42 protein-coding genes, 2 tRNA genes and 1 pseudogene (1 of these 45 cut by a window edge) are annotated in these 40,945 nt (G+C 69.9%); 26 read left to right on the top strand and 19 right to left on the bottom strand.

What is annotated here, in order from left to right:
* Together sod and BUE16_RS11040 are read right to left on the bottom strand one after the other, a co-directional pair.
* Nucleotides 1–179: pseudogene (gene sod, locus BUE16_RS11045) on the bottom strand (superoxide dismutase [Mn]); the annotation flags it as partial.
* Nucleotides 180–273: 94 nt separating this feature from the next.
* Nucleotides 274–1,050, bottom strand: coding sequence for a pirin family protein (locus tag BUE16_RS11040; protein ID WP_073309585.1), 777 nt, complete (start codon nt 1,048–1,050; stop codon nt 274–276).
* Between the two features lie 198 nt (nt 1,051–1,248).
* Between BUE16_RS11040 and BUE16_RS11035 the strand changes: the two genes are divergently transcribed.
* Nucleotides 1,249–1,857 carry a hypothetical protein gene (locus BUE16_RS11035; protein ID WP_073309583.1) on the top strand — a complete coding sequence of 203 codons (609 nt, stop codon included), beginning with the start codon at nt 1,249–1,251 and terminating at the stop codon, nt 1,855–1,857.
* A gap of 105 nt (nt 1,858–1,962) precedes the next feature.
* On the opposite strand, the gene BUE16_RS11030 is transcribed toward BUE16_RS11035, so the two are convergent.
* The 6 genes from BUE16_RS11030 to BUE16_RS11005 form a co-directional block, all read right to left on the bottom strand.
* Nucleotides 1,963–3,117, bottom strand: coding sequence for an ABC transporter ATP-binding protein (locus tag BUE16_RS11030; protein ID WP_073309581.1), 1,155 nt, complete (start codon nt 3,115–3,117; stop codon nt 1,963–1,965).
* Between the two features lie 8 nt (nt 3,118–3,125).
* The gene (locus BUE16_RS11025) at nt 3,126–4,037 is read right to left on the bottom strand and encodes a carbohydrate ABC transporter permease (RefSeq protein WP_073309579.1); all 912 of its coding nucleotides are present in this window, start codon (nt 4,035–4,037) and stop codon (nt 3,126–3,128) included.
* The gene (locus tag BUE16_RS11020; protein WP_073309638.1) at nt 4,034–5,044 is read right to left on the bottom strand and encodes a carbohydrate ABC transporter permease; all 1,011 of its coding nucleotides are present in this window, start codon (nt 5,042–5,044) and stop codon (nt 4,034–4,036) included. The genes BUE16_RS11025 and BUE16_RS11020 overlap by 4 nt, the downstream gene beginning before the upstream one ends.
* 110 nt (nt 5,045–5,154) lie before the next feature.
* Entirely contained in the window at nt 5,155–6,441 is a 1,287-nt protein-coding gene (locus BUE16_RS11015; protein ID WP_073309576.1) for an ABC transporter substrate-binding protein, read from the bottom strand.
* A gap of 165 nt (nt 6,442–6,606) precedes the next feature.
* A complete protein-coding gene (locus BUE16_RS11010) occupies nt 6,607–8,988 on the bottom strand; it encodes a DEAD/DEAH box helicase (protein ID WP_073309574.1) in 2,382 nt (793 codons plus the stop codon).
* Between the two features lie 74 nt (nt 8,989–9,062).
* The gene (locus BUE16_RS11005) at nt 9,063–9,503 is read right to left on the bottom strand and encodes a restriction endonuclease (protein WP_073309572.1); all 441 of its coding nucleotides are present in this window, start codon (nt 9,501–9,503) and stop codon (nt 9,063–9,065) included.
* Between the two features lie 79 nt (nt 9,504–9,582).
* Here BUE16_RS11005 and BUE16_RS11000 point away from each other — a divergent pair, with 79 nt between their 5' ends.
* The 4 genes from BUE16_RS11000 to BUE16_RS10985 all read left to right on the top strand — a co-directional run bounded on the left by BUE16_RS11000 (nt 9,583) and on the right by BUE16_RS10985 (nt 12,238).
* The gene (locus BUE16_RS11000) at nt 9,583–10,065 is read left to right on the top strand and encodes a methylated-DNA--[protein]-cysteine S-methyltransferase (RefSeq protein WP_143165415.1); all 483 of its coding nucleotides are present in this window, start codon (nt 9,583–9,585) and stop codon (nt 10,063–10,065) included.
* Nucleotides 10,062–10,541, top strand: coding sequence for a GIY-YIG nuclease family protein (locus BUE16_RS10995; protein WP_073309569.1), 480 nt, complete (start codon nt 10,062–10,064; stop codon nt 10,539–10,541). The genes BUE16_RS11000 and BUE16_RS10995 overlap by 4 nt, the downstream gene beginning before the upstream one ends.
* A 36-nt stretch (nt 10,542–10,577) precedes the next feature.
* On the top strand, nt 10,578–11,750 hold the full coding sequence (locus tag BUE16_RS10990) for a pyridoxal phosphate-dependent aminotransferase (RefSeq protein ID WP_073309567.1): 1,173 nt from the start codon (nt 10,578–10,580) through the stop codon (nt 11,748–11,750).
* 176 nt (nt 11,751–11,926) lie between these two features.
* Nucleotides 11,927–12,238, top strand: coding sequence for a HalOD1 output domain-containing protein (locus BUE16_RS10985; protein WP_079991609.1), 312 nt, complete (start codon nt 11,927–11,929; stop codon nt 12,236–12,238).
* Nucleotides 12,239–12,290: 52 nt separating this feature from the next.
* Here BUE16_RS10985 and BUE16_RS10980 read toward each other — a convergent pair whose 3' ends face one another.
* Together BUE16_RS10980 and BUE16_RS10975 are read right to left on the bottom strand one after the other, a co-directional pair.
* Complete coding sequence (locus BUE16_RS10980) at nt 12,291–12,482, bottom strand: hypothetical protein (RefSeq protein WP_073309563.1); 192 nt, start codon at nt 12,480–12,482, stop codon at nt 12,291–12,293.
* 82 nt (nt 12,483–12,564) lie between these two features.
* Nucleotides 12,565–15,633 (bottom strand): FAD-binding and (Fe-S)-binding domain-containing protein, encoded by a 3,069-nt coding sequence (locus BUE16_RS10975; RefSeq protein ID WP_073309561.1) that lies wholly within the window; start codon nt 15,631–15,633, stop codon nt 12,565–12,567.
* A gap of 100 nt (nt 15,634–15,733) precedes the next feature.
* Between BUE16_RS10975 and BUE16_RS10970 the strand changes: the two genes are divergently transcribed.
* The 4 genes from BUE16_RS10970 to BUE16_RS10955 all read left to right on the top strand — a co-directional run bounded on the left by BUE16_RS10970 (nt 15,734) and on the right by BUE16_RS10955 (nt 19,646).
* Nucleotides 15,734–16,309, top strand: coding sequence for a LutC/YkgG family protein (locus BUE16_RS10970; protein ID WP_073309559.1), 576 nt, complete (start codon nt 15,734–15,736; stop codon nt 16,307–16,309).
* A complete protein-coding gene (locus tag BUE16_RS10965) occupies nt 16,302–18,581 on the top strand; it encodes an LUD domain-containing protein (RefSeq protein WP_073309557.1) in 2,280 nt (759 codons plus the stop codon). The genes BUE16_RS10970 and BUE16_RS10965 overlap by 8 nt, the downstream gene beginning before the upstream one ends.
* A gap of 114 nt (nt 18,582–18,695) precedes the next feature.
* Nucleotides 18,696–18,989 carry a PRC-barrel domain-containing protein gene (locus BUE16_RS10960; RefSeq protein ID WP_073309555.1) on the top strand — a complete coding sequence of 98 codons (294 nt, stop codon included), beginning with the start codon at nt 18,696–18,698 and terminating at the stop codon, nt 18,987–18,989.
* Nucleotides 18,990–19,646, top strand: coding sequence for a DUF7125 family protein (locus BUE16_RS10955; protein WP_073309553.1), 657 nt, complete (start codon nt 18,990–18,992; stop codon nt 19,644–19,646).
* Nucleotides 19,647–19,957: 311 nt separating this feature from the next.
* Here BUE16_RS10955 and BUE16_RS10950 read toward each other — a convergent pair whose 3' ends face one another.
* Nucleotides 19,958–21,436: a DHH family phosphoesterase gene (locus tag BUE16_RS10950; protein ID WP_073309551.1), complete on the bottom strand. Its 1,479-nt coding sequence runs from the start codon at nt 21,434–21,436 to the stop codon at nt 19,958–19,960.
* A 108-nt stretch (nt 21,437–21,544) separates the two neighbouring features.
* Between BUE16_RS10950 and BUE16_RS10945 the strand changes: the two genes are divergently transcribed.
* Both BUE16_RS10945 and BUE16_RS10940 read left to right on the top strand, forming a co-directional pair.
* Nucleotides 21,545–21,618, top strand: a tRNA-Lys gene (locus BUE16_RS10945).
* 297 nt (nt 21,619–21,915) lie between these two features.
* Nucleotides 21,916–23,172 carry an MFS transporter gene (locus BUE16_RS10940; protein ID WP_073309549.1) on the top strand — a complete coding sequence of 419 codons (1,257 nt, stop codon included), beginning with the start codon at nt 21,916–21,918 and terminating at the stop codon, nt 23,170–23,172.
* Nucleotides 23,173–23,211: 39 nt separating this feature from the next.
* Here the strand turns inward: BUE16_RS10940 and BUE16_RS10935 are convergent, their stop codons facing one another.
* The 3 genes from BUE16_RS10935 to BUE16_RS10925 all read right to left on the bottom strand — a co-directional run bounded on the left by BUE16_RS10935 (nt 23,212) and on the right by BUE16_RS10925 (nt 25,299).
* Nucleotides 23,212–23,718 (bottom strand): universal stress protein, encoded by a 507-nt coding sequence (locus BUE16_RS10935; RefSeq protein WP_073309547.1) that lies wholly within the window; start codon nt 23,716–23,718, stop codon nt 23,212–23,214.
* A gap of 78 nt (nt 23,719–23,796) precedes the next feature.
* The gene (locus tag BUE16_RS10930) at nt 23,797–24,024 is read right to left on the bottom strand and encodes a hypothetical protein (RefSeq protein ID WP_073309545.1); all 228 of its coding nucleotides are present in this window, start codon (nt 24,022–24,024) and stop codon (nt 23,797–23,799) included.
* Nucleotides 24,025–24,096: 72 nt separating this feature from the next.
* Complete coding sequence (locus tag BUE16_RS10925) at nt 24,097–25,299, bottom strand: pyridoxal-phosphate-dependent aminotransferase family protein (RefSeq protein WP_073309543.1); 1,203 nt, start codon at nt 25,297–25,299, stop codon at nt 24,097–24,099.
* Between the two features lie 146 nt (nt 25,300–25,445).
* On the opposite strand from BUE16_RS10925, the gene BUE16_RS10920 reads away from it, so the two are divergent.
* The 6 genes from BUE16_RS10920 (at nt 25,446) to BUE16_RS10895 (ending at nt 29,675) form a co-directional block, all read left to right on the top strand.
* Nucleotides 25,446–26,339 (top strand): NOP5/NOP56 family protein, encoded by an 894-nt coding sequence (locus BUE16_RS10920; protein ID WP_073309541.1) that lies wholly within the window; start codon nt 25,446–25,448, stop codon nt 26,337–26,339.
* Nucleotides 26,336–26,980 (top strand): fibrillarin-like rRNA/tRNA 2'-O-methyltransferase, encoded by a 645-nt coding sequence (locus BUE16_RS10915; protein WP_073309538.1) that lies wholly within the window; start codon nt 26,336–26,338, stop codon nt 26,978–26,980. The genes BUE16_RS10920 and BUE16_RS10915 overlap by 4 nt, the downstream gene beginning before the upstream one ends.
* 201 nt (nt 26,981–27,181) lie before the next feature.
* On the top strand, nt 27,182–28,288 hold the full coding sequence (locus tag BUE16_RS10910; RefSeq protein WP_073309537.1) for a glutamate--cysteine ligase: 1,107 nt from the start codon (nt 27,182–27,184) through the stop codon (nt 28,286–28,288).
* An 87-nt stretch (nt 28,289–28,375) separates the two neighbouring features.
* A complete protein-coding gene (locus tag BUE16_RS10905) occupies nt 28,376–28,903 on the top strand; it encodes a winged helix-turn-helix domain-containing protein (RefSeq protein ID WP_073309534.1) in 528 nt (175 codons plus the stop codon).
* 36 nt (nt 28,904–28,939) lie between these two features.
* Nucleotides 28,940–29,440, top strand: coding sequence for a phosphopantetheine adenylyltransferase (locus BUE16_RS10900; protein WP_073309532.1), 501 nt, complete (start codon nt 28,940–28,942; stop codon nt 29,438–29,440).
* 7 nt (nt 29,441–29,447) lie between these two features.
* Complete coding sequence (locus BUE16_RS10895) at nt 29,448–29,675, top strand: hypothetical protein (RefSeq protein WP_073309530.1); 228 nt, start codon at nt 29,448–29,450, stop codon at nt 29,673–29,675.
* Between the two features lie 57 nt (nt 29,676–29,732).
* Here BUE16_RS10895 and BUE16_RS10890 read toward each other — a convergent pair whose 3' ends face one another.
* Entirely contained in the window at nt 29,733–30,041 is a 309-nt protein-coding gene (locus tag BUE16_RS10890; protein ID WP_073309527.1) for a cyclin, read from the bottom strand.
* A gap of 86 nt (nt 30,042–30,127) precedes the next feature.
* On the opposite strand from BUE16_RS10890, the gene BUE16_RS10885 reads away from it, so the two are divergent.
* From BUE16_RS10885 to BUE16_RS10860, 6 genes are all read left to right on the top strand, one after another.
* Nucleotides 30,128–30,212: transfer RNA gene (locus tag BUE16_RS10885), tRNA-Leu, on the top strand.
* 244 nt (nt 30,213–30,456) lie between these two features.
* A complete protein-coding gene (locus BUE16_RS17370; protein ID WP_073309525.1) occupies nt 30,457–30,888 on the top strand; it encodes a GNAT family N-acetyltransferase in 432 nt (143 codons plus the stop codon).
* Entirely contained in the window at nt 30,885–31,166 is a 282-nt protein-coding gene (locus tag BUE16_RS10875) for a hypothetical protein (RefSeq protein ID WP_073309523.1), read from the top strand. The genes BUE16_RS17370 and BUE16_RS10875 overlap by 4 nt, the downstream gene beginning before the upstream one ends.
* A gap of 252 nt (nt 31,167–31,418) precedes the next feature.
* Complete coding sequence (locus BUE16_RS10870) at nt 31,419–31,775, top strand: hypothetical protein (protein ID WP_143165413.1); 357 nt, start codon at nt 31,419–31,421, stop codon at nt 31,773–31,775.
* Nucleotides 31,776–31,891: 116 nt separating this feature from the next.
* A complete protein-coding gene (dacZ, locus tag BUE16_RS10865; protein ID WP_073309519.1) occupies nt 31,892–32,704 on the top strand; it encodes a diadenylate cyclase DacZ in 813 nt (270 codons plus the stop codon).
* A gap of 3 nt (nt 32,705–32,707) precedes the next feature.
* Entirely contained in the window at nt 32,708–33,583 is an 876-nt protein-coding gene (locus BUE16_RS10860; protein WP_079991607.1) for a mechanosensitive ion channel family protein, read from the top strand.
* A gap of 18 nt (nt 33,584–33,601) precedes the next feature.
* On the opposite strand, the gene BUE16_RS10855 is transcribed toward BUE16_RS10860, so the two are convergent.
* Together BUE16_RS10855 and purD are read right to left on the bottom strand one after the other, a co-directional pair.
* Nucleotides 33,602–34,240: an acyltransferase gene (locus BUE16_RS10855; protein ID WP_073309517.1), complete on the bottom strand. Its 639-nt coding sequence runs from the start codon at nt 34,238–34,240 to the stop codon at nt 33,602–33,604.
* Nucleotides 34,241–34,522: 282 nt separating this feature from the next.
* On the bottom strand, nt 34,523–35,809 hold the full coding sequence (purD, locus tag BUE16_RS10850; RefSeq protein ID WP_073309516.1) for a phosphoribosylamine--glycine ligase: 1,287 nt from the start codon (nt 35,807–35,809) through the stop codon (nt 34,523–34,525).
* A 155-nt stretch (nt 35,810–35,964) separates the two neighbouring features.
* Between purD and BUE16_RS10845 the strand changes: the two genes are divergently transcribed.
* Nucleotides 35,965–38,190: a thioredoxin domain-containing protein gene (locus BUE16_RS10845; protein ID WP_073309514.1), complete on the top strand. Its 2,226-nt coding sequence runs from the start codon at nt 35,965–35,967 to the stop codon at nt 38,188–38,190.
* A gap of 31 nt (nt 38,191–38,221) precedes the next feature.
* Nucleotides 38,222–38,677, top strand: a complete 456-nt coding sequence (locus BUE16_RS10840) for a DUF5804 family protein (RefSeq protein ID WP_073309512.1) — start codon at nt 38,222–38,224, stop codon at nt 38,675–38,677.
* Between the two features lie 51 nt (nt 38,678–38,728).
* Here the strand turns inward: BUE16_RS10840 and BUE16_RS10835 are convergent, their stop codons facing one another.
* Entirely contained in the window at nt 38,729–39,700 is a 972-nt protein-coding gene (locus BUE16_RS10835; protein ID WP_073309510.1) for a PLP-dependent cysteine synthase family protein, read from the bottom strand.
* A gap of 152 nt (nt 39,701–39,852) precedes the next feature.
* Between BUE16_RS10835 and BUE16_RS10830 the strand changes: the two genes are divergently transcribed.
* Nucleotides 39,853–40,224, top strand: coding sequence for a TlpA family protein disulfide reductase (locus BUE16_RS10830; protein WP_073309508.1), 372 nt, complete (start codon nt 39,853–39,855; stop codon nt 40,222–40,224).
* A gap of 175 nt (nt 40,225–40,399) precedes the next feature.
* On the opposite strand, the gene BUE16_RS10825 is transcribed toward BUE16_RS10830, so the two are convergent.
* Nucleotides 40,400–40,945, bottom strand: the 3' end of a protein-coding gene (locus tag BUE16_RS10825; protein WP_073309506.1) for a methionine adenosyltransferase. The gene runs 669 nt beyond the window's last position; only the last 546 of its 1,215 coding nucleotides appear in the window; its start codon lies beyond the right edge, outside the window — the gene reads right to left on this strand; the stop codon is at nt 40,400–40,402.

Raw genomic sequence — 40,945 nt, 5'->3', positions numbered from 1 at the left:
GGCGAGGAGTCGAACTCGCCGGCCTCGCGGTTCGCTTCGAGCGTCTCCTCGGCGCTGTTCCAGCCGTTGACGTACCCCTGGTGGTGGGTGTCGTGGTGCCAGGTCAGCACCTGCTCGGAAATGTGCGGTTCCAACGCGTCGTAGTCGTACGGCAGCGGATCGAGTTCGTACTCGCTCATGTGCATCCGTACGGAGGACCGCCGTTCAAAAGAGCGTTTTCTGAATCGGGTTTACGTAGGAAGACCGACACGACTCGGCCGCCCTATCACACCGTCACAGCACGTACGGCCCGCGCTGGCGTATCGGCTCGCCGTGCGGCTCGCCGGCGACGCAGATCACGCGGAACGGCGCGGCCTCCGAGTCGCTATCACCCGACCCATCGTCGGCCTCGAAGTCGACGACTTGGCCGCTTTCAACGGGAAACACGTCGCCGACGCCGAAGCGGTCCCGACCGACGGTTCCCTCCCCGTCGACGCCGAACGCGAAGCCCGTCCAGTCGTCGGGGACCGTCCACGTCCACGCGCCATCAACGCGGGCGTCGAGGTACGTCACAGGGGTGTGCAGATCGAGCGGCGACCCCTCGCCGATCACCGTCGTCACGGCCACGTCGTCCGTCTCGGTTGTCGGCAGGTCGGCGGCGTCGGCGTCCGCGTAGTTGGCGTCGACCTCCTTGCGGTCACGAGGGAGGTTCACCCACAATTGAAGCCCGTTGCAGGCGGCGCCGCCCGCGGGGAACTCCGAGTGGCGGATCCCGCCGCCGGTCGTGATCCGCATGGCGTCGCCCTCGCGGGCGGTGTGTGCGACGCCGAGGGAGTCCTCGTGCTCCATTTCCCCCTCGAGCATGTACGAGACGATCTCGAACCCGCGGTGGGGGTGCATCGGGAATCCCGTGTCGGGGTCGATGTAGAAGCGCTCGAACAGCACGAACGGGTCGAGGTGTGCGGGGTGCGCCTCCGTCGGGAACGCGCGCGTCGAGTTCACGCTCGTCGCGTGGCGGACGCGGCCGCCGGGGATCGGGCCGGAGTCGCGGCCTCGCGGTGCGTCGCTCACTGGGTACTCGCCTCCATGCCCTCACCGAGATGGCCGGCGCTGATAACGCCCGCGTCGCCGGAAGCTCCCGATTCGGCGGGAACGACGCGGTAACCGACCGATCGCGAAACGACTGAAAACGAGCGAGACAGCACACGTACCTTGCCTGTGTGTCTCTCGGAACGGGACCGTTATTACCGGCGAGCCGTAGCTCCGGCAATGAGCCGTAACGACCCGATCGCCGCCGCGCTGCTTTCGGAATCGGCGTATCAACGGTCGCGCTACCGTCGGTTCGGCTGGTTCAACCAATCGCTCACGCGGAAGCTCACCCTCCAGAGCTACCTCCTGTACATCCTCGCTGCGGTGCTCCCCGTGCTCACGCTGCTCCCGAGTCGGATCCGCGGCGCGTACCTTGGAGGACCGATCGCCGAGACCGCGCCGAGGGTGTGCGTTGCCGCCCTCGCCGCCGCTGTCATCGTCGCCGCCGGCGGCCTCGGGCTGATCGGCGTGGCGCTGTTCGTGCTCGTCCGCGGCGACGAGTTGACCGACGAGACCGCCCGCGCGGTCCGCTCGGTCGAGCGAGCGGCCTCGATGGCCGGGCTGGCGACCGGCGGCGTCGCGACCGTCGCCGTCGTCTCGTTCGCGCTCATCGGGTTCGGCGGCGTCGACGCGGTCACGGCGTGGGTCGCCGCCGGCGGCGGAAACCCCTACGCGTCGAGCGGGGTCGGACTGCCGGTCGCGACCGTCGCGGTCGCGGTACTCGGGCTGGGAATCGCGCTGCGGGTCGCCGCGGCGTTGTTTCGCGCGCACGGACTCGGCGACGCCTGAGACTCGCGACCGAAAGGGAGCACGCCTCGCCTCGACGGCCGCCGCGTAGCTAGGAGCGAACGGCGCGCGAGACGAGAACCGAATGACGGGTGGCGTCCGGACCGCTCAGACCCGCGGTTCCGCACCCGCGTCTTCGGCGTCGGCGAGCGAGCGGTTGTGCAGCGCGTCGCCGCTTGCGTCGTCGAACAGGTGAATCGCGTCCGACGGGAAGCAGGCGACGACGCGCTCGCCCGCGTCGATCCGGCGCATCCCGCCGACGGTCGCGACGAACGTGTCGGTCGGATCTTCGTCGAAGCCGAGATAGACGGCGTTCTCGTTACCCATCGGCTCCACGACGTCGACGGTGGTGCCGAACTCGTCACCGCCGGTCGGCGAGTCGTCGGCTGCGACCTCGATATCCTCCGGGCGAATTCCGAGCGTCACGCCGTTCGCCCCGTCGACGGCCTCCCGCATCTCCTCGGTGAGCGGGTAGTCGAAGGCGTCGGTGATCAGGCGGTCTCCCTCGACGGTCGCGTCGAAGAAGTTCATCGACGGCTCGCCGATGAAGCCGGCGACGAACCGGTTGGCCGGACGGTGGTAACACTCCAGCGGCGTCCCGGCCTGCTGGAGCTCGCCGGCGTCGAGGACGGCGATCCGGTCGCCCATGGTCATCGCCTCGGTCTGGTCGTGTGTGACGTACATCGTCGTGGTGTCCAGGTCCTCCTGGAGCCGCTGGAGCTCCGTCCGCATCTGCGAGCGGAGCTTCGCGTCGAGGTTGGACAGCGGCTCGTCCATGAGGAACACCTCCGGATCGCGGACGATCGCACGGCCGAGCGCGACGCGCTGGCGCTGCCCGCCGGAGAGCTCACCGGGTTTCCGGCCGAGCAGCTCCGGGATCCCGAGCAGGTCGGCGGCGTCCTCGACGCGCTCGTGGATCTCGTCGTCGGACATGTCGGTGGACTCCTCCAGCCCGAACGACATGTTCTCGCGGACAGTCATGTGCGGGTACAGCGCGTACGACTGGAACACCATCGCAATGTCCCGGTCTTGCGGCTTCTGGTCCGCAATCGACTCCTCGCCGAGGCGGATATCCCCGCTGGTGACCGTTTCCAGCCCCGCGACCATTCGCAGGGTAGTCGACTTGCCGCAGCCGGACGGGCCGACGAGGACGAGGAACTCCCCGTCTTCGATGTTGACCGTCACGTCGTCTACTGCGACGATGTCGCTGCCGTCGTCGTCGGTGAACACCTTCGTCAGGTGATCGAGTGAGAGTTGTGCCATGGTTGTGTTCAGGATGCGACCCCCTCGGCGAACTCGTCGCCGAACGCGATGTAGACGAGCAGCGTCGGGAGGGCCGCGACGAACGCGCCGGCCATGCGGAGGCCGAAGTCGAGCCCCTCCAGTGACGCGCCGAGGCCGGCCAGTTTCAGCGTCACCGGCGCGGCCGGACTGGACCCGGTCGAGACGATGACGAGCGCGAACAGTAGGTCGTTCCAGATCTGCGTGAACTGGTAGATGAGCACGACCGCGAACATCGGCGTCGAGAGGGGGAACACGATGCGCCGGTACACGCGGCGGATGCTCGCGCCGTCGAGGCGCGCGGCCTCCATCATCTCGGTGCTCATCGAGGTGTAGTACGACCGGAAGAGGACCGTACAGATAGGGATCCCGTACGCGATGTGCGTGACCGTCAGCTCGACCAGGTCGGCGTACTGCACGCTTACCGGCGTGTACGCCCACACGAACCACAGCAGATCCGCGACGTTGACGATCGAGTAGAGCCGCGACAGCGGGACCAGCACCGCCTGGTAGGGGATGAACACGCCCGCGACGAACAGCACGAGGATCGGTACCTGGTACTTCCAGTCGACGAGCGTGAGCCCGTAGGCCGCGAAGCTGCCCAGCAGCGCCGACAGGAGCGTCGCCGGGACCGCGAACAGCAGGCTGTTGCCCATCCCCCGTGCCAGCACCTCCACGGCGGTCACGTAGTTGGCGATCGAGAACCCGCCGAACAGGGGCGGGAGATACGGCGCGGTGTTACCCACCGCGGCGTCGGTCTTCAGTGAGGTGACGAATCCGGACTCGATCGGCGTCAGGAAGAACGCCACCAGCAGCCCGATCGCCACGTACAGTCCGACTCGGTAGCCGTCGATGTCGGCGAGGCGATCGGTCCGGTCCGTCCGTGATGTGTCTGTACTCATAAGTTGTCGTTCCGGTACTGGTGGGCGAGGTACGGTCCGATGACCCCGAGCGCCATCAGGAACAGCAGCACCGCGATCGCGGAGCCGTACGCCCAGTTGGTGTTCTGATACGCTTCACGGACCATCTTCGTGGCGAGGATGTCCGCCCCGTTCGGAGGCCTGTACCCGCCGACAAGCGAGTAGAGGAAGTCGAACGCCTTGAGCGCGAACACCATCAGCACGACCGCCGCGCTGATCGTCGCGCCCTTCAGCTGCGGGACGATGACCCGCCAGTACATCCGCGGGATCGACGCGCCGTCGACCTTCGCGGCCTCGAAGTGCTCGCTCGGGATCGCCCGCAGCGCCGCGAGGTACACGACCATCGCGTAGCCGCTGAACTGCCACACCAGCGCGAACACGACCGCCCCGAGGACGAGCCGCGGATTGCCGATGAAGTTGTACGGCCCGAGGTTCACGACCCCGAGCAGCTGGTTTACGATCCCGTTGTTGTAGTCGTACATCCACAGCCAGAACTGCGCGGTGACGACGAACGAGAGGCTCATCGGCAGCAGGTAGATCGTCCGCAGGGTGTTGTCGAACCGGACGTTCCGGTCGACGAGGATGGCGATGAGCATCCCGAGTACCAGGCAGATCCCGGTGAACGCGATCAGCAGGACGAACGTGTTGATCGCCGCCTGCACGACCGTCGGATCGCCGAACGCCCGCGCGTACATCTCGAAGTCGAGCTGTGAGTAGTCGGCGTTGCCGAACCCCTCGTAGTCGGTCAGCGAGATGAGGACGTTCCAGGCGATGGCGCCGTAGACAAAAAAGCCCATCAGCAGGAACGGCGGCAGCCAGAACGGAGACGACTCGACGAAATCCTCGCCGAACCGATCGTCGAGGCGCGCGAGCCCGCGGCCGAGCGCGCCCGCCTCGTCGGTCGGAGTTGCGTCTGAGCCCGTCCCGTCCCCGGTGCCGGCCCCAGTGGGGACGCCGCCGTCCGTCGCCGGTCTCTGGCCGTCAGCCATCGCGTCTCTCGCGTCCGCGTCATCCTCGCTGGACCGGTGGCTCGACCGGCCGCTGCGGGCCTGCGTCAGTCGATCGAAAAATCGTCGCATTCGAGTACTCCGTGGGCGACTCAGCCCTGGATCGTGGAGACGAACTTATTCGTCGCCGCGTCCACGTTGTACGGGCCGGAGAACTCGTTGGAGATGACGCCCTTCAGCGCCGTCAGCTTCTCGGGGACGACCGCCAGGCCGTGCGCCAGCGTCGGCGGCCGGTTGTCGGCGCTGGCGAAGTCGTCCATCGTCTCCGAGAGGTACGGACCGAACTCCTCCTTGGCGACGTCGGTCCGGGTCGGGATGGACCCCTTGTACTTATTGAAGGCGATCTGCGCCTTCTTCGAGCCGACGAACGCTTCCCACGTCTTGCCGGCCTCGGGGGCCGGGTTGTTGCTGGGGTAGATGAACGAGTCGAAGTGGAGCGTGTACAGCCCCTCCGTCCCGGGGAACGTCTTGAAGCCCCAGTCCTCGTTGTACGCGAAGTTCTCCTTGTTGCGGAACGCGCCGGCGGCCCAGTTGCCCTGGTGGATGAACGCCGCCTCGCCGTTCATGATCTTCTGGTTCGCCGAGGTGAACCCGATCGAGGAGGCGTCGTCGTTGATGTAGTTCTGGAGGATCGTCTTCGTCGTCTTGAACGCCTCTCGGACGGCCGACTTGCCGCCCTCGCCGTTTACCACCTTCATGTAGGTGTCGTACCCGCCCGTCGACAGCAGGACTGCACCCACGAGCTGCAGCGTCGTCCACGGCGCCTTCATTGCCTGAGCCATCGGGACCTTGTCCGTCTCCGTCTTGATCGTATCGAGCGCGTCGATCAGCGCGGACGCGCTCGTGAGATCGTCCGGGTTGACGCCGGCCTCCTCGACGACTGACGTGTTGTAGAACAGGCAGTTGAGGCGGTGGGAGCCGATCGGAACGGCGCGATACGCGCCGTTGTACTTGCACAGCTCGGACGCCTCGCTCACGTGTGCGCCCTTGAGTCCGTCCTCCCAGACGCTCGTGAGGTCGCCCAGGACGCCCTCGTACTTCACGAGGTTCTTGCCCGGCCATCCCGCGAAGGAGGCGGGCGGGTCGTTGTTCGACAGGCGGTTGGAGATCACGGTGTTGAGGTTCGTGTTCCCGCCGCCGCCGATGGGCTTGAACTCCAGCGTGATGTCGGGGTGCGCTTCTTCCCACGCCGACGCGAGCGATTCGGCGGCCTTCGCGCCGTCGCCGCCGGTCCAGCCGTGGAGCACCTCGACGGTGGCGCCGCCGCCACCGCCGCCACCGTCGCCCGTACAGCCTGCGATCCCGATCATGCCGGCGGCTCCGAGGCCGCCAGCGCCTTTCAGCACGTCTCGTCGATTGAGTTCCGTATCCTTCATCATTGTTTCTCCATGCGCGGAGCCAACTCATGATTCCTGGAGCGAGTACTTAATACTTGTCGATATTTACTCCAGATCGAATGAAATTATGATACAACAGTCGTTGTACCTCGCGATCTCCGGAGGCTGGACCCCGTCGGACGAGCGGGCGGGGCGGGTGGACGCTCGTCAGTCGCCGCCGGGTGACGCCTCGGGAACGGGCTCGTCGGTGCCTCCGAGCGCGTTCAGGAGCGTCACGGCCTCGGGCTTCGAGAGGGGCTCGTTCGCGTTGCCGCAGTGGGGTGACTGCACGCACGCGGGACAGCCGTCGGCGCAGTCGCACCCCGCGATCAGCCGCGACGTCCGCGCGAGCAGGCGGTCGGCGTCGCGGTACGCCGCCCGGGTCAGCCCGACGCCTCCGGGGTAGCCGTCGTAGATGAACACCGTCGACCGCCCCGTGTGTGGGTGAAACGGCGTCGAGACGCCGCCGATGTCCGCGCGGTCACAGAGGAGGTCCAGCGGCAACAGCGAGATCGAGCCGTGCTCGGCGGCGTGGATGCCCCCGTTGAATCCCGCGTCGCCCCGGCTGGCGGCGGCGGCGATCCCGCGCATCTCCCGCTCCACGTCGCCGGGGACGGCGTAGTACAGCGCCCGCGTGCGCAGTTCCGTCTCCGGGAGCTCCAGCGCCTGCGAGCCGATCGTCTCGCCGGTGGAGCCGTCCTTGCGCTCGAAGCCCGTGATCTGCTCGGTCACCGTCACGTCGGCGAAGCGGACCTCGGTGTCCTCGTGCGTGTCGAGGGGGCGGGTGCGCAGATCGTCGTTCACGACCACGTCCTTGTCGGTCAGCACGCGCGTATAGTAGTCTGCCCACGTCGGCCGGAGGCGCGCCACGTCGCGGTCCAGATCCAGCTCGTCCACCTCGTACGTCTGTCCCTGGTGGTGGTAGACGGCGCCCGGGTGGGCGTCGCGCAGGGCGTCGCCGAACGACAGCGACGCGATCGTGTCGTCGTTGCGGGCGTCCATGAGATCGACCTCGCGGTCGTCGATCGTCCGGAGGCTCATCGAGTGCTGGGCGCTCCCCGGGCCGTCGTACGTCCAGCGGTCGCCGCGCGAAGTGTCCATCCGCTCCAGCGTGCCCGCCGCTTCCAGCGACTCGACGACCGATTCGAACGAGTCCCCGAAGTGGGACGCGTCCTCGGGACGCAGCCAGTTCTCGTCGGCCGCGCTGGCGACGTGGCTCGGGAGCAGTTCGGCGTTCTCGGGGTCGACCATCGCGCGCTCCGGGTCGCCCGCGAACAGGTCGTCCGGGTTCGCCATGAGGTACTGGTCCAACTGGTCCTCGCCCCCGACCATGACCACGAGGGCGTCGTCGGTGCCGCGGCCGGCGCGCCCGGCCTGCTGGAACGCCGACATCCGTGTGCCGGGGTAGCCGTCGAGGATCACGGCGTCCAGCCCGCCCACGTCGACGCCGAGTTCGAGGGCGTTCGTCGACCACACCCCGGCCACCTCGCCCGAGTGGAGGCCCGACTCGATCTCCCGGCGTCGCTCGTTCGTGAGGCTCGCCTGGTACGCCTCGACTTGCCCGGCGAGGTCGTGCTCGCCGCGCTGGCGCAGCTCCTTTGCGGAGCCGCTCGCGTAGCGTTCGGCCGTCTGGCGCGCGCGGGTGAACACGAGCGTCTGGTACCCCTCCTGCACCAGGTCGCAGAACAGCCGCTTCGTCTCGGTGTGGCTCGACCGACGCCGACCGGACTGTCGGTCGGCCTGCCGGCCCCCGTACTCGGGCGGGTTCCACAGCAGCCAGTGGCGCGGCCCGCGGGCGGAGGCGTCCTCATCGACGAGCGTGAAGCCGGACTCCGGCCGGGCGGTGATGCGCGCGGCGTGCTCGACGGGGTTGCCGATCGTCGCCGAGCAGCAGACGAACTGCGGGTCGGCGCCGTAGCGCTCGCAGATCCGGTTGAGCCGGCGCATCACCAGCGCGACGTGACTGCCGAAGACGCCGCGGTAGCCGTGCACCTCGTCGATGACGACCGTCTCCAGCGACCCGAAGAACCACTCCCAGTGCTTGTACGCCCACGGGAGCAGCCCGTAGTGGAGCATGTCCGGGTTCGACAGCAGCACCGTCGGCTGGCGGTCGCGCACGTCGCGCTTTTCCGTCTTCGACAGCCGACCGGTGTACTGGTCGACGGAGACGCGAGAGCCGAACCCCAGTCTGCGGGCCAGCTCAGAGAGCGTCTCCTCCTGGTCGGCAATGAGGGCGTTCTGCGGCGCGAGATAGAGCGTCCGGCCGCCGTGGTCCATCGCCCGCTCGAACGCGGGGACCGTGTACGCCAGCGACTTCCCGCTGGCGGTGCGGGTCGCGAGCACCACGTCGCCGCCGTCGCGGACCGCCTCGACGGCGCGGGCCTGGTGCTCGTACAGCGACTCGATCCCTTCGTCGGCGAGCGCGCTCGCCAGCCTGGGCTCCAGATCCGCCTCCGCGAAGGCGGCGTCACGGCCGGGGAGCGTCCGGTGGTCCGCGATCTGACCCTGGTAGTACGGCCGCGATCGGAGCCACTCGACGGTCTCGTCCACGGTGATTACGGGTGGGGGCTGACGCGCTTACCGGTTGCGGTCGATGCGCTCGGCGTCGCCGCACCGGGACGCCCTCAGTCGCTGTCGTCGCCGGGGTCGGAGGCGTCGCTCCCTCCACTCTCCGGCTGGGGGAGCGAGACATCGGCCTCCCGGGCCAGCCCGACGAGTCCCACGCCGTCGTACACCTCGATCGGCGCGGTGCGCGCGCGGCGCGCCGCGTCGGGGTCGACCTCGTCGACGGTCGCGAGCACGGCGAACGAGAGGCCGCGCTCGGCCGCGAACGCCGCGAGGTCGTTCACGTCCTCGATCGACACGGACGCGCGGGTGACGCGGACGACCGCCCGCTCCGGCGGCGCGTCCGGGCGGTCGCGCGTGAGCGACAGTTCGACGGTCCCCTCGGGGGTGACCGGCGAGACGGTCGCGTCGAACGCGGGCCAGACCCGGCCCAGCCGCTCGACGAACGAGGCGAACCCCGAGTCGGGGAGCGCGGCGAGTCGGTCGGCCGGATGGCGCACGGAGGGTGGTACGGTCGCCTCGGGAGAAAACCGCACCGGTCGCCGCCGGGTTGATTACCGTCCGGTCGTCACCACGGGTATGGACTCGACGGCGAAGCGGGCGGCGGACGGCGACCCGGTGACGATCGCGGTCCCCGGCGGGCGGCTCACGCTCGACGCGTCGTACGTCGACGCCGATGCCGACGAGATCAGGCGGCAGGCGCGCGAGTACCGCGAGGGAGCCCGGACGGCGTTCGACCTCCGGGTCCGATACCCCGACGGGTTCACCGGCCGCGTGATGGGTGCGATGGCGGCCATCCCGTACGGGGAGACGCGCACCTACGGAGACATCGCCGCCGACCTCGACAGCGCGCCGCAGTCTGTGGGCGCGGCCTGCGGGCGCAACCCGATCCCGCTCGTCGTCCCGTGCCACCGCGTCGTCGCAGCCGACGGCATCGGCGGCTTCTCGGCGGAGGGCGGCCCGGAACTCAAGCGGCACCTGCTGGCACACGAGCGGAGCGACTCGGTGCAGACCACGCTCGGCGACGGCGAGTCAACGCGCCCGAACGGAGGCGAGGAGTGAGCGCGAGCGACGCCGGTACCTACACCCTCGTGTTCGCCGTCCCCGACGCGGTCACCGTCGAGGTCGGCGCACTCGGCGTCCACGAGTTCCCGGCGGGCGCGTACGCGTACACGGGCAGCGCGCTCGGCGCCGGCGGCTTCTCGCGGATCGACCGTCATCGGCGGGTCGCTGCGGGCGAGCACGACGTGCGACACTGGCACGTCGACTACCTCGGCGGCCACGAGGCCGTCTCGCTGTCTGCCGTCGAACGCCTCGGCGACGAGCGCGACGAGGAGTGCCGCCTCGCGCGAGCGATCGGGGACGCGGCCGCTGACGGCGACCCCGTCGCCGGCTTCGGCGCCTCCGACTGCGGATGCCCGTCGCACCTCGCGCGGTTCGACGGCGCCGCTGCCGCCGAGACCGCCGCCTCGGCGGCGTACGACGGCGCTCGCGGCCGCGACGGGAGTCCGTCTTCGCGCGGGCCGGACGCGCGCTGACGGAGCGTTTTTGAAGACGGCCACGTACCCGGCGGTATGTTCCCGCCGCTCGCGTACCTGCAGTGGATCAAGGGGCGTCCCGCCGCCGCCGAGCATGACCTCGGCTCCAGCGACCTGCGACGCCTGGCGGCCGACGACCCCGACGAGCCCGTGCCGCCGCGGCTGCGGGGGCTGTCGCCCCCGACCGGCGACGCGTTGCTGCGCGAGCGGGTCGCCGCCGAGTACAAGATCGACGAGTCGAACGTGCTGCTCACCGCCGGCGCCACCCACGGCGGCTTCCTCGCGTGCGCCACGGCCGCCGCGCTCGCCCGCGAGCGCGGCGCCGACGCGGAGGCTGACGGCGGCGACCCGGCCGACGCCGTCGCACCCGACGACGCCGGCGGTCCGCAGCCGTGCGCGCTGGTCGAGAAGCCCGGCTACGAACCGCTGGTCGAGACGCCGCGTGGCCTCGGCAGTCGAGTCGCGCGCTTCTGCCGCCCCGAGCCGACCGTCGCCCTCGACCCCGAGCGCGTCGGGGCCGCCGCGCCCGACCTCGCGGGACCGCTCGCGCACGTCACCGTGACGAACCGCCACAACCCGACGGGGGTCCTGACCGACCGCGAGACGCTCGCGGAGACCGCCGAGGCGACGGCCCAGCACGGGGGGTACCTCCTCGTCGACGAGGTGTACGCGCCGTACACAGTCGGGGACGGCGAGGCGGGGACCGCCTTCGGCGGGCCGACCGGCGCCGGGCTGCCGGCCACCGTCACCGTCGGCTCGCTCACGAAGTTCCACGGCCTCGGCGGCCTCCGAATCGGCTGGATCACCGGTCCCGAGGCGTTCGTCGAGCGAGCGCGGCAGGTCGAACAGCACGTCCCCGCCCTCGCCGCGCCCAGCGTCGCGCTCGCCCGCCGCTTTTTCGCCCATCGCGACGACCTCGTCGCCGACGCCCGCGACCACTGCCGGCGGAACCACGACCTCCTCGCCTCGTTCCTCGACGCCCGAGCCGACCTCGACGGCGTCGTCCACCCGGGATCGCCGTTCGCCTACCTCGAACACGAACGCACCGATGGCGACGCGATGAGCGCGGCCGCGTGGGACGCCGGCGTGCTCGTCGTTCCGGGCCGGTTCTTCGGGATGGACGACGGCGTCCGCGTCTCGCTGGGGCGCGCGCCGGCGGAGTGCGAGGCGGCGCTGGCGGCGTTCGGCCGCGTGCTGGACGACCTGTGAACCGCCTCGGGGTCAATCCCCGAGGCACTCGCCTTGCGTATCTGTAAGACACCCGGGATTCGGGTCGGGCGCACCCCGACCGAGCGTCATCGCCACGTCTGACGGATGTTTTTGTGCATACAGGTCAACCGGTTGTCCCAACGACGGTCGACGGACGGCCCGACCTGCCACCCACGATGACACAGACACCAACGAACGCTGCCGCCCGCTCGGACGCCCGCACCTCGACCGCCGCCGACCTCGGCCGACCCGGCGTCTCTGCCGTCGCGTCAGCCATCATCGGGGCCGTCGCCGAAGCCGAAGGCGTCGGCCCCGAAGCGGTGGACTCGACCCTGCACTGCGCCATCGACGCCGACGCCGTCGCGGCGCTGCTCGCCCACGACGCGACCGACTGGCGGCTTCGGTTCCCGCTCGACGACCACGACGTGACCGTCAGAGGCGAGGGGACCGTCGTCGTCGACGGACGGGCGTTCCCGAACCGATTCTGACCCGATCGGCCTGCTCGTTTTTCAATCGCCGACGCGCACCGCGCCGGATCGCTTACGCCGAGTCGTCGCCGCGGTAGCCGCGGGCGAACGAGAACCCCGCGATCAGCGCGATCACCGCGAGAATACCGAGGACGAACCCGCCCGCCCGGTCGGCGAAGGGCACGCCGTCGAACGCCCCCGCGACGTACAGGACGCCGAAGACGGTGAAAAATCCGAACAGCGGGAGGGCGGTGAGCCGATTCATACCGACGGCAGGGCGCGCCCCGTGTTAACAGTGTCGTGCGAGGAGATCGGTTCGCCGGCGGGTGTGGCGAGGGCTGCCGGCCCTACCGTAGCGCGTCGGCCAGGAGTTCGACCGGGTGCGGCGGGTCGGCGTCGGTGTCCTCGCGGTCGCCCAACTGCGACCGACAGGAGGCGCCGGGCGCGGTGACCGTCTCGCCGGAACTCGCCTCGACCTGGTCGAAGAGGATCGACCCGATGGCCCTGCTCATCGAGTAGTGCTCGGCCTCGTATCCGAAGCTCCCGGCCATCCCACAGCAGGTGGAGTCGAGCGGGTCGACCGCGTAGCCCGCGCGCCGGAGCACCCCGACGGCGTGGTGGTCTTTCTTCGTGGCCTTCTGATGACAGTGCCCGTGGTACGTGAACGACCCCGATCCCGCCAGGTCCATTCGCTCGTCCAGCCGGAAGGCGTCGACGTACTCCAGCACGCCGTAGCTGTTGCCGGCGACCGTCTCAGCGGCCGCCGAGTCGTGGAAATCGAGCAGGTCCGACTGGAGCATCACGGCCTCGCTTGGCTCGACGACGACCACGTCGCGGCCGGCGTCGACGCAGGGGGCCAGGTCCGCGACGGCGGCGGCGGTGCGCTCGCGGGCGGCGTCGAGAAAGCCCATGCTGTGTGCCGGGCGGCCGGTGTCCTCCACGTCCGCGAGCTCGACGCGCACGCCCGCCGCCTCCAGCACCCGCACCGCGGCCTTGCCGGCGTCGGGGTGGTTGTAGTTGGTGTAGGTGTCCGGGACGAGCACGGCGACGCGCTCGGCGTCTGCCTCGGCGACGGCCGGGCCGCCGCGGGCGTCGAACCAGTCGCGCAGCGTCGTCCGGCGGAACGACGGGAGGTCGCGCTCGGCGGCGACGCCGAGCAGTTTCTCTCCGAGCATCCCCGAGCCGGGGAGCCTCGTCGCCCAGTTCGACACCGGCGCCAGCGCCGAGCCGACACGCGAGACGAGGTTGATGTTCGCAAACAGGCGGTCGCGCAGGCTCGGCCCCTCGCGCTCGTGGCGCTCGTGGGCCACCTCCGCCTTCAGCTTCGCCATGTCGACGCCGCTCGGGCAGTTCCGCTTGCAGCCCTTGCAGCCGATACACAGGTCCATGACCTCGCTCGCGAACTCCTCGGAGAAGGGGTCCGCGGGCAGATCGCCCGACATCGCCCCGCGGAGGAGGTTCGCGCGGCCGCGGGTGCTCTGGATCTCCTCGTCGGCCGCGCGGAAGGTGGGACACATCACGCCGCCGGTCGTCGACTGGCCGCCGCGACAGCCGCCACAGCCGTGACACAGCTCCGCCATTCCCTGAAAGCCGTTCTCGTTGTCCCAGTTGAGCTCCGGCTCAAAGCCGGCGTCGAAGGCGTACTCGGGGTCGAACCGGAGGTGCTCGGTGAGGCTGTGGTCGCCGCAGACGTTCCCCGGGTTCAACAACCAGTCGGGGTCGAAGGCGGTCTTGAGCTCGCGGAACGTGCGCCACAGGTCGTCGCCGTACAGCTTGCGGTTCCACTGGGTTCGGGCGCGGCCATCGCCGTGCTCGCCGGAGACGCTGCCGCCGTACTTGACGACCAGGTCGCTGGCGCCGTCGGCGATGCGCTCGAACTGGTCGAGCCCGTCGACGGTCTTCGTGTCGACCAGCGGCCGGATGTGGAGCACGCCGGGGCCCGCGTGGGCGTAGAAGGACGCGAACGTCCCGACCTCCTCGAGCAGCGCCTGGAAGTCCGCGGCGTAGTCGGCGAGGTGCTCCGGGGGGACCGCGCAGTCCTCGATGAACGAGATGTGCTTCGCGTCCGAGGTCCGGCTGAGCAGGATCGGCATCCCGGCCTTGCGCATCTTCCAGAACGTCGCGCGCCGCTCGGGGTCGTGCGCCTCCAGCGCGTGCGTGGCGTACACCTCCTCGCCGGCGTCGACGCGGTCCTCGCTCGCCCCGGCCTCCGTCTCGACGCCGGGGCAGCGGTCGGCGACCAGGTCGGCGACCTTCCGTCGGCCCTCCTCGTCGCTGTCGGCGTAGAACTCCACGAGCAGCGTCGAGTCGGTGCCCTCGGGGAGCAGCCCGACCACGTCGCCGAACTCGGCCGTCTCCCGCGCGAGATCGAGGAACGTGTCGTCCATCACCTCGACGGCGGCGGGGTCGTGTTCGAGGATCCGGGCCACGTCCGCCATCGCGTCGAGCAGCGAGTCGTACGTGAGCAGTGCGACGGCCTTCGTCTCCGGCACCTCGACCAGCGAGACGGTCGCCTCCGTGACGACCCCGAGCGTCCCCTCGCTGCCGCACATGAGCCGCGCGAGGTTCACCGTCCCCGGCTCGCCGGTTCCGCCGCCGGTCTCGGGCGCGTCACCGGCCCACTCACCGCGCGCTTCCTCGACGAGCACATCGAGGTTGTACCCGGAGACGTTGCGCTTCATCTCGGGGTAGCGGGCGGTGACTTCGTCGCTCTCCTCGTCGATCACCCGGACGACCTCGGCGTAGATCCGCTCCACCAGCTCTCCGTCGGGGTCGGCAGCCTCGCGCAGCGTCTCCACCTCGACCTCTCCGAACGTCTCGACAGAGCCGTCCGCGAGGACGACCTCGCACGACTCGACGTACGCGTCGGTCTTGCCGTACTTCAGCGAGTGCGACCCCGTGGAGTTGTTGCCGATCGCGCCGCCGATCGCAGACTTGTCGCGCCACGCCGGGTCGGGCGCGAACTTCAGCCCGTGCGGGGCGGCCGCCTCGTTGAGCTCCTCGACGATGCAGCCGGCGTCGACGGTCGCCTCGCGCGCCTGCGGGTCGAGGTCGCGGATCTCGTCCATATAGCGCGTGAAGTCGAGGACGACGGCCTCGTTCACCGTCTGCCCGGCCAGCGACGTGCCGCCGCCGCGGGGGAGCACCGGGATCTCCCGGTCGGCGCAGTACGCCAGCGCCGCGGCCACGTCCTCAGTATCGCGCGGGAGGACGACGCCGATGGGCGTCTGCTGGTAGGCGGAGGCGTCGGTCGCGTACAGTTGTCTGGAGTACGTATCGAAGCGGACATCCCCCTCGACGAGCTCCTCCAGATCGGCGACGAGCCCCGGGCGGGAAACGGCTTCAGAGACGTAGTCGTAGTCGCCGTCGCGCAGGTCCGGCCCGCCGTCGGGCGGGGGCGGAGTGTCGGAAGACATCGAGTGCTCTAGAGTGTGTGTGGATATCACATAAGGCCGCTGGGATCCGGCGGCCGCCCCGACACAACAGCCAAGGGACCCCGGTGCGGTACACGATCACATGAGTGCAGACACCATCTCGGCGTTCGTCGCTACCGCCGAGGAGCACCACGCGACCGTCCACCGGGTCCCCCCGGACGCGGTCGCGGGCACCGTCGACGACCTGATTGACCCGCCGGCGGTCGGCGTCCGGCTCCCGGACGGCCCGGAGCTGCCGGACGCGGTCGCGACCGACCCGACGCCGGGAGAACTGGACGCCGCGAACACTGGTGTCACCGCGGCGAGCCTCGCGGTCGCCGACTACGGGACCGTCGTGCTGGAGGCGGACGCCGCCGGCAGCGAGGCGGTCTCGCTGTTCCCCGAGCGCCACGTCGTGATCCTGCGCACGGGCGACGTGGTCACCGGCATGCGCGAGGCGATGTCGGCCCTCGGCGACCGCCTCCGCGACGGGGCGAGCGCGGTGCTCGCCACCGGCCCCTCAGCGACCGCCGACATGGGCGACCTGGTGATCGGCGCGCACGGCCCACGCGAGGTCGAGGTCGTCCTCGTGGAGTCGGACAGCGGAGGCGGCGAGCGGATGCCCGCGGACGCCGGCGACGAGGATGTCGCCGTCGACGGGGGGAGCGCCGATGAGTAAGCCCGACTCGCGCGCGGAGACGGCCGCACGGATTCGCCACCTCCTCGACACCGAGGGCGACGCGGTCGCGGAGAACACCCGCGGCTTCAACCGCGGACGCTACGAGTCGACCGGGGAGCTCGCGGACTACGAGGCGCTGAAAGACGAGGCGCGGGCGATCAAGGAGGACGCCATCGAGCGCCTGCCGGAGCTGATCGACGACCTCCGCGAGGCGGTAGAGGCGCGCGGCGGGCACCTGTACGTCGCCGACGACGCAGCCGACGCCAACGCGTACGTCCGGGAGGTGGTCGACGGCGACAACGTCGTCAAGAGCAAGTCGATGACGACCGAGGAGCTGGATCTGAACGAGGCGCTGGCGGCCGACGACGCCCGCGTCACCGAGACCGACCTGGGCGAGTGGGTGCTCCAGCTCGCCGACGAGGCGCCGAGCCACATCGTCGGCCCCGCGATCCACAAGTCCCGCGAGGGGATCGCCGACCTGTTCGCGGAGACGTTCGACCTGGACGGCGACGACCGACCGGAGACGGCCGAGGAGCTGACGCGGTTCGCCCGCGAGAAGCTCCTCGCCGACATCCGCGAGGCCGACGTGGGCGTCACCGGCGCGAACTTCCTGACGGCGGACTCGGGGACGATGGCGCTGGTGACAAGCGAGGGGAACGCCCGCAAGACCGTGGTCGTGCCGGACACCCACGTCGCCGTCGCGGGCGTCGAGAAGGTGATCCCGAGCGTCGAGAACCTCGCGCCGTTCGTCGAGCTAATCGGCCGCTCCGGGACGGGCCAGGACATCACCTCCTACGTGTCGCTGTTCACGCCGCCGGTGCCGTCGCCGCCGGTAGAGTTCGGCGAGGCGCGACGCGCCTCGGCGGAGCGGACGGCGTCTGCGAAGCCGGACGCTCCGATGGCCGACCCCGGGACCGCCGCCGGCGACGGCGCGACCGAGGCGCACCCCGACCGGGAGTTCCACCTCGTGCTCGTCGACAACGGCCGGCTCGACATGCGCGAGGACGACGACCTCCGGGAGACGCTGTACTGCATCCGCTGTGGCGCCTGCTCGAACTCTTGCGGGAACTTCCAGTCGGTCGGCGGCCACGCCTTCGGCGGCGAGACGTACTCCGGCGGCATCGCCACCGGCTGGGAGGCCGGCGTCGAGGGGCTCGACACTGCAGCCGAGTTCAACGACCTGTGCACCGGCTGTTCGCGCTGCGTGCCGGCGTGCCCCGTGCAGATCGACATCCCCTGGATCAACACGGTCGTGCGCGACCGGATCAACCGCGGCGCCGACCCGGGGGCCTTCGACCCGCTCGTCGAGGGGCTCACGCCCGACGATGAGCCGGCGGGGCTCGCCCCGTCGAAGCGACTGTTCGGCAACTTCGAGACGCTCGCGCGGCTGGGCAGCGCGACCGCGCCGCTGTCGAACTGGGGGTCGAACCTCGGGCCGGTCCGCGCGGCGATGGACCGCTGGCTGGGCGTCGCCCCCGAGCGCGACCTGCCCGCGTTCGAGCGCGAGACGCTCGTCGACTGGTTCGCCGCGCGCGGCGGCCCGCGCGTGAGCGAGCGGCTGGCTCGACGGGAGGCCGTCGTCTATCCCGACGTGTACACGAACTACGCCGATGTCGACCGCGGGAAAGCCGTGGTCAGAACGCTCGAAGCGCTCGGCGTTCGCGTGCACGTCCCCGGGTCGGCCGCGGTCGCGAGCGGGCGCGCGCCGCTGTCGCAGGGGATGATCGAGACGGCCAGAGGGAAAGCGGAGCGGTGTCTGGACGCGCTGCTCCCCGAGATCGACGCCGGGCGCGACGTGGTGGTGATCGAGCCGAGCGACCTCGCGGCGTTCGACCGAGAGTACGGGAAGCTGATCCCCGAGACAGACGCCGACCGGCTCGCCGACGGGTGCTACGAGGTGCTGGAGTACGTGTACGGCCTGCTGGAGAACGGCGCCGACCCCGGCGGTCTGACCGGCGGTGACGGCGACGCGGTCGCGTACCACGCCCACTGCCAGCAGCGGACGCTCGAGCTGGAGCCGTACACGGTCGCGGTGCTGGAGCGACTCGGCTACGACGTGACGACCTCCGAGACGGAGTGTTGCGGGATGGCCGGGAGCTTCGGCTACAAGTCGGCGTACTACGAGCTGTCGATGGACGTGGGCGAGCCGCTGGTCGAGCAGTTCGGCGACGCCGACCGCGTGCTCGCCTCGGGCACCTCCTGCGGCGAGCAGTTGGACGCCCTGCTGGACTCGTCGCCCGAGCACCCGATCAAGGCGATCGCGCCCCTCTGACGGTAGCCGTCTCCCCGGAGTCAGAGACGATCCGGCGTGCGCGTCCGCCCCGCGTCTGACGCGCGTGAGTCCGCGAGGAACGATTTTAAGACCCGTCCCGCCGATCTGCGCGACATGAACGCAGACGCGGCGCCACAAGAGATCACGACTCTCGTGGGGAGGGAGGTCTACTCCAACAACGGCGTGTTCGTGGGCGAAGTCGAAGACATCCGTCTCGACGTAGACTCGCAGGCCGTCACCGGGCTCGCGCTCTCGCAGCTCAGCGACGAGCTGTTCGCCAGCCGAATCGAGCCCGGAAAAGGCGTGATGATCCCGTACCGCTGGGTGCGCGCCGTCGGCGACGTGGTCCTCATCAACGACACGATAGAGCGCCTCAAGGACGAGACCAACGAAGAGGCGGTCGCGTAGGTGCATGCGACCGGGATCGACCCGATCGACCGACGCCTCGGCGGCGGGGTTCCCGTCGGCTCGTTGACGGCACTTGTCGCGCCGGTCGGATCGAGCGCCGAACTCCTTCTCGAGGCCGCCGCCGAACCGAGCGACGCACTCGTCGTCTCGCTGAACCGCCCTGCTCCGGCGGTTGCCGACCGATACTCGGACGGGACGGCGGTCGTCGAACGCGACCCGGCGACGTTGGCGGCCGCGCCCGCGGAGACGTTCGCCGCGCTTCCGGAGGGAAGGACGCTCGTCGTGACACCAACGCTCGGGGTGGAGCAGCTCGCCCCGACAGATCTCCGACGGGTGCTCGAGGCGGCCGCACGCGCCGTCGACGAGGCCGACGGGGCGGGCTACCTCCACTGTCCGGAGCCGGCGACTGACGCAGCCGGCCGGATTCGAGCGCTCGCTCGGGTCGACAGCGTCTGGCTGTTGGATGTGCGCATGGGGACGCTGACTATCGAGAACTGGCTCTACGTCACGAGAGTCCGCGGGGGTGCCGCACTCGACTCGCCCCTGAAGCTGAAGCTCACCGACCGCGTCGCGTTCGGTCGGCGCCGCTATCGGTATGGGCTGCCCAAAACGTGGGACCGCGGCACGCTGCCGCGGCGGTCCGACGGACGATACTGATGGGTCGCTCGTGCGGTGGTCGAGCGCCTGTACTGTGGTTCGACCCAGCTATCGGTCACGCCGGATGCGCTGTGTGTGGGGTCGGACTCTCGGGTTCGGGTGTCGGTCGGCGGTCTCTGCCACGTCCGAGCGGTTCGTGTGTCCTCGTTCGATGCCGACCACCTCTCGTGTGGTACTAACTAACACAACATATACCTCTCTTTCTGCCGCGACACTGGTGGCCTCGGAGATCGATCGCTGTCGGACAGTCGATCGGTATGAACGACCCCACGAGCGCCAGTGAGCCTGCGTGTCGGCGGCCGAGTGTGTCGCTACGTTCCGTTGGTCGATTCGCTCGACCCGGAGCCCGACCCGGTGGAACTCTCGACGCCCATCGCGTCGAACAGCTTCTTGCGCACGGCCTCCTCCGAGAGCGAGAGGAGCGTGTCGCGGTTGGATTCGGTCGTCTCGATCCCCGTGAACAGCCCCAGCGGGATCTCGGCGGTGCCCTGTTTCGAGTGGCCGACGGCCTCCCCCACGTCTGAGAAGCCGTCGCGGAGGACGTTCCCGATGTTGATGCGGATGTCCTTCGAGCGCGCGGCGAGCGTGATGGTGTCGTCGACGATCCCGAAGACGGCCGAAGTCGTGATCCCTTCGAGGTTCAGGAGCTGTTGGGCCGCCTGCGCGAGCGCCTCGCGGTCGCGGACGAACCCCGCGTTCGAGACGAGGTGGCTCCCGTGAACCTCGCGGTTCTGGATCGCCTCCGCGAGCACGTCCAGCGTCTCGGGGCTCATACTGGGCGACTCCACGTCTTCGAGGGTGTCGTGGTTCGCGAACGGGTGGAGGTACGCCGCCGCCGTCAGGTCCGCCGGCGTGGTGTCGCGCTTGAAGTCGACCGTCTCCGCGCGGATGCCGTACAGCAGGGCGGTCGCGACCGTTTCGTCGGGCGAGAGGTCGAACTCCTGGAGGTACTTCGTGAGGATGGTCGACGTGGAGGAGACGTTCTTTCGGATGTCGGTGAACGCCGCCTCGATCGGTTCCTCCGGCTCGTCGTGGTCGATGTAGATGTCGACTTCGGCACCGATCTCGTTGTCGCCGGTCTCGGCGTAGTCCACCAGCGCGAGCGCGCCGTACTCGGAGAGCGGCTGGGCGTCTTCGCGGGCGTGGAGGTCGATCCCGAGCGTGTTGACGAACGCCCGATTCTCCTGGTGACCGATCTCGCCGTCGTAGAGGATGTCGGCCTCGACCCCGTACTCGGTGGCGATCGCCGCGAGCGCGACGGCGGCGGCGATGGAGTCCGGGTCGGGGTTGTCGTGGGCCAACACCGCGAGTTTCCCGCTCGCCCCGCGGAGGATGTCCGCGAGCTGGCGGGCCTTGTACTCCAGCTCCCCGGATTCGAGCGATCGGAGCGCGGAGTCGGCGATGACGGTCGAAGGGTTAATCACCACGTCGGCACCGAGATCCGCGAGTTCGTCCTCACTGACGGGGTCGGAGGCGCGGACGACGACGTACTGGTCGTCGCCGCGGTCCCTGATCGCGCGGACGGCCTCCTTGTTCGCGTCCACGTCCGAGGAGAGGATGAGGATCACGTCGCGATCGGCGACCGCCTCGACGACGTCGTCCTCGGAGATGTCCTGCTGTTGGGCGTTCAGGTCCTGATCGCGGAGGGCCTCCACGCGGGACTCGTCCTTGTCGAGGATCAGCACGTCCTTCTCCTCTGCGGTCAGGGCGTCGGCGACCGCGTGGCCGACGCTGCCGCAGCCGAGAATCGCGTAGGTCGACATCGACGAGACGGTGACCCCGGTGCTCATGTGGAGCGAAATCTGGACGGACGACACTTAAGCAGTGATGTTCGCCTCCGCCGCGCCGTCGGCGAAACGGAAGGCCTTTTAGCGTACCCTCGCATCTTTGAGACGCAAGGGCTTGTAGCTCAGTCAGGGAGAGCGACGGACTCTTAATCCGTCGGTCGGGGGTTCAACTCCCTCCAAGCCCGTTTTACCGCGACGCGCTGCGACGAACGTCGCGAGCGAAGCGAACGGCGCGAGGAGCCGCGTCGCGGAGCGGCATCCGAGAGAGTTGAAGCAGGGAGGTCGCGCGCAGCGAACAGAGTGAGCGAGCACGTCCGACCGTGGTTCAACTCCCTCCCAGCCCGTACTTTTCGCGGCACAACGACGGTGAGCGGCGCGTCGGTCGGCGCCGGGTCACTGAGGTCTCGTTCGACATCGCCGAAATACGTGTGGCGGCGACGGTCGTTCGACGGTCATTTTGGCGCCGACGCGAAGCCGAGGACGTGACCGACTCCTCCGCCTCTCGCCTCCAGTTTTGGACGTTGTATCTCTCGCGGTTCGCCGGCGGCTTCGGGAGCATCGCGCTCATCATCGTCCTCCCGAAGATCGCCACCGACCTCGGGATCGACGGCGTCGCGTTCGGGCTGCTGTACACCGCCTACACGCTCGCGCAAACCGTCGCCGTCGTCCCGCTCGCGTGGGCCGGCGACCGATACGACAAGCGCATCGTCCTCCTCGGGACGCTCGCCATCGGGATCGCGACGTACGCGGCGTTCAGCGCGGTCACTGACGGGACCGGCCTGCTCGCCGTGCGGGCGATGCAGGGCGTCGTCTTCACCGGCATGGGTCTGATGACGCTGGGACTGGTTGGCCAACTGGCCACCAGCGGGACCCGAGCGAATCGGATCGGCCGCGCCAACGCCGCCTCGTTCGCGGCGTCGATCGTCGGCGGGCTCTCCGCGGGCGCGCTGTACGACTACTTCGGGGGGTCGCGGGAGCTGTTCTTGCTGATCACCGGGCTGTACGTGCTCACCTTCCTCACCACAGCGCTGTTGCTCTCTGTCGACGAGACCCGCGTCGAGGGGTTCCCGTTCACCGATCTCGCGCTCAACCGCCGGATCCTCACGCTGACCTCCTTTCGGGCGCAGTACTCGGTCGCGGTCACGCTTGTCCGTAACTGGATCCCCGTGTTCGCCGGCTACGCGGCCGCCAGCGGCGGGCTGGCGATGCCAGCCTTCGCCGTCTCGGTGATCACGGTCTCCGAGAAGTTCACGAACATGCTGCTGCAGCCGTACACCGGGCGGCTCTCGGACGCCAGCGGGCGCGCGCTGTTCGTCTTCGCCGGCGGGGGTGCCTACGGCCTCGTCGCGGTGTTGGTGCCGTTCACGCCCGCCGTCGGGGGTGCGCTCGGCCTGCCGTCGACGCTTCCGCTCCTCGGAGCCGTCTCCGCCGCCTTCCTCCCGCTGTTGTTGTTGAACGCCGGGCTCGGGGTCGCCGACAGTTTCCGCGAGCCCGCGAGCATGGCGCTGTTCGCCGACGAAGGGAGCGACGGCGACGGCGTCGCCTCCAGCTTCGGGATCCGGGAGCTGGTGTGGCGCCCCGGATCGGTCGTCGGCCCGGTCGCCGCCGGGTGGCTCATGGGAACCGTCGGGATGGACTGGGTGTTCTTCGTCGGCGGCGGGTTCGCCGTGTTCGGAGCGCTCACGTTCCTCGGCGTCCTCAGGCGCTATCACGGGGCGAGCGCACTCACTGAGTGGTGACAACGCCCGTGCGACGACGCGGGTCGATTTCGAGACCGCCTACGCGATCGGCTCGCCCGTCTCGTCGACCGGCGTCTTCACCACGAGGACCGGGCGGTCGCTCGCGCGCACGACCCGTTCGGTGACGCTGCCGACGAGCATGCGGTACTCGTCGGGGCGCCGCTGGCTCCCGGCGACGACGAGGTCGGCGTCGACCTCGTCGGCGACTTGGAGGATCGTGTCCTCGGGCGTTCCGTGTCGGAGATACGTGTCGACGGAGACGCCGGCGGCCTCCCCCCGCTCGCGAACGTCCGCGAGCGTCTCTTCGCCGAGATCCTCGAACCCGTACTCGGGCCCCTCGTGGCCGTCGACGTACTCGTCGCCGGAGTAAGTGGTGATGGCGTCCTCGTCGACGACGAACAGCGCGTGCAGCGTCGCCTCGCGGTCGACCGCGATGTCGAGGTCGTCGAGCAGTCTCGCGCGGTCGGCCGCAAGGTCCACCGCGTGCTCGGTCGCGCTGATCGACGCGACGCCGCCGTTCGTCGCCAGCAGGATGTCCTCGTACATGACGCCTTACAATTAGTGCACCAGGGAGAAAAAGCGGACGGCGGTTCCCCGTCGCCGAGACCGACCGGATCCCGCCTCCTACGCGAACAGCTCGAGCAGTTCCAGCAGGACGCCGGGAATCACGGCGAGGAGAATCCCGATCCCGATCAGGACCGCGGGCAGCCACAGGAACCCGGCCTGCGTGAACAGCCACAGGCCGAGGCCCGCGAGCGCGAGCAGGATCCCGATCACGCGAAACAGCCAGACGACGGCCCCCTCCAGTTCCGAGTCCGCTACCACCTCCGCGGCCTCAAGTACCTCGTCCATGCGGGTCCCGATCGTCCGTGCCGACCCTTGGAATTGGTGGCCGCGCCGTCGCCCCAACTCGACGAACCGCTGTTACAGCCGCTCCGCGGCCGCCTCGACGCCCGCTCCGACGGCCACGTCCGCGCCGTACTCTGCGAGAGTCTGTCCCAGCGCCGACACCAGCAGCGAGACGTTCTCGGGGCGCGCCGAGTGGCCCATACAGCCGATGCGGAAGATCTCTCCCTCCAGAGCGCCGAGCCCGGAGGCGATCTCCAGGTCGTACCCCTCCAGCAGATCCGAGATGACCGCGCCGTCGTCGACCCCCTCCGGGACGCGAACCGCGTTGAGGCTCGGCAGCCAGTACTCGTCGTCAGCGTTCATCTCCAGTTCCATCGCCTCGACACCGGCCTTCAGCGCGCCCGCGGTCTCGCGGTGACGCGCCCAACGCGACTCGATGCCCTTCTCGGCGACCAGACGCAGTGCCTCACGCAGCGCGTAGACGTTCGTGATCGGCGCGGTGTGGTGGTAGGCGCGCTCCTCGCCCCAGTACCCCTCCAGCAGCGAGAGGTCGAGGTACCACGAGCGGGCCGGCTCCTCCCGCGAGAGGACCTTGTCCATCGCGCGGTCGTTCAGGGTGAGCGGCGACGCGCCCGGCGGGCACGAGAGGCACTTCTGGGGACCGGAGTACGCGGCGTCGATGTCCCATTCGTCGACCTTCAGCGGCACGCCCCCCAGCGACGTGACGCAGTCGGCGATCACGTACGCGTCGTGCTCGTGGGCGATGCTCGTGAGTTCCGGCACGTCGGGCTGGCGGACGCCCGTCGAGGTCTCGGCGTGGACAAAGCCGAACACGTCCGGCTGGTGCTCGTCGAAGGCCGCCTGCACGGCGACGGGGTCGAGCGGCTCCCCCCACGGCGCGTCCACCTCGACCACGTCGCCGCCGGCGCGGCGGGCCATCTCGGCCATCCGGCCGCCGAAGTAGCCGTTCGTCGGGACGAGCATTGTGTCGCCGGGCTCGACAAGGTTGCCGATGGCGGCCTCCATCGACGCCGACCCGGTCCCCGACACGGGGATCGTCCACTGGTTATCGGTTCGGAACGTGTATCGGAGCAGTTCCTGCGTCTCGTCCATGATCTCGATGAACGACGGGTCGAGGTGACCGACCAGCGGCGTGCTCATCGCGCGGAGGACGCGCGGGTGCACGTCGCTCGGGCCGGGGCCCATGAGGGTCCGCGTCGGCGGGGTGAGTTCGCCGACTTCGGGCGCTTGTCGGTCCCCGAATTCCGGTTGGTGCATGGTCGTGAGATCCGGCGGCGCAGTCAAAGGTCACTCGGTTCGCATCCCCCGCGGTCGGTGCGGGGGCGACCGGTGTCTCGTCGGGCCGTCGACTGCTCCCCGGTCGCGGAGACAACGCTTAGGAACGGTCGCCGGAAACCCCCTGTATGACCACAGACGACGCCGCGGACGCCGACGCCACCGCCCACTCTTCGGCGTGGTTCGCCGCAGGCGACACGGAGTCGACGGGGGACCGGATCCGATCGGGGTCAGCGGACGCCCCCGCGGACTGGCCGACGCTCGCCGTGGAGTCCGGGTTCGCCGTCGACGAGGCAGAGTACTACGGGAAGCTCCGCGAGGCGACGGTCGAGGCGGCCCGCGCCGCGGTCGACGAGCGCGAGCGCGCGGATGACCGACAACTGCTCCACGCCGTCCGAGCGATGGACGACGCCGAGCGCGTCGCCAACGAACTTGCCGAGCGCGTCGCCGAGTGGGCGGGCACGCTGTTCCCCGACGCCGGAACGGGCGTCGAGGGCTGCCGCGACATCGCCGAGCGTGACCCGGACGGCCCGGCCGAGGAGCGCGTCGTCTCGCTGGCGAGCCGAGTGGCCGACCTCGACCGGGAGTCCGACGACTTGGAGGCGTTCATCGAGTCTCGCGCGCCGGTCGCCGCGCCGAACCTCGCCGCGCTCGCGGGACCGGTGCTGGCCGCGCGACTCATCTCGTTGGCCGGCGGGCTGGAGGCGCTCGCGAAGAAACCGTCCGGGACGCTGCAGGTGCTCGGTGCCGAGGACGCCCTGTTCGCGCACCTGCGCGGTCACGGCTCCTCGCCCAAGCACGGCGTCATCTACACCCACGAGTACGTCCGCGGCACCCGCCCGGAGGACCGCGGCTCCGCCTCGCGCGCGCTCGCCGGGAAGCTGACCATCGCGGCCCGCATCGACCACTACTCGGGCGACTACCGGCCCGAGCTGGAGGCGGAGTTGGACGAGCGGATGCGGACGATCCGCGCTCGCGCCGGCGACACCGCAGCCGGAGGAGACGGCGGTGGTTCGGAATGACGGGGACCGACGCGTCGCTCCCGGCAGGCGTGGTCCGGCGGGAGTTCGACGGCCGAGACCGGCTCGCGACCCGCGGGGAGCCGGTGTACGGCGAGCCCACCGACGGCGAGTGGCGCGCGTGGGACGCCGGCCGATCGAAGCTCGGCGGGATGCTCGAACTCGGGATGGAAACCGGGCTCTCGGGCGGCGAGACGGTGCTGTACCTCGGCGCCGCGAACGGCACCACCGTCAGCCACGTCGCCGACTTCGCCGGGGCGACCTACGCTGTCGAGTTCTCCCCGCGCCCCGTCCGCGACCTGCTCGACGCCTGCGAGCCGCGGCCGAACCTCTTCCCGCTGCTCAAGGACGCCCGTCGCCCCGAGACGTACGCGCACGTCGTCGAGGCCGACTGCGACGTGCTCGTACAGGACGTCGCGACCCGCGGGCAGGCCGACGTGGCCGTTCGGAACCGGCGGTTCCTCGCCGACGACGGGCGGCTCTTGCTGGCGGTGAAGACGCGATCGGAGGACGTAGCCGCCGCTCCCGAGGCGGTGTTCGAGGAGACGGTGGCGGACTTGGAGCCGACCTACGAGGTGCTGGAGACCCGTCGACTGGGGCGGTTCCACGAGGACCACCTCGGCGTCGTCGCGACGCCCCGATAGCGCGGGATCGCTCGCCGGCGCTCGTCGCTCGGCCGCGCAGTGGCGCGGCTACTCGGACTGTGCGTCCGGCCCGCCCGTCGGCCGGACGCTGGCGCGTCCGGTAGGTCGTGGTCTCGGCATCCGACTTGAAGGCTCGCACGGGCGCCGCCCCCGTACCCGGTTTCCCGAGATATATACCCCCGCACGCCGAAGCCGTCGCCGATGGACACGGGTTCGGCGGCGGCGTTCGAGCGAATGGGCACGCTTGGAGTCGAGGAGGAGTTCTACGTCGTCGACGGCGACGGCCGACCGACCGCGGGCAGCGACCAACTCGTCTACGGCGACCGGGAACCGCCCGAGCCGCTCGCAGAACGCATCGACCACGAGCTGTTCAAGTTCGTCGTCGAGACACAGACACCGCTCATCGAGAATCCCGGATCCGTTCGCGACCACGTCCTCGCGGTCCGGGAGGCGCTCGTCGAGCACGCCGAGTCGTACGACCTGCAGATCGCCGGTGCCGGACTCCACCCGGCCGCCGTCTGGCGCGAACTCGACCACGCCGAGAAGCCACGCTATCGCTCGCAGTTGGACCGGATCCAGTACCCTCAACACCGGAACACGACCGCGGGGCTGCACGTCCACGTCGGCGTCGACGACGCGGACAAGGCGACGTGGGTCGCCAACGAGGTCCGCTGGTACCTCCCGCCGCTGCTCGCGCTGTCGGCGAACTCGCCGTTCTGGAACGGCTACGACACCGGACTGGCCTCCGCGCGGGCGACGGTGTTCGAAAATCTGCCGAACACCGGGATGCCGAGCCGATTCGCGGACTTCGCCGCCTTCGACGCGTACGAGCAGCGGATGGTGGAACACGGCTCCATCGAGGACCGCGGCGAACTCTGGTTCGATGTGCGGCCGCACACGGGCCACGGCACCGTCGAGGTCAGGACGCCGGACGCGCAGTCGAACCCGGATGTCGTCTGCGCGTTCGTGGAGTTCGTCCACGCGCTCGTCGTCGACCTCGCCGAACGGTACGAGGACGAGGCGGCGCCGACGACCGGTCCGGGCGGCGGCCTTCGGCGGGAACTCCTCGACGAGAACAAGTGGCGCGCGATCAGACACGGCCGCGACGCGTCGTTCATCGACCGCGACGGGGACTCGCAGGTCGACCTGCCGACCGTCGTCGACCGCGAGTGCGACCGGCTCGAGGTCGAGGGACTGCGGTACCTTCTCGACCGCGAGTCGGGGGCGTCGCGACAGCGGCGCGTCCGCGAGCGTGACGGGGTCGACGCGCTGTGCCGCGATCTGCTGATCGACGAGATCGACGCGTAGGCGGGGCGAATGTGAGCCCACTCACCCCGAGAACCCGCGCGGCGACGGGGTTTTCCCTGCGGAGTTCTGACCGGCAGAAGAGAACACATGGCGACTGACGAGGCCCCCGAAGACGACGGCGAGGCAGACGAGGCCGCGGAGTCGGACGCCCCCAGAGAAGAACTTCGAGCGGCCGCACAGCGGCTGGAGTCGGGCGCCGCGGGCGCCACCGAGGAGTTCGACGAACGCATCGTGGACCTGCTGTCGTGGCTACTTGACACCGAAACGCGCGCACGGATCTACGTGTTCCTTCGCGAACACCCCGGGTCGACGAGCGAGGAGGTCGCCGACGAGACCGGTCTGTACCCAAGCACCGTGCGCGAGGCGCTCGCGGAACTCCACGACGAAGAGACGGTCACCCGGACGAAACGCGAGTCCTCCGGCGCTGGCAACAACCCCTACGAGTACGAGGCTATCGAGCCCGCGGCGCTCGTGGAGGGCGTCGTCGGCCAGGTGCAAGACCAACTGAACGCGGTGTTCACGCTCGATTCGCGGCTGGCGGGGGACGCAGCGTCGGCGGACGCGGCCGCCGAGCCGGTTCGCATCTCCGTCGAGACCGAACGCGATATGGAGTAACGTCGCTTTTAGGTGTCGGGGCGTCTACCAGCGAGCATGAACGTCGCGCTGGGCGGGACATTCGATCCGGTCCACGACGGCCACCGCGCGCTGTTCGAGCGCGCGTTCGAACTCGGGGACCTCACCGTCGGGCTCACCGCCGACGAGCTGGCCCCGGAGACACGCCACACGGACCGGTACGTCCGCCCGTTCGCCGAGCGCAAGCGCGACCTCGAGGCAGAACTGGCACCGCTCGCGGACGAACACGACCGCGAGTACGAGATCCGCGAGCTCACGGAGCCGACGGGGATCGCCGTCGAGCCCAGCTTCGACGCGCTGATCGTCTCTCCAGAGACGCAGTCGGGGGGCGAACGCGTCAACGAGATCCGCGAGCAGAAGGGGCTGCCGAGCCTCCGGATCGAGGTCGTCGACCACGTGCCGGCCGAGGACGGCGACCGCATCTCCTCGACGCGGATCGTCCGCGGCGAGATTGACCGGCACGGCAACCGCACGCCCGAGCGGGAGGGTCGCGGAACCGCCCCTCCGGACGCGGAGTGAGCCCGGGATGGCCGCCGGCGACGCCTCGGTCGACTGGCTGGCGAGGCGCTCGCGGGCTACCCAACTGATTCTCGGCGGCGGCGGGGCGCTGCTGGTCGGGTATCAGGCGATCCGCCTCGCCGGCCGCGACCCGGACAGCGAACTCGCGTACGTCGGCGGCGCGCTGTTTATTTTCGGTCAACTGGTCGGGTTCACCGGGCTGACCCTGCTCGCATATCGGCTGCTCACAGAGTAACCTCCCGGACAGTCGAGGGCGGACCGCGCGATCGGCGGCCGGATAGGGGTCGTCGCGTCACCAAGACGGCGGCCGGAACCCGGCGTCCTCGAGGACGTCCTTCCAGTGTTGTTGGACCGAGAGGCGGGTCACGTCCATCGCCTCCGCGACGGCGGTCTGGGGCCGCTCGTCGCCCGCGATGAGCGCGCCGGCGTACAGCGCGGCCGCGGCCATCGCAGGCTTCGATCGGTCGTCCTCGGGAACGCCCGAGAGGAACATGTCGGTCGCGTTCGACCGGGCCTCCGCGGACAGTTCCAGCGACTCGGCGGCTCGCTGGAGCCGCGAGAGCCACTCCTCGTTCTCCACCTCGTCGCTGGCGCGGTACATCGATGTAGTGTTCGGGGCCGGCGGTGATAAATCGTGTCGCCTCGGTCCGACAGCTACTTACGGCGATTCGGGATACTGTGTGGCGAGCGCGGGTAGCCAAGCCAGGCCAACGGCGCAGCGCTTAGGACGCTGTCCTGTAGAGGTCCGCCGGTTCGAATCCGGTCCCGCGCATTCTCCGGCTTGACCGAACGGGAGAGCCGTGAGAATCGACACGGAGGGGATTCGAGGCAGGGAGTGGAGCGAACGGAGTGAGTGGAACGACCGGGGTTCGAATCCGGTCCCCCGAAGTGAGCGTCACCGTCGGTGAACGGGGAGCGGAGCGACCCGTGAGCGAAGGGCGAGGCGCTCGCGTTGTTCACGCCTCGAAGGACGAACGAGAAGGGGCATCACCGCTCGCTCACACCCACCGGGACGGTTGACTCACGCTGGGACTGACAGCGCCACGTGCGAAGTCGGACCGACGAATCGGTCGAGGCGAGCGCGGGCATCGACCCACATAAGCGCGTTCATAACGAATTGGCACGACGCGGGAGCACCGAACGAGTCCAACCAATGCACACAGCGACGGGGGACGGTTCGACCGTTCCGTCCCGAGGATTGGGGGGCCTTCCTCGACCTCTACGAGGTGGTGTGGGGAACCGGTAAGAGCGAGGAGTGGTTCGCCTGGCGATTCGCCGCGAACCCGTACGTCGAGGAGATCTCAATGGTCGTCGCCGAGGCCAACGGGGAACTCGTGGGTGCGGAGCCGTGCCTTGCCGTCCCCCTCCGCGCCGGCGACGCGTCGGCACTGGCATTCCAGCCGGCCGACTGGCCGACCACCGCCGTCGCGGGCTGTTCACCGAGATGACCGAACGGCTGCTCGACCAGTACGAAGACGGGCCGCTGGACTGCTACTACAACTTCCCCTCGGCGGCGATCCTGCCCGGACTCCAGTCGTTCGACTGGCACGAGGTGGGTACCCTTTCGACGCACTACCGGGTGCAGGACCTCTCTCGGCTCGCGGCTGCACGGTCGACAGAGAAGCCACGGTGGAAGGCGGCGGCCGAACTCGGACACCTCGCCGCACCGGTGGTCCGCGGCCTCACATCGTTGAGCGGCGGGGTCACCGACCCACCCGGAGAGTAGACCGTCGATCAGCACAGGACGACACCGACGGAGACACTCGTCGATCTATACCGGTCCGGCGTTCCGGAGACGACCCACGTCCGTCGCGACCCCCGCTGGTACCGCTGGCGGCTCGCGAATCCACGGTGGGACCCGACGACCTACGTCGTCAACGACGAGCACGGTACACCGGTCGCCGCGCTCGTCGCGGTCGCCCACGGCGGCCGTGGCGAGTCCGATACCACCGGGCCGCGGAAGGTCTCGGTGCTCGATGTGGTTCCGGCCGACGGATCGGCGCCGACGGCGAGCTACGAGGCGCTGTTGTCGGCCGTCGTCGCGGACGCCGACGACGCGGACGTGCTGAAGTGCGCAGGCGCGTCGCTCCCGCGGTCGATGCTGCGGCGATACGACTTCAGGTCGGACGACGAGTTCCCGCTGTCGATGGTCTCGACGCCGACCCGGTTGGTCGTTCGGCCGACAGTCGTCGACAGCGAGGAGAACGCCGACGTGCAGTCCGATACCGGGGATCGGGTCGACCCGGGCGGGAGCGAGCGCTGGCGGCTGGGAACCGTTGACCTCACCGTTCCCGAGAACTGGAGCGTCCAGCTTACCGGGCAGGACATCGCGTAGACATAGTGCCAGCGGGAAGCAGCCGATATCGCGTTTACCGCGGCACCGACCCGAACGCAAGACGACCGCATGACGGCGCCGAAACCGATATGAACGCGCCCCGAAACGTTTACACTATGACTGCCTCGGCCGACCTCCTTTCCGACCTCGTCGCGGATGTCGACGGGGTGTTCCTCTTCTCGCCGACCGGGTCGACGTACGACGACTACCGCGAGATCGACGACGATCCCGTCGTCGTCGTCGCGCCCGAGAACGACCACGACGCCGAGCGGTACGTCGAACTCCCCCTGGAGTTCGACAACGTCCGCGACCGGATCCGCTTCGGCATCGAGGGGGCGATGGACCACGGCTACTGCGCCGAGGGCGACGTGGTCGCGTGCGCGGTCGGCGTGTTCGACGACCCCATCGACGGGGTGGTTCGAGCTCCGGTCACCGAGTCGATGCACTCGGGGATCTACGACCTGTTCGCCAACTCCCGCGCGGACCCCAACGTCGTCCGCGACGTGTTCGACGTGGCGATCGAACTCGGGAAGAAAGGGCAGAAGGGCAAGCCCGTCGGCGCGCTGTTCGTCGTCGGCGACGCCGGCAAGGTGATGAACAAGTCCCGACCGCTGAGCTACAACCCCTTCGAGAAGAGCCACGTCCACGTCGGCGACCCCATCGTGAACGTGATGCTCAAGGAGTTCTCCCGGCTCGACGGCGCGTTCGTCATCAGCGACTCCGGGAAGATCGTCTCGGCGTACCGCTACCTCGAACCGGGCGCGGAAGGCGTCGACATCCCGAAGGGCCTGGGCGCGCGCCACATGGCCGGCGGCGCGATTACGCGGGACACGAACGCCATCGCGATCGTGCTCTCGGAGTCGGACGGGCTCGTCCGTGCGTTCAAGGGCGGACGGCTCGTCCTCGAACTCGACCCGGAGGAGTACTGACGCATGATCGACCCCAGTCTCACGCCGACCGCCGAGCGCGCGCCGTCGACCGCTCTGGCCGTCGCCTCGACGCTGACGCCCCACCCGCCGCTGCAGTGGGTCGACGACACGCTCCGAGCGGCGCTGACCAATCTCCCGGCGCGCCTGTGGCTGGCGCTGGGCGTGCTCGTGCTCGGTGCGTTGCTCGGCTACCTCGTCGTGCGGGTGAACCGCCGGATCCTGGTGGGCGCGGGCGTTCCCGAGACGATCGAGGGGACGGCATTCGAGCGGACCGCCCGCGAGTTCGGCACCTCGACGATATCGCTCATCGCGAACCTCTCGGGCTATTTCATCTTCATCCTCAGCGTCATCGTCGCGCTGACGATCGCCCGGGTGGAATACATCTCCACCTTCTGGAACCGAACCGCTGGCTTCCTCCCCTCGCTGTTTCTCGCCATCCTCGTGCTCATCGTCGGCCTCGTCGTCGGCGACAAGGTCGAGCTCCTGATCGACGACCGCCTGCGCGGCGTGAAGCTCCCGCAGACCGGGGTCGTCCCGTCGATCGCGAAGTGGTCGGTGGTGTTCATCGCCGTCCTCGTCGCGCTCGGGCAGATCGGCGTCGACACTGCCGCCTTAGTCGTCTTCCTGGGCACGTACGGCTTTGCGCTCGTGCTGTTCGGCGGGCTCGCCTTCCGCGACCTGCTCGCGTCGGGCGCCGCCGGCTTCTACCTCCTGCTCGAGCAGCCGTACAGCATCGGCGACCGCGTCCGCATCGGCGACACCGACGGCGTCGTGCAGGAGGTGAACGTATTCGTCACGCACGTCGAGAGCGACGGCGCCGAGTACGTCGTGCCGAACCGGCGGGCGTTCACCGAGGGCGTCGTGCGGATCCGCGAGTAGCACCGCCCGGTCGGCACGTCAGTTCACGCCGCCGTCGTCATCGCCTTCGTCTTCGTTTCCATCTTCATTTTCGTCCTCATCTTCGCCTCCCTCGCCGTCGCGCTCGATCGGCTCCGCCGGGACGCCCGCGACCGTCGTCCCCGGCGGCACGTCGTCGGCGACGAGGGAGTTCGCGGCCACCTGCGCGTCCGCGCCGATGTGGACGCCCGGGAGCACCGTCACCTTCGCGCCGAGCATCGCCCGGTCGCCGACCACCACGTCGCCGAGGCGATACTCGTCCTGCAGGAACTCGTGACACAGCAGTACCGAATCGTAGCCGACGATCACGTCGTCGCCGAGGGCGATCCGCTCGGGCCAGAACACGTCCGGTGTCGCCTCCAACCCCCAGGAGACGCCCGAGCCGACGGTCGTGCCGAGCCGACGGAGGAGCCAACTCTTCAGCCGGAGGCTCGGCGAGACCCGGATCAGCCAGACGGCGAGGTAGTTGAGCGCGACCGTCAGTGGGGACTTCGCGTCCGTCCAGTAGCGCAGAGAGTTACGTCTATCCGGCGTCGGGTGACGCTCAACGCGGTCGTACCGAGCGGGATGGCCGTCGGGCCCGCTGCCATCGCGGCCGGCGTCGGCCTCCCCGCCCCCACCCTCGTCGTCTGTGGTCACAGGGTGAGCCTCGGGGCCACCGATTATCAATCTCGTGCGTTCCAACCGAACCCTCGGCGGTGTGTGAACGGGACCACCGCCTGGCGAGCGTTCTTCACCGATGACGGGACCACGACCGCCGTGCGGTGACTCACGCCTCGGACCCCGTCGCGAAACCGTGACGCGGGGGTCCGATCCGACCGCGATCGCGTCACGTGTTCGCTATCCTCATCCGTCAGCGACGCGCCTCCGGAGCGCGTCTGCAGACGCGCCCACCGGGTTGGCGGCGCACGGATAGCCGGGCTACTCGCCGCGCAACCGCGTCATGTGGTCGATTCGCGACTGCACCAACTCGGTGGTGCCGATGTCGTGGCGCACGTGGAAGCCCTCGTCGACCGCCGACAGCGCTGACTCCGCGTCCGCCTCCGCGTCGGCGATGGAATCGCCACGCCCGACGACCGCGAACGAGCGCGACGTGGTCGTGAACAGGCCGTCATCGCGCTGATCGACGCTCGCGTAGAACAGCAGCGCCTCGCCGACGCTCGACTCGTCCACCTCGATCCGCGCGCCCGCGTCCGGCTCGACCGGGTAGCCCGCTGGCACGGCGTACTTGCAGACGGTCGCCTCGCCGGAGAACTGCAGTTCGGGGAGAGAGCCGCCGTCGCGGGCGGCGGTGAGCACGTCGAGGAACGGCGTCTCCAGCGCCGGCAGCGTGTTCATCGCCTCGGGGTCACCGAAGCGGGCGTTGAACTCCACCACCTTCGGGCCGTCGGCGCCGAGCATGAACTGGCCGTACAGGACGCCCTTGTAGTCGGGGAGGGCGTCGACGACCGCCTCAATGACCCCGACGGCGGCCTCGTAGTCGGCGTCGGTCATGAACGGGAGTGTCACATCGGTGTCGGAGTAGCTCCCCATGCCGCCGGTGTTGGGGCCCTCGTCGCCCTCGTAGGCGCGCTTGTGGTCCTGGATCGCGGGCGTGGTGCGGACCTCGCCGTCCGCGACGAACGCTTGGACGGTGAACTCCTCGCCGACGAGCCGCTCCTCGATCACCCACTCGTTCCACTCGGCGTCGAGGATGTAGTCGACCGCCGCCTCGGTCGTCAACTGATCGCCAGTGACCCGGACGCCCTTGCCGCCGGTGAGGCCGACCGGCTTCACGGCCACGTCGCCGTCGTACGCCTCGACGTATTCGGCGGCCGCCGCCGCGGAGTCGAACGTCTCGAAGTCGGGGTTGCCGGGGATGTCGTGGTCGGCCATGAACCGCCGCTGGAACGCCTTGTCGGTCTCGATGCGCGCCTCCTCGGCGCGGGGACCGAACGTGTACACGCCGGCGTCGTCGAGGGCGTCCGCCACGCCCGCCTCCAGCGCCGACTCCGGGCCGATGACCGCGAGGTCGGCGTCGACCCGCTCGGCGTAGTCGACGATCGCGTCGGCGTCGCGCTCGCCCACCTGCTCGAAGCCGTCAGACAGCGACGCGATTCCGGGGTTGCAATTGCTCGCGCAGGCGTACAGCGAGGCGTCCGCGGCGACCGCGCGGGCGATGGCGTGCTCGCGCCCGCCGCCGCCGACGAGAAGCACTGTCTCGGTCATAGTCGATTCGATACTGCACGGGCGTGTAAACCTTACCCTCTGAGAGCCGATTGTTGTGCACGTTCATGGTTCAGCCGCCGCGGCACGGACCCGCCCGCGGTCCGCGACGACCCGCGGCCGCCCCGCTTTTCCCTCCCGCCGCCGACCGACCGGCAATGAGCGATCCGACGGCGCGAAACCGGCTGGTGGAGGAGGCCAGCCCGTACCTGCGCCAACACGCGGACAATCCGGTCAACTGGCAGCCGTGGGACGACGACGCGCTCGCTGCGGCCCGCGAGCGCGACGTACCCGTCTTCTTGTCGGTGGGCTACGCCGCGTGCCACTGGTGTCACGTCATGGAAGAGGAGTCGTTCGAGGACGAGGCTGTCGCGGACGTGCTCAACGACGCGTTCGTTCCGGTGAAGGTCGACCGCGAGGAGCGCCCCGACATCGACCGGGTGTACCAGACCGTGAACCAGCTCGTCAACGGTCGCGGCGGCTGGCCGCTCTCCGCGTGGCTCACTCCCGAGGGCAAGCCGTTCTACGTCGGGACGTACTTCCCGCGCGACGGCCGCCAGGGGATGCCCGGCTTCCTGGAGGTGTGTCGCAACATCGCGGACTCGTGGAACGACCCGGAGCAACGCTCCGACATGGAGGCGCGCGCCGAGCAGTGGACGGCCGCCGCCCGCGACGAGTTGGAGTCGACCGGCGGGGACGACGCGGGCGCGCCCGGCGACGACGGGGCGGCCGGCGGTGTCGCCGACGACGGCGCCGCAGCCGACGCCGGCCCGCCCGAGGCGGACGTGCTCTCGGACGCCGTCACCGCGGCGCTTCGCAGCGCCGACCGCGAGCACGGCGGCTTCGGCCGACAGGGACCGAAGTTCCCGCAGGTCGGGCGAATCGACCTCCTCATGCAAGCGTACGCGCGAAGCGGCCGCGAGGAGCCGCTGAACGTCGCCGTCGAGACGCTCGACGCGATGGCCGAGGGCGGACTCTACGACCAGGTCGGCGGCGGCTTCCACCGCTACTGTACCGACCGCGAGTGGGTGGTGCCGCACTTCGAGAAGATGCTGTACGACAACGCCGAGTTGGCGCGCGTCTACCTCGATGCCCACCGCCTGCTCGGCCGCCCGAAGTACGCGACCGTCGCCCGGGAGACGCTCGCGTTCCTCGACCGCGAGCTCGGCCACCCGCATGGCGGCTTCTACGGCACGCTCGACGCCGACTCGGGCGAGGGGGAAGGCGAGTTCTACGTGTGGACGCCCGACTCGGTCGCGGAGGCCCTCGAGGCCGCTGACCACGAGTTCGAGGCCGACGACGTGGAGTTGGTGTGCGACCGCTTCGGGGTCGAGTCGGGCGGCAACTTCGAGCGCGGGACGACCGTGCTCACCCGCGCCGCCTCCGTCGACGACCTCGCGGACGCGTACGGCCTCTCGGTCGAGTCGGCACACGAGCGGGTGCTGCGCGCGCGGACAGCGCTGTTCGACTACCGCGAGTCGACCCGGGAGCGCCCGCCCCGAGACGAGAAGGTGCTCGCGGGGTGGAACGGGCTCGCGATCTCGGCGTTCGCGGCCGGCGCGCGCACGCTCGACGCCGGCCTCGCCGAGCGGGGCGCCGAGGCGCTGGCGTTCGTGCGCGAGCACCTCTGGGACGGCGACCGGCTCAGTCGGCGCTACATCGAGCGCGACGGCGACGCCGTCGGCGAGGGCGAGGTGAAGGGCAACGGCTACCTCGAGGACTACGCGTACCTCGGACGGGCCGCCCTCGACCTGTACGGCGTCACGGGTGACCCGGACCACCTCGGGTTCGCGTTGGATCTCGGTCGGACGGTCGCCGACGCGTTCTACGACGCAGACGACGGCACTATCTACTCGACCCCGAACGACGCCGAGGACCTCGTCGTTCGTCCCCAGGAGCCGACCGACGCCTCGACGCCCTCCAGCCTCGGGGTGGCGACGCGGCTCCTGCTCGACCTCGACCTGTTCGCTCCCGCTGAGGGGTTTGCGGACGTCGCGCGCGACGCGCTCGCGACCCACGCCGGCGACGTGACGGCCTCCCCGCTGGAGCACGTCACGCTGGCGCTGGCAGCCGCGCGGGAGCAGAGCGGCCCCTTCGAGCTCACCCTCGCCTGTGACGAGCCCCCCCAAGAGTGGCGCGACACGCTCGCGAGCCGCTATCTCCCGGGCGTCGTGCTCGCTCCGCGTCCACCGACCGCGGAGGGCGTTTCGGCGTGGATCGACGACCTTGGGCTCGTGGAAGTGCCGCCGATCTGGCGCGACCGCGACGCCCGCGACAGCGCGCCCACCGCATACGCGTGCCGGGACTTCACCTGCTCGCCGCCGAACCACGACCTCCGCGCGGCGCTGGAGTGGGCCGCGGGCGACGACGCGCCCGGAGCGTAACCGCTTTGCCCGGCGGCGGCGACCCGGGCGTATGACCATGGTCTGTCTCATCGGCGACCCCGAGGCCGACCTCCGCTACGAGCTGCTCTCGCGGGAGACGGCGCGGGAGGCGCTCGCGACGTACGACCTCCGGTCTCCCTTCGAGAATTCGCTTGCGCTCGACACCGTCAGCCTCGGTGCCGCGGTGTCGCTGTGCAACGATCTCAACTGGTACCTCGTCCGCTTCGTCGACGAGGTGCTGATCGAGGAGCCGTCGATCACCCGCGAGGAGTGGCTCTCGCGGGACCTCGCGACCGCCGTCCGTAACGACGCCGTCCGGCGCGAGGAGACCGACCGGTTCCTGAAGCTGTACGGTCTCGAGGAGGGCCGACTCGTCGAGCCGATGTACCTCGCGCGCAGTGACGACGCCGAGTTGCCCGCGTACGACCTGCGCGACGTGGACGAGACGGTCGGCGTGCGCGTCACGCGCGAGGAGTTCGAGGGCTGATCGCGAGCGGCTCTCATTGATCGCGAGCGGCTCTCCCTGCCACCGCCCACCTCAGTCGAACAGCCCGGTCGACATGTAGCGCTCGCCGGAGTCCCAGAACACGGTGAGTACCAGCGGGTCGTCGCCCGCGACGCCGACGCGGTCGTCCGTCGGCGGCTCCCACCCGTCGACCGCCACGTCGTGGTACCCGGGGTCCTCGCTGGCGGCGAACGACGCGGCCACATCCCGGGCTCGGGCGTTCGAGCCGCCGGAAGACTGCCCGACGAGGATTCCCTCCTCGCGGGCGAGCCGTCGGCACTCCGTCTCCGCCTCGTCGAGTCCGACGGTGAGCACGCCGTCGAGCAGGTCGGTGTCCAGGTTCGGGCTGACGAACCCCGGACCCATCCCCTGGAAGGAGTCGCTCTCGGGCTCTCGGCCCGACAGCACCGCCGAGTCCTCGGGCTCGACGGCGACCATGTCCATCCCGGGGAACTCCTCCCGGAGGCGGCGGCCGATGCCCGAGACCGTCCCGCCGGTGCCGACGCCGGCGACGAGCGCGTCCGGCTCGCGCCCGTCGAGTTGCTCCACGATTTCGACGCCGGTGGTCTCGTAGTGCGCCTCGGGGTTGGCGCCGTTCTCGAACTGCCGGAGCTGGACCATTCCCTCGGCCTCCAATTCGTCGGCGCGGTCCTTCGCGGCGTCGATACCGCCGTCGACGAGCTCCAGGTTGGCGCCGTAGGCGGCCATGATCTGTCGCCGCTCCTCGCTCTTGGAGGCGGGCATCACGACGGTCACGTCGTACCCCTTTGCGGCGCCGACCATCGCGATGCCGATGCCGGTGTTGCCCGAGGTCGGCTCCACGATCGTGTCGTCCGGCTCCAGCGTTCCGTCGGCCTCCGCGCGCTCGATCATCCGCAGCGCGGGGCGGTCCTTCGCGGAGCCGCCGGGGTTGCGCGACTCCAGCTTCGCGGCGACGGTCGCGCCGGGCGGCGAATCGACCCTGACCAGCGGCGAGCCGACGGTGTCGAGTACCGAATCGTCCATGCCCACGCTACTCGCGTGACGCCTAAATGCTCCCGAGTCAGCGGCAAGCCATCGGGCGGTCGCCGCGCACGAACGCAGCGCCGATGTGTCGGCCGCACGCCGGATCTGCCGGCGGCGTCGCGCTTAAGCGGCCGTGCGACCCACCTTCGACCATGAGCACGACGCTTTCGACGATGAACCCGGACGCAGCCGCCGACATCGACCCGGACGCGGCCGCGGCGCTCGGCGCCGACGGCCTGCGGTACAAGGTGTGGGGCGGCGACTGGTGTCCGGACTGCACCCAGCAGCTCCCGGGGTTCGCCGCCGCGCTCGACGCCGCGGGCGTCCCCGGCGACCGGATCGAACAGTTCCCGGTGGAGAAGGTCGACGGCGAAAAGCGGGGGCCGGGCATGGACGAGTACGGCGTCGAGTACATCCCGACAGTGATCGTCTTCGACGCCGAAGGCGACGAAGTCGCCCGGTTCGTCGAGTCGGCGGACACAGACATCGCGACGTACCTCTCGCGCGAACTCGCCGACGGCTGAGGTCGCGACGTTCGAGGTCCCCTTCGCGAACCTTTGTATCGGAAGACGGCACCAGCAACCGCGTGGTCTGACGATGACCGCGCGGCGGGGAGCGAAATTCCCGGCGACACCGCCGCGCGCGACGGCGGTCGGTGGGTGTCAGCTACTGCAGACGCAGCGCGAGCGACGCCGCCCCTCAGAACGTCGAGAGTTCGCCCTCGATGACGCGCCGGGTCACGTCGGTGACGTTGGCGAGCCGCTCGTCGATGATCGCGGTCGCCTCCTCCTCGATGTCGGCGACGGCGACGCCGTCCTCGGTGATGACCTGCGCGTCGGCGACGTGAGGCTCGTCGATGGGGCGGCCGATCTGCGAGAGCAGGCGAACCTGTAGATCGCGGATGCCGTCCATCTCCGTGACGACGGCCTCCGCGATGTCCGTCGAGAGGAGGTTGTAGATCTTTCCGATGTGGTTGACGGGGTTCTTGCCGGAGGTCGCCTCCATGCTCATCGGCCGGTTCGGCGTGATCAGCCCGTTCGCGCGGTTGCCGCGGCCGACGGAGCCGTCGTCGCCCTGCTCGGCGGAGGTGCCGGTCGTCGTCAGGTAGATCGACCCCGCCTCCAGGTCGTCGGCGGTGTTGACGGCGACGTTCACCTCGCGGTCGGTGTACCCTTCGGCGAGGTCGGCGACGTACGCCTCGACGCGCTTGGTCGCCTCGCGGTACTCGTCGATGTCGTCGACGTA

This window comes from Halobaculum gomorrense (genome assembly GCF_900129775.1).
GTDB lineage: Archaea > Halobacteriota > Halobacteria > Halobacteriales > Haloferacaceae > Halobaculum > Halobaculum gomorrense.
This window is presented reverse-complemented; position numbering and strand designations above follow the sequence as displayed.

Bases quoted from the DNA above. Each gene is read 5' to 3' on its own strand.
- BUE16_RS11035 (WP_073309583.1), top strand. From the start codon at position 1,249: ATGAGCCGTAACGACCCGATCGCCGCCGCGCTGCTTTCGGAATCGGCG.
- BUE16_RS10900 (WP_073309532.1), top strand. From the start codon at position 28,940: ATGAACGTCGCGCTGGGCGGGACATTCGATCCGGTCCACGACGGCCAC.
- BUE16_RS10975 (WP_073309561.1), bottom strand. From the start codon at position 15,633: ATGTCTTCCGACACTCCGCCCCCGCCCGACGGCGGGCCGGACCTGCGC.
- BUE16_RS10840 (WP_073309512.1), top strand. From the start codon at position 38,222: ATGACCATGGTCTGTCTCATCGGCGACCCCGAGGCCGACCTCCGCTAC.
- BUE16_RS10910 (WP_073309537.1), top strand. From the start codon at position 27,182: ATGGACACGGGTTCGGCGGCGGCGTTCGAGCGAATGGGCACGCTTGGA.
- BUE16_RS10895 (WP_073309530.1), top strand. From the start codon at position 29,448: ATGGCCGCCGGCGACGCCTCGGTCGACTGGCTGGCGAGGCGCTCGCGG.
- BUE16_RS10965 (WP_073309557.1), top strand. From the start codon at position 16,302: ATGAGTAAGCCCGACTCGCGCGCGGAGACGGCCGCACGGATTCGCCAC.
- BUE16_RS10985 (WP_079991609.1), top strand. From the start codon at position 11,927: ATGACACAGACACCAACGAACGCTGCCGCCCGCTCGGACGCCCGCACC.
- BUE16_RS10915 (WP_073309538.1), top strand. From the start codon at position 26,336: ATGACGGGGACCGACGCGTCGCTCCCGGCAGGCGTGGTCCGGCGGGAG.
- purD (WP_073309516.1), bottom strand. From the start codon at position 35,809: ATGACCGAGACAGTGCTTCTCGTCGGCGGCGGCGGGCGCGAGCACGCC.
- BUE16_RS10830 (WP_073309508.1), top strand. From the start codon at position 39,853: ATGAGCACGACGCTTTCGACGATGAACCCGGACGCAGCCGCCGACATC.
- BUE16_RS11030 (WP_073309581.1), bottom strand. From the start codon at position 3,117: ATGGCACAACTCTCACTCGATCACCTGACGAAGGTGTTCACCGACGAC.
- BUE16_RS10980 (WP_073309563.1), bottom strand. From the start codon at position 12,482: ATGAATCGGCTCACCGCCCTCCCGCTGTTCGGATTTTTCACCGTCTTC.
- BUE16_RS10970 (WP_073309559.1), top strand. From the start codon at position 15,734: ATGAGTGCAGACACCATCTCGGCGTTCGTCGCTACCGCCGAGGAGCAC.
- BUE16_RS11000 (WP_143165415.1), top strand. From the start codon at position 9,583: ATGGACTCGACGGCGAAGCGGGCGGCGGACGGCGACCCGGTGACGATC.
- BUE16_RS10860 (WP_079991607.1), top strand. From the start codon at position 32,708: ATGATCGACCCCAGTCTCACGCCGACCGCCGAGCGCGCGCCGTCGACC.
- BUE16_RS10835 (WP_073309510.1), bottom strand. From the start codon at position 39,700: ATGGACGATTCGGTACTCGACACCGTCGGCTCGCCGCTGGTCAGGGTC.
- BUE16_RS10890 (WP_073309527.1), bottom strand. From the start codon at position 30,041: ATGTACCGCGCCAGCGACGAGGTGGAGAACGAGGAGTGGCTCTCGCGG.
- BUE16_RS10920 (WP_073309541.1), top strand. From the start codon at position 25,446: ATGACCACAGACGACGCCGCGGACGCCGACGCCACCGCCCACTCTTCG.
- BUE16_RS10960 (WP_073309555.1), top strand. From the start codon at position 18,696: ATGAACGCAGACGCGGCGCCACAAGAGATCACGACTCTCGTGGGGAGG.
- BUE16_RS10990 (WP_073309567.1), top strand. From the start codon at position 10,578: ATGTTCCCGCCGCTCGCGTACCTGCAGTGGATCAAGGGGCGTCCCGCC.
- BUE16_RS11015 (WP_073309576.1), bottom strand. From the start codon at position 6,441: ATGATGAAGGATACGGAACTCAATCGACGAGACGTGCTGAAAGGCGCT.
- BUE16_RS11025 (WP_073309579.1), bottom strand. From the start codon at position 4,037: ATGAGTACAGACACATCACGGACGGACCGGACCGATCGCCTCGCCGAC.
- BUE16_RS10950 (WP_073309551.1), bottom strand. From the start codon at position 21,436: ATGAGCACCGGGGTCACCGTCTCGTCGATGTCGACCTACGCGATTCTC.
- BUE16_RS10905 (WP_073309534.1), top strand. From the start codon at position 28,376: ATGGCGACTGACGAGGCCCCCGAAGACGACGGCGAGGCAGACGAGGCC.
- BUE16_RS10930 (WP_073309545.1), bottom strand. From the start codon at position 24,024: ATGGACGAGGTACTTGAGGCCGCGGAGGTGGTAGCGGACTCGGAACTG.
- BUE16_RS10925 (WP_073309543.1), bottom strand. From the start codon at position 25,299: ATGCACCAACCGGAATTCGGGGACCGACAAGCGCCCGAAGTCGGCGAA.
- dacZ (WP_073309519.1), top strand. From the start codon at position 31,892: ATGACTGCCTCGGCCGACCTCCTTTCCGACCTCGTCGCGGATGTCGAC.
- BUE16_RS10845 (WP_073309514.1), top strand. From the start codon at position 35,965: ATGAGCGATCCGACGGCGCGAAACCGGCTGGTGGAGGAGGCCAGCCCG.
- BUE16_RS10935 (WP_073309547.1), bottom strand. From the start codon at position 23,718: ATGTACGAGGACATCCTGCTGGCGACGAACGGCGGCGTCGCGTCGATC.
- BUE16_RS11020 (WP_073309638.1), bottom strand. From the start codon at position 5,044: ATGGCTGACGGCCAGAGACCGGCGACGGACGGCGGCGTCCCCACTGGG.
- BUE16_RS10875 (WP_073309523.1), top strand. From the start codon at position 30,885: ATGACCGAACGGCTGCTCGACCAGTACGAAGACGGGCCGCTGGACTGC.